47 protein-coding genes and 7 pseudogenes are annotated in these 56938 nt (G+C 67.6%); 12 read left to right on the top strand and 42 right to left on the bottom strand.

Going from position 1 to position 56938, the window contains the following annotated elements:
• Window positions 1–61 precede the first annotated feature (61 nt).
• The 8 genes and pseudogenes from RBJ77_RS58015 to RBJ77_RS57980 all read right to left on the bottom strand — a co-directional run.
• Window positions 62–352 (bottom strand): annotated as a pseudogene (locus RBJ77_RS58015) (hypothetical protein); the annotation flags it as partial.
• Window positions 353–548: 196 nt separating this feature from the next.
• Complete coding sequence (locus RBJ77_RS58010; RefSeq protein WP_372352328.1) at window positions 549–2048, bottom strand: aldehyde dehydrogenase; 1500 nt, start codon at window positions 2046–2048, stop codon at window positions 549–551.
• Between the two features lie 32 nt (window positions 2049–2080).
• On the bottom strand, window positions 2081–3109 hold the full coding sequence (locus tag RBJ77_RS58005; RefSeq protein ID WP_372352327.1) for a zinc-binding dehydrogenase: 1029 nt from the start codon (window positions 3107–3109) through the stop codon (window positions 2081–2083).
• 79 nt (window positions 3110–3188) lie between these two features.
• Window positions 3189–4637, bottom strand: coding sequence for an MFS transporter (locus RBJ77_RS58000; RefSeq protein ID WP_372352326.1), 1449 nt, complete (start codon window positions 4635–4637; stop codon window positions 3189–3191).
• 407 nt (window positions 4638–5044) lie between these two features.
• The gene (locus tag RBJ77_RS57995) at window positions 5045–6043 is read right to left on the bottom strand and encodes a ketopantoate reductase family protein (RefSeq protein ID WP_372352325.1); all 999 of its coding nucleotides are present in this window, start codon (window positions 6041–6043) and stop codon (window positions 5045–5047) included.
• A gap of 28 nt (window positions 6044–6071) precedes the next feature.
• Window positions 6072–6872 carry an HpcH/HpaI aldolase/citrate lyase family protein gene (locus RBJ77_RS57990; RefSeq protein WP_372352324.1) on the bottom strand — a complete coding sequence of 267 codons (801 nt, stop codon included), beginning with the start codon at window positions 6870–6872 and terminating at the stop codon, window positions 6072–6074.
• A gap of 56 nt (window positions 6873–6928) precedes the next feature.
• The gene (locus RBJ77_RS57985; RefSeq protein ID WP_372352323.1) at window positions 6929–8380 is read right to left on the bottom strand and encodes an aldehyde dehydrogenase family protein; all 1452 of its coding nucleotides are present in this window, start codon (window positions 8378–8380) and stop codon (window positions 6929–6931) included.
• Between the two features lie 44 nt (window positions 8381–8424).
• Window positions 8425–9249: an SDR family NAD(P)-dependent oxidoreductase gene (locus tag RBJ77_RS57980; RefSeq protein ID WP_372352322.1), complete on the bottom strand. Its 825-nt coding sequence runs from the start codon at window positions 9247–9249 to the stop codon at window positions 8425–8427.
• A gap of 311 nt (window positions 9250–9560) precedes the next feature.
• Between RBJ77_RS57980 and RBJ77_RS57975 the strand changes: the two genes are divergently transcribed.
• The 4 genes from RBJ77_RS57975 (at window position 9561) to RBJ77_RS57960 (ending at window position 16102) form a co-directional block, all read left to right on the top strand.
• Window positions 9561–10397, top strand: a complete 837-nt coding sequence (locus tag RBJ77_RS57975) for a hypothetical protein (RefSeq protein WP_372352321.1) — start codon at window positions 9561–9563, stop codon at window positions 10395–10397.
• Window positions 10398–10484: 87 nt separating this feature from the next.
• Window positions 10485–13538, top strand: coding sequence for an FAD-binding and (Fe-S)-binding domain-containing protein (locus tag RBJ77_RS57970; RefSeq protein WP_372352320.1), 3054 nt, complete (start codon window positions 10485–10487; stop codon window positions 13536–13538).
• Entirely contained in the window at window positions 13535–15025 is a 1491-nt protein-coding gene (locus RBJ77_RS57965; RefSeq protein WP_372352319.1) for an NAD-dependent succinate-semialdehyde dehydrogenase, read from the top strand. The genes RBJ77_RS57970 and RBJ77_RS57965 overlap by 4 nt, the downstream gene beginning before the upstream one ends.
• Window positions 15026–15325: 300 nt before the next feature.
• Window positions 15326–16102, top strand: a complete 777-nt coding sequence (locus RBJ77_RS57960; RefSeq protein ID WP_372352318.1) for an IclR family transcriptional regulator — start codon at window positions 15326–15328, stop codon at window positions 16100–16102.
• Window positions 16103–16412: 310 nt separating this feature from the next.
• Here the strand turns inward: RBJ77_RS57960 and iolG are convergent, their stop codons facing one another.
• Genes iolG through RBJ77_RS57940 form a run of 4 tightly spaced genes read right to left on the bottom strand, consistent with a single transcriptional unit; the run spans window position 16413 to window position 21277 of the window.
• Window positions 16413–17414: an inositol 2-dehydrogenase gene (gene iolG, locus RBJ77_RS57955; protein WP_372352317.1), complete on the bottom strand. Its 1002-nt coding sequence runs from the start codon at window positions 17412–17414 to the stop codon at window positions 16413–16415.
• A gap of 53 nt (window positions 17415–17467) precedes the next feature.
• Entirely contained in the window at window positions 17468–18364 is an 897-nt protein-coding gene (locus tag RBJ77_RS57950; RefSeq protein WP_372352316.1) for a sugar phosphate isomerase/epimerase family protein, read from the bottom strand.
• Complete coding sequence (locus tag RBJ77_RS57945) at window positions 18361–19602, bottom strand: Gfo/Idh/MocA family protein (protein WP_372352315.1); 1242 nt, start codon at window positions 19600–19602, stop codon at window positions 18361–18363. The genes RBJ77_RS57950 and RBJ77_RS57945 overlap by 4 nt, the downstream gene beginning before the upstream one ends.
• A gap of 58 nt (window positions 19603–19660) precedes the next feature.
• Window positions 19661–21277, bottom strand: a complete 1617-nt coding sequence (locus tag RBJ77_RS57940; RefSeq protein ID WP_372352314.1) for an IclR family transcriptional regulator — start codon at window positions 21275–21277, stop codon at window positions 19661–19663.
• A 332-nt stretch (window positions 21278–21609) separates the two neighbouring features.
• Here RBJ77_RS57940 and RBJ77_RS57935 point away from each other — a divergent pair, with 332 nt between their 5' ends.
• The 3 genes from RBJ77_RS57935 (at window position 21610) to RBJ77_RS57925 (ending at window position 25204) form a co-directional block, all read left to right on the top strand.
• Window positions 21610–22695, top strand: coding sequence for a maleylacetate reductase (locus tag RBJ77_RS57935; protein WP_372352313.1), 1086 nt, complete (start codon window positions 21610–21612; stop codon window positions 22693–22695).
• 66 nt (window positions 22696–22761) lie between these two features.
• Window positions 22762–23691, top strand: a complete 930-nt coding sequence (locus RBJ77_RS57930; protein WP_372352312.1) for an intradiol ring-cleavage dioxygenase — start codon at window positions 22762–22764, stop codon at window positions 23689–23691.
• A 31-nt stretch (window positions 23692–23722) separates the two neighbouring features.
• Entirely contained in the window at window positions 23723–25204 is a 1482-nt protein-coding gene (locus RBJ77_RS57925; protein ID WP_372352311.1) for a sugar porter family MFS transporter, read from the top strand.
• 30 nt (window positions 25205–25234) lie between these two features.
• Here the strand turns inward: RBJ77_RS57925 and RBJ77_RS57920 are convergent, their stop codons facing one another.
• The 10 genes from RBJ77_RS57920 to RBJ77_RS57875 form a co-directional block, all read right to left on the bottom strand.
• Window positions 25235–25438: a hypothetical protein gene (locus tag RBJ77_RS57920; protein ID WP_372352310.1), complete on the bottom strand. Its 204-nt coding sequence runs from the start codon at window positions 25436–25438 to the stop codon at window positions 25235–25237.
• Between the two features lie 512 nt (window positions 25439–25950).
• On the bottom strand, window positions 25951–26355 hold the full coding sequence (locus RBJ77_RS57915; protein ID WP_372352309.1) for a hypothetical protein: 405 nt from the start codon (window positions 26353–26355) through the stop codon (window positions 25951–25953).
• Window positions 26356–26461: 106 nt separating this feature from the next.
• Window positions 26462–28234 carry a relaxase/mobilization nuclease domain-containing protein gene (locus tag RBJ77_RS57910; RefSeq protein WP_372352308.1) on the bottom strand — a complete coding sequence of 591 codons (1773 nt, stop codon included), beginning with the start codon at window positions 28232–28234 and terminating at the stop codon, window positions 26462–26464.
• On the bottom strand, window positions 28234–28899 hold the full coding sequence (gene mobC / locus RBJ77_RS57905; RefSeq protein WP_372352307.1) for a plasmid mobilization relaxosome protein MobC: 666 nt from the start codon (window positions 28897–28899) through the stop codon (window positions 28234–28236). The genes RBJ77_RS57910 and mobC overlap by 1 nt, the downstream gene beginning before the upstream one ends.
• Window positions 28896–29120, bottom strand: coding sequence for a hypothetical protein (locus tag RBJ77_RS57900; protein ID WP_226964601.1), 225 nt, complete (start codon window positions 29118–29120; stop codon window positions 28896–28898). The genes mobC and RBJ77_RS57900 overlap by 4 nt, the downstream gene beginning before the upstream one ends.
• A gap of 101 nt (window positions 29121–29221) precedes the next feature.
• A complete protein-coding gene (locus tag RBJ77_RS57895) occupies window positions 29222–30289 on the bottom strand; it encodes a DUF2637 domain-containing protein (RefSeq protein WP_372352306.1) in 1068 nt (355 codons plus the stop codon).
• Window positions 30286–30852, bottom strand: coding sequence for a WhiB family transcriptional regulator (locus RBJ77_RS57890; RefSeq protein ID WP_372352305.1), 567 nt, complete (start codon window positions 30850–30852; stop codon window positions 30286–30288). Before RBJ77_RS57890 ends, RBJ77_RS57895 begins: the two co-directional genes overlap by 4 nt.
• Window positions 30853–30969: 117 nt before the next feature.
• The gene (locus RBJ77_RS57885) at window positions 30970–31674 is read right to left on the bottom strand and encodes an ATP-binding protein (protein WP_372352304.1); all 705 of its coding nucleotides are present in this window, start codon (window positions 31672–31674) and stop codon (window positions 30970–30972) included.
• Window positions 31674–32693, bottom strand: a complete 1020-nt coding sequence (locus RBJ77_RS57880; RefSeq protein WP_372352303.1) for a hypothetical protein — start codon at window positions 32691–32693, stop codon at window positions 31674–31676. Before RBJ77_RS57880 ends, RBJ77_RS57885 begins: the two co-directional genes overlap by 1 nt.
• Before the next feature lies 1 nt (window position 32694).
• Window positions 32695–33021 (bottom strand): transcriptional regulator, encoded by a 327-nt coding sequence (locus RBJ77_RS57875; protein ID WP_372352302.1) that lies wholly within the window; start codon window positions 33019–33021, stop codon window positions 32695–32697.
• Window positions 33022–33571: 550 nt separating this feature from the next.
• Here RBJ77_RS57875 and RBJ77_RS57870 point away from each other — a divergent pair.
• A complete protein-coding gene (locus RBJ77_RS57870; RefSeq protein ID WP_372352301.1) occupies window positions 33572–34447 on the top strand; it encodes a helix-turn-helix domain-containing protein in 876 nt (291 codons plus the stop codon).
• Window positions 34448–34644: 197 nt separating this feature from the next.
• On the opposite strand, the gene RBJ77_RS57865 is transcribed toward RBJ77_RS57870, so the two are convergent.
• From RBJ77_RS57865 to RBJ77_RS57795, 15 genes and pseudogenes are all read right to left on the bottom strand, one after another.
• Window positions 34645–35271: an HAD-IA family hydrolase gene (locus RBJ77_RS57865; RefSeq protein WP_372352300.1), complete on the bottom strand. Its 627-nt coding sequence runs from the start codon at window positions 35269–35271 to the stop codon at window positions 34645–34647.
• 279 nt (window positions 35272–35550) lie between these two features.
• Window positions 35551–36786, bottom strand: a complete 1236-nt coding sequence (locus RBJ77_RS57860; RefSeq protein WP_372352299.1) for an MAB_1171c family putative transporter — start codon at window positions 36784–36786, stop codon at window positions 35551–35553.
• Between the two features lie 1062 nt (window positions 36787–37848).
• Complete coding sequence (locus RBJ77_RS57855; protein WP_372352298.1) at window positions 37849–38415, bottom strand: cytidylyltransferase domain-containing protein; 567 nt, start codon at window positions 38413–38415, stop codon at window positions 37849–37851.
• Window positions 38390–38482 (bottom strand): annotated as a pseudogene (locus tag RBJ77_RS57850) (3-deoxy-manno-octulosonate cytidylyltransferase); the annotation flags it as partial. The gene RBJ77_RS57855 and the pseudogene RBJ77_RS57850, both read right to left, overlap by 26 nt.
• 1016 nt (window positions 38483–39498) lie before the next feature.
• Entirely contained in the window at window positions 39499–39966 is a 468-nt protein-coding gene (locus RBJ77_RS57845) for an NAD(P)-dependent oxidoreductase (RefSeq protein ID WP_372352297.1), read from the bottom strand.
• 750 nt (window positions 39967–40716) lie between these two features.
• On the bottom strand, window positions 40717–41001 hold the full coding sequence (locus tag RBJ77_RS57840) for an NAD-dependent epimerase/dehydratase family protein (RefSeq protein WP_372352296.1): 285 nt from the start codon (window positions 40999–41001) through the stop codon (window positions 40717–40719).
• Between the two features lie 223 nt (window positions 41002–41224).
• A complete protein-coding gene (locus RBJ77_RS57835; protein WP_372352295.1) occupies window positions 41225–42034 on the bottom strand; it encodes a phosphotransferase in 810 nt (269 codons plus the stop codon).
• Window positions 42035–42225: 191 nt separating this feature from the next.
• The gene (locus RBJ77_RS57830; RefSeq protein ID WP_372352294.1) at window positions 42226–42411 is read right to left on the bottom strand and encodes a hypothetical protein; all 186 of its coding nucleotides are present in this window, start codon (window positions 42409–42411) and stop codon (window positions 42226–42228) included.
• A gap of 1287 nt (window positions 42412–43698) precedes the next feature.
• On the bottom strand, window positions 43699–44310 hold the full coding sequence (locus RBJ77_RS57825) for a class I SAM-dependent methyltransferase (protein ID WP_372352369.1): 612 nt from the start codon (window positions 44308–44310) through the stop codon (window positions 43699–43701).
• Between the two features lie 525 nt (window positions 44311–44835).
• Window positions 44836–45633, bottom strand: a complete 798-nt coding sequence (locus tag RBJ77_RS57820) for a hypothetical protein (protein ID WP_372352293.1) — start codon at window positions 45631–45633, stop codon at window positions 44836–44838.
• On the bottom strand, window positions 45566–46174 hold the full coding sequence (locus RBJ77_RS57815) for a hypothetical protein (protein ID WP_372352292.1): 609 nt from the start codon (window positions 46172–46174) through the stop codon (window positions 45566–45568). Before RBJ77_RS57815 ends, RBJ77_RS57820 begins: the two co-directional genes overlap by 68 nt.
• Window positions 46171–46640 (bottom strand): annotated as a pseudogene (locus tag RBJ77_RS57810) (carbamoyltransferase C-terminal domain-containing protein). The gene RBJ77_RS57815 and the pseudogene RBJ77_RS57810 overlap by 4 nt, the downstream one beginning before the upstream one ends.
• 101 nt (window positions 46641–46741) lie before the next feature.
• Window positions 46742–47734: a carbamoyltransferase N-terminal domain-containing protein gene (locus RBJ77_RS57805; protein ID WP_372352368.1), complete on the bottom strand. Its 993-nt coding sequence runs from the start codon at window positions 47732–47734 to the stop codon at window positions 46742–46744.
• Between the two features lie 467 nt (window positions 47735–48201).
• Window positions 48202–48540: pseudogene (locus tag RBJ77_RS57800) on the bottom strand (thymidylate synthase); the annotation flags it as partial.
• 31 nt (window positions 48541–48571) lie between these two features.
• Window positions 48572–48760: a hypothetical protein gene (locus RBJ77_RS57795; RefSeq protein ID WP_372343423.1), complete on the bottom strand. Its 189-nt coding sequence runs from the start codon at window positions 48758–48760 to the stop codon at window positions 48572–48574.
• A gap of 836 nt (window positions 48761–49596) precedes the next feature.
• On the opposite strand from RBJ77_RS57795, the gene RBJ77_RS57790 reads away from it, so the two are divergent.
• Window positions 49597–49905 carry a hypothetical protein gene (locus RBJ77_RS57790; RefSeq protein WP_372352291.1) on the top strand — a complete coding sequence of 103 codons (309 nt, stop codon included), beginning with the start codon at window positions 49597–49599 and terminating at the stop codon, window positions 49903–49905.
• A 187-nt stretch (window positions 49906–50092) separates the two neighbouring features.
• Here RBJ77_RS57790 and RBJ77_RS57785 read toward each other — a convergent pair whose 3' ends face one another.
• From RBJ77_RS57785 to RBJ77_RS57770, 4 genes and pseudogenes are all read right to left on the bottom strand, one after another.
• Window positions 50093–50431: a hypothetical protein gene (locus tag RBJ77_RS57785; protein ID WP_372352290.1), complete on the bottom strand. Its 339-nt coding sequence runs from the start codon at window positions 50429–50431 to the stop codon at window positions 50093–50095.
• 436 nt (window positions 50432–50867) lie between these two features.
• Window positions 50868–51386: pseudogene (locus tag RBJ77_RS57780) on the bottom strand (HAD family hydrolase); the annotation flags it as partial.
• 168 nt (window positions 51387–51554) lie between these two features.
• Window positions 51555–51899: a hypothetical protein gene (locus RBJ77_RS57775; RefSeq protein ID WP_372352289.1), complete on the bottom strand. Its 345-nt coding sequence runs from the start codon at window positions 51897–51899 to the stop codon at window positions 51555–51557.
• A gap of 1073 nt (window positions 51900–52972) precedes the next feature.
• Window positions 52973–53230, bottom strand: a complete 258-nt coding sequence (locus RBJ77_RS57770) for an ATP-binding protein (RefSeq protein ID WP_372352288.1) — start codon at window positions 53228–53230, stop codon at window positions 52973–52975.
• Window positions 53231–53593: 363 nt separating this feature from the next.
• On the opposite strand from RBJ77_RS57770, the gene RBJ77_RS57765 reads away from it, so the two are divergent.
• Entirely contained in the window at window positions 53594–53884 is a 291-nt protein-coding gene (locus tag RBJ77_RS57765; RefSeq protein ID WP_372352287.1) for a helix-turn-helix domain-containing protein, read from the top strand.
• Between the two features lie 448 nt (window positions 53885–54332).
• Window positions 54333–54848: a hypothetical protein gene (locus RBJ77_RS57760; RefSeq protein WP_372352286.1), complete on the top strand. Its 516-nt coding sequence runs from the start codon at window positions 54333–54335 to the stop codon at window positions 54846–54848.
• Window positions 54849–54899: 51 nt separating this feature from the next.
• On the opposite strand, the pseudogene cutA reads toward RBJ77_RS57760, so the two are convergent.
• Window positions 54900–55225, bottom strand: a pseudogene (gene cutA / locus RBJ77_RS57755) (divalent-cation tolerance protein CutA).
• 343 nt (window positions 55226–55568) lie between these two features.
• Between cutA and RBJ77_RS57750 the strand changes: the two are divergent.
• A pseudogene (locus RBJ77_RS57750) lies at window positions 55569–56706 on the top strand (IS30 family transposase).
• Window positions 56707–56938: the final 232 nt, after the last annotated feature.

The following is a 56938-nucleotide window of genomic DNA, read 5'->3' as shown; positions in this document are numbered from 1 at the left end:
TCATTGCTCGTGACCGTTGGGGCAGTGCCTCGCAGTCCCGAACGAGGCGCCGGGTGTTGCATCAGCCAGCCGAAGGTTCTCTCGATAACCCACCGCTTGGGCAGGGGCTGGAACCCCGTGGGCGAGGGCCGTTTGACCACCTCGAGCCAGATCCCCAGCGCGGCGCCGTGGTTGAACACTTGGCCCTGGTATCCGCCGTCGGCCCAGACCTGGTCACGCTCGGGTGGCCCGCGGCCAGCTCGGTCAGCAACTGCTTGCCGCCAGCGGAGTCGTGGAGCGAAGCGGCCGTGACAAGGACGGCGAGGACCAGCCCGAGAGCGTCCGTGATCAGGTGCCGCTGGTGTCCTGTGGTCTTCTTGCGGGAAGAACAGCTCCGGAAAGATCAGGGCCGACGCGGTGCCGTAGAGGAAGAAGTCTTACCACTCCAACGACGCCCCGAACCCGGCGGCGAGGGCCACTCTCCTGAGAGAACTGGGCATGCGGACCCCTTTGTTGGCACGGGTGATCCGGCATGAATGCCGTGAACGCTCATGCCGGTCACAGTAGGATCACAGCTCGATGTAGACACGCTTGGTGTACAGGTACGTGTCCATGTGCGCGGAGCTCCCCTTGGAGCCATAGCCGCTCATCTTCGTTCCGCCGAATCCGACCAGCGGATCGATGTGGCCGTAGCAGTTCACCCACATCGTGCCGGTGTGGACTCCCTGGACCACCCTGAGCGCGGTGGAGAGGTTCTGGGACCACACCGCGCCGCCGAGGCCGTACTCGTTGTCATTGGCGATGGCGATGGCTTCGTCCACATCGTCGAACGGCACGATCGACAGGACGGGGCCGAAAATCTCTTCACGGGCGATGCGCATTTCGTTGTTCACGCCGCCGAAGACGCTCGGCTGTACGAAATAGCCGCTCGCGAGGTCACCGCCGAAGCGTCCGCCTCCGCAGAGCAGTTCGGCGCCTTCTGCCTGGCCGACATCGATGTATGACAGCACCTTGTCCAGCTGCGCTTGCGAGATGACCGGGCCCAGCGTGGCTGCATCGTCCAGACTGTGTCCGACCTGCAGGGTGTCTACGAACGCCAGCAGCCGTTCGGTGAACTCCTCGACGACCGGGCGCTGCACCAGAACGCGAGTACCTGCGAAGCAGATCTGACCAGAGTTGGCGAAGACCCCCATCGCCGCTCCCGGCACCGCCTTGTCGAGGTCCGCGTCCGCACACACGATGTCCGCCGACTTGCCGCCCAGTTCGAGCTGCAGCTTCTTGATGTTCACGGTGGACGCCTGAATGATGCTGCGGCCGGTCTCCGTGGATCCGGTGAAGGCGATGCGGTCGACGCCGGGGTGAGCCGCCAGCGCGTGGCCGGCGTCCTTGCCCAGGCCGGTGACGACGTTGATCACCCCCGCCGGTGTCCCGGCCTCATGAAGGATCTCAGCCACCCGCAGCACCGACAGCGAGGCATCCTCGGACGGCTTCAGCACCGCGGTGCACCCGCTGGCCAGAACCGCACCGATGATCCAAAACTGGCTGTTGAGCGGACCGTTCCAGGGAATGATCCCCCCAACGACCCCGACCGGAGCCTTCAACGTCATCGTGGTGACGCTGCCCGGGATGCCGTTCATCAACGTCTCGCCCGAGATGTTGCCCGCCTGCGATGCGAAGAACGACAGCATCTTCATCAGTGCCGGCTTGGTGCCTCGCAGCCTCGATGCGGGGGCGCCCATATCCAGGGCCTCGATCTGGATCAGTTCCTCGAACCGATCGTCGAGGACCTCGGCGATCCGTGTGAGCAACGCCTGGCGCTCGTACGGAGTCCAGGAACTCCACTGGCTGTTGAACGCTTTGCGTGCGGCCAGGACCGCGCGGTCGACGTCGGGTTGATCACCGGCCGCGAGCCTCGCCAGCACCTCACCGGTAGACGGGTTGACGGTGGTCAGTGTCTGCCCGGACACGGCTGGGACGCGCTCGCCGTCGATGAGAAGTTGCTGTTCATCGCGGGCCAGGAAGTCCTGGGCCTGCTTGCAGAGGGCGACGTTCTGCTGGGTTGTGCTCACTTCGTACCTTTCACCTGACCTGAGATGGTGCCTCAATCGAAGACGAAGACGCCCTTGCCGATCTGGCGTCGGTCGAAGAGGTCGTAGGCCCGCTCCGCCTCGTCCAGACGGAACTCGTCGGTGAACAAGGACTCCACGTCCAGGCCGCGCTCGGCCACGAACAGGGCGCACTCCTCCTGCAGGTTCTTGCTGAAGGTAAGCGATCCCACGACGGTCTTCTGCAACTGGATGAGCTCTTCGCTGTCCAGCTCGATCTTTCCAAAAACACCCACCATGCAGGCGGTTCCCCAGCGCCGCAGTCCCTGGACAGACTGGCGGCGCACAGCGGCGTTGGCCGTGCACTCGATGGACTTGTCCACACCTTCCCCGTCGCGAGTCAGTTCACGAACGGCGGCCACAGAATCCTGCTCGGCCGCGTTCACGACATGGTCAGCACCGAACTTCTTCGCCATCTCCAACCGCGAAGGCTCGACGTCGATGGCGATGACACGCGCGCCGAAGGCCTTCGCCAGCATGGTGGCGCTCAGCCCCACAGGCCCCTGCCCGAAGACCGCGACGGTGTCGTCGGCGGAAAGGCCCACCCTCTTGATGGCGCCGAAGGCCGTCCCGGTGCCGCACGAGATGGCTGCCCCAGTCTTGAAAGAAAGGGAGTCGGGCAGGCGAATGAGCGTGTGCGCGGGAATCTTCATGAAGTCCGCGTGTGCACCGTCACCGTCCAAACCGCCGTACACGGTGCGGGCGTTCGGGCAGTACTGCGTCCAGCCCGTACGGCAGTACCGACAGGTGCGACACCCGTCGTAGTGGTGGACCATGACCCGGTCGCCGACCTTGGCCTCGCTGGGGCGCACGGCGTCACCGACCAGCTCGACGACTCCGCACGGCTCATGGCCTTCGATGACCTGCTCGGACTCGGAGCGCACCGGGCCGTGGAGGTGGTTGAGGTCGCTTCCACACATACCGGAGGCCTTCACACGGATGACCACTTCGTCCGGTCCGGGTACCGGGTCAGGGAGCTCGCGAAGCTCGATCTTGTCTTCGCCCAGGAATACAACAGCTTGCATGTCTACGATCCTCGATGATCAGAGGGGGACGGCGCCCGATGAGGGCGCCGTGGGTGTTGGGCACGATCCCGGCGGAGACTCAGCCCGAAAGCGAGGGCCCGGGAGTCACGTCCGACTCTCGGTGCGCGGAGCGCGGGCCCTTCGGGTCCTTTGGCGCGTCCGTGGTGTCGCCCTCGGGGGCGATCTGGTCCAACGCCTCGCGGGAGGTATCCACTCCGGCAACGGCGTTGAGCAGGGTCACGATGACGTACATGCCGGAGACGGCCAGGATGACCCCAAAGACGCCGTAGCTGTTGAACAGCCACAGGACGATGAAGGGCGAGAAGATCAGGCCGATGCGGCCGGCGGTCTGGGCCAGTCCACCGCCGCGGAATCGGAAGGCCGTGGGGAAATACTCCGGGACTGTACCCAAACCGAGGGTCAGGAACGAGGCGACCGTAGCGACCAGGATGAAGCCCACGGCAATGACCAGTGCGGGTGCTGTCATGAACGGGTAGAGGCCTGCGAAGACGGCCGAGAGCGCCCCGAACATCATGAGACTGCGGCGTCGTCCTAGGCGGTCGACAATGAACATGCACAGCAGGGGGCCCGCAACATAGCCGGACATGATTGCGGCGTTGAACCCGAGCGACTTCGAGACGGTCATCCCCTGCTCCACGAAGAACGTGGGCATCCAGCCGGTGACAGCGTAAGAGCCGAAGAGACAGGTGACGGTCAGCAACAGCGCCATCAGCGTCCGTCGGATGACGGCACGCGAGAACAGCACCGTGATCGGCACCCACTCGGCCTTCTCGTCCGTTGCGTCGCCCGTTGTGTCCACGGCCGAAGCCGGAGCGGCGGCCTCTTGGCCCGAGACACCGGACTCCTGCGCGATCCGCTGGATGACGGCCTCGGCTTCCTCGTAGCGCCCGCGCGACTCCAGCCACTGCGGAGACTCCGGCATGTCCCGACGCATCCACCAGGCGATCAGCGCGCCCACGCCGCCGATGATGAACATCCCGCGCCAGGAGACCGCCGGAATGACCACCCAGCCAAGAAGCGAGGACAGGGAGACGCCAAGCCCCGCGAAGATGCCGAGCAGGCCAAGGAAGCGGCCGCGACGGCCGGGCGGGATGAACTCGGTGATCATGCCGTAGCAGATGACGTACTCGGCGCCCATCCCGATGCTCATCAGACCGCGCAGGGCGATGAGCACCTCCATCGAAGGCGCGAGGGCGGCGGCCAGGGCGAGGATCCCGAAGAGTGCCAGGCTGAACTGAAACGCGAAGGAACGTCCGACACGGTCACCGAGCCAGCCGGCAAACGCCGCCCCGATCGCGAGGCCGGCGAACGTGACCGACAGGAAGAGCGAGTTGAGCTCCAGCGTGGAGAAGCCGGTGTCCAGCATCGAGGCCAGTACTCCGGCCGAGAGCGTGTTGTCGAACGAATCGAAGAACATCCCGAGGCTGACCAGCAGCGCCAGGCGTCGGTGAAACTTGCCGACCGGGATGTTCTCGAGCCGCGGGCCCGCATTGACGTGTGTGTTCATTACTGAACCCCTCCCGGCATTGCAGTGAGGCTCCAGTCCCAGCTGGCGACACAGAGAGGGGGGACAGAGGAGAGCAGGTCCCGTCCCGGGACGGCTCCCGTACAGCGGCTGTAGTCAGCCATGCTGAGAGTCCGAGTTACGCACGGATTCGGTCGACATTGTCCGTTCATGCGTCTTACTACTTTCGGCTCGGTGTTCGTCCGCAGCGGCGGGAACACGACGGTGTGTTGGTGAACCGCTCCTTCTCGCGGGCGGACCGTCTGGATAAGTTGCCGGCTCTGCCGTGACACATCGGCTCGGTGTGTCAGCGGTCCAACTGCGACGGGGTACAGATTCCCCACGGCGATTTCTTGAAGATATCCAGCATTGTGGGAATTGGTCAATACTTTCGAGGGGTTCGTACGACGTCAGTTACTGGTGTCGTGGTACAGGCCTGCGGCACGGGCCCGCTGGATCGCCAGATCGGTCACGAGGTCCAGATTGGGGGTCGGCACCTGCATCCGTTCGGCCAGATCGAGGGCGACACGGAACATGGCGTCGACCTCCATCGGGCGACCGGCCTGCAGGTCCTGCGCGATGCTCTGGAGGTGACCGGACTTCGCCAGGTTGCTCAGGCCTGCCTCGGGGTCTCCCGGGTCACAGCCCAAGGCGCGAGCGATGGCTGCGCCCTCGGCCGCCATGGCCTTCGCGACCTCGGCCACGGCCGGCTTATCGAGAACATCCTTCATCGGAGAGGCACTGAGCACTGCCAGTGAGCCTCCGACCAGGTTCATCAACAGCTTGGCCCAGATCGCGTCACGGATGGTCGATGTGACACCGACCTCCAGACCGCTGGGGTTCAGCAGCGACGCCAGCGCGTCGAGGCGCCCGTCCGGCTTCCCGTCGGGACGCCCAAGGAGCAGGCGATTGCGCGGCTTCACGGCGCGGATCACCCCTGGCGCAATCACGCTGCAGGCGGTGTAGGCCACCGCTCCCACGGCACGCTCGGGACCGATGTGGTCCCACAGCGCCCCACCTGGATCGAGCCGCTGCAGGCGCGTACCGTCCCACTCCCCGCCGTGGGAGTGGAAGTACCACCAAGGGATGCCGTTCATGACGAAAAGGACCAGGCTGTCTCGGTGGAGCAGCGAGCCGATGTGCTCGGCGATGTCCGGCAGGGCCGGGGCCTTGACCGCGACGATGACGATGTCCTGAGGCTCCAGATCGCCGGGCCGGTCTGTTGCGAACGGGTGGGAAAGGAGCTCACCGTCACTGGTCTCCACCCGCAGTCCGTGGTCGCGGATGGCGGCCAGCTGTCGGCCCCGAGCGATCAGTGAGACCTCGACCTTGTTCTCGCCCTCGACGGCAGCGAGCCGTCCGGCGATGTGGCCGCCCACGGCTCCCGCGCCGTATACACAGATCTTCATGTGCGTTTCCTGTTCGGTTGCCTGTGAATCAGTTGAACTGCTGCCGCTTTTGCGTCGCGGCGGCGCTGAGGAAGGAGATGTCATTGCCGGTGGAGACATAGCCGGCGCCGAGTTCCAGGTACTGGCGCACCAGGTCGGGGCGCCCGCCGAGCCCGCCGATACCCACGGCCTTGCCGTGGCTACGGCAGGCCTCGATGACGTGCAGGAAGGCCTTGTGCACCTCGGGGTGATCCACCTGCCCCGGTACGCCCATCTCGACGCTGAGGTCGCTGGCGCCCACGAAGAGGATGTCCACGCCGTCCACCGCGGCGATGGCGTGTGCCGCTTCCAGTCCGGCCCGGGATTCGATCTGTGTGACCACCATGGAGGCCCGGTCGAGCTCGCGGACCGTCTGGTCGGCCGGCAGGGGCCGGTAATTCAGCTGGGGCGCGGCGGCAGCTGCCAGGGAGCGCTCGCCCAGGGGGGCGTGCTTGACGGCGCGAACCGCGGCGCGCGCCTCGTCGGCGGACTGCACGCCGGGCACGACGATCCCCATGGCGCCGGCGTCCATGACCTTGGCCATGAAGAACGGGTCCGGGCCGGGCACCCGGATGAGGGGGGTGAGCCCCAGATAGTTGCATGCCATGCAGATCTGGCCCGCCGCTTCCAGCGGGAAGCTGCTGTGCTCCATGTCGATGTAAACGGAGTCGAAGCCCGCGGTATGAGCGATGGCGGCGATGTCGACGGTCCGCGCCAAGCGGATGGTCATCGAGAACACCGGTTCACCGCGGGACAGCTTTTCCTTGGCGGGGTTGCGCAGCAACGGGGTGGGGTCGGGTTCGTTGTTCATGATGTGGCGGCTCCTGACTGACTCGACTCGGGGGGGGGCTTATGGCTCGATGTGGCTCAGCCGAACAGCGTCGGCAGCGCCTGCGCCTCGTCTTCGAAGCCGTACACGGACTTGACTTCGAGGTACTCCTCGAGGCCGAACCGGCCCATGGAGCGGCCGATGCCGGACTGCTTGTATCCGCCCATGGGCGTGTACGAGTCGGTGGGCGCGCCGTTGAAGCTGATGCGTCCGGCGCGCAGCGCGTTGGCCACACGCTGCGCCTTCGCCCGGTCGCGACCGAAGACATAGCCGCCGAGTCCGTAGATCGAATCGTTGGCGATGCGCAGCGCCTCGGCCTCGTCGCGGTAGGGCAGGACGGCCAGGACGGGGCCGAAGACCTCTTCCTTGGCGATCGTCATGTCCGGCGTGACGCCGGTGAACACCGTGGGCTGCACGAAGTACCCCTGGGTAAGCCCCTCAGGACGGTCGAGGCCACCGGTGACGAGCTTTGCGCCCTCGTCGAGGCCGCTCTGGATGTGGCCCCTGATCGACTTGTACTGGGCGGCGCTGACGACCGGACCCATGGTCGTTGCGATATCCAGGGGGTCGCCCAGCTGGTAGCGACGCGCCTCGTCCACCAGGAAGGGCACCGCCTGCTCCATCTGGTCTTCGTGCACCAGCATGCGGCTGGGGGCGTGGCACGACTGTCCCGTATTGAAGAAGCAGCGCTGGATGTTCCAGCGCGCGGCCTGTTCGAGGTCTGCGTCGGGCAGCACGATATTGGCCGACTTCCCACCCAGTTCGAGGCACAGGCGCTTCACCGTGTCCGCGGCAGCGGCTCCTACCACCTTGCCGGCGCCTGTGGATCCGGTGAAGGAGACCATGTCCACGTCCGGGTGGCGGGTAAGAGCATCGCCGACGTCGCGCCCCCTGCCGTTCACCAGGTTGACCACGCCCGGCGGGACCTCGGCCTCGTGCAGCACCTGCGCCAGGAGCGCACCACTGGCGGCGGAGTTCAGGCTGGGCTTGGCAACCACCGTGCAACCGGCCGCCAGAGCGTAGATCAGTTTGATGACTCCGGTCTGGACAGGCCAGTTCCACGGTGAGATGAGGGCGCAGACACCGATGGGCTCGCGACGGACGATGGCTCCACCCACTCGCGCCTCAAAGGCGTACTCACGCAAGGTGTCTCGGGCCACCCTCATGTGCTGGGCCGGCCCCGTGACCTGGGCGTGGCTACCGACGGGGATACCGACCTCGCGCGCGATCAGCTCGGAGAAGTCATCGGCGTACGACTCGTAGACGTCGATGATGCGGTCGATCAGTGCGATCCGGTCGTCCACCGAGGTGGTGGAGAAGCTCTCGAAGGCACGTCGGGCTGCGGCGACCGCACGGTCCGCGTCGGCGGAGGTTCCCAGGGTGACCTGTGCAAAGACCTCCTCACGGGTGGGATCGACGAGTTCGTGTTCGTAGGCCTCGATCGGTTCGGTCCATCGACCGTCGATGTAGAGGTGTGGGTACTTCTGCATGGCGACGAGGTCTCCTCAGACTGCAAGTGGCTTGTCGGGTGGGATCAGCTGTTGTGCGTGTAACCGCCGTCGCAGGCGATGGTCTGTCCGGTGACGAACGCAGAGGCCGGGGTAGCCAGGAAGAACATGACCCCCACCAGGTCCGTGGGGACCATCCCCCGCGGGATGCACTGCTGCGAGGCCGCACGCTCGCGGCCCTCGACGGTGGGATTGACGGTGCGCTCGACTTCGGTGGCGACCATGCCCGGCCGCACACAGTTGGCGGTGACTCCATAGCCGCCCAGCTCGCGCGCCAAGGAATTGGTCATTCCGATCACAGCCGACTTGGAGGTGACGTAGTGCAGATAGTTGACGGTGCCGCGGGCCACCGAGTCGGACGAGACGTTGATGATGCGCCCGAAGCCCGCCTCTCGCATGTGGGGGGCCACCGCCCGCACACACAGGTAGCTGCCGGTGACGTTGACCTTCAGTACCTGTTCCCACTGCGTCAAGGGGATCTGGTCGAACGGCCCCTTCTCGATAGTCGCGAAGATCGACGCGTTGTTGATCAGCACATCGACCTTGCCCCACTTCTCGAGGACGGTGTCGGCCATCGCCGCAACTGAGGTCTCGTCGGTGACGTCCACCTGCACAGCAAGGCCGACTCCCCCGGCATCACGAATCTCCTTGACGACCCCATCCGCTTTCGCACTGTCGAGGTCGGCCACCACGGCATACGCCCCGGCCGCCGCGAACTGCCGTGCCAGCTCGCGGCCGATGCCCTGAGCAGCCCCCGTAATCAGGACCACCCGCCCCTCCACGCTGAAGTCCCGCGCCGACGCCGGCACACCGGAGTCTTGGGGGGTGTGAGTCAGGGGTGTTGTCGTCATGTCCGATCCTCGTCGCGTCGCGCTTCGTGGTGGGTATGCGCCAGTGGTGAACGGGGGGCGCCATCCCGGCCGCCTGCACTCACGCCTCACCTGATCCACCTCCAGATAATTCAGACTCATATGTCCCATACTGTGGGATTTAGAGGTGGAATCCCTGCTGGCACTTGAAAGGTATCCCGCATTATGGGATATCGTCAATGGCAACGCCGGGCTCCACGCCACGGCATGACGCCTGTGGGCACGGCCGGACGAAGCAGCCCAATCGGCACTCGCCACGGGCGGGATGACATCAACCTTTTGGAGAAGCAGAGATGCGCGTCAGCAAAGCAGCGGACACCGGCAACGAACGGGTCGGAACCATGCGCGAGGGCGTCCTCGACCAGAAGCACCTGCTGTTCGGCGAGGACGGCTCGCCGAACAACTACGACCTGAACATGGGCCACACCGGCGACGGCGGCTGGCGCACTCCGCGCCACCGCCACAACTTCGACCAGATCCGCTACGTCATCCAAGGTCGACTCCCGTACACCGAGACCGACGTGCTGGAAGAGGGTTGGGTCGGGTATTTCCCCGAGAGCATCCACTACGGCCCTCAGGAGCGCCCGGCGGACCTTCGCACCATGGTCCTTCAGTGCGGCGGCGCGAGCGGCCAGGGCTACCTCAGCGTCGCGAAGCGGGAGGAGGTGAACGCCGAGCTCAACAAGACCGGGGAGTTCAAGAAGGGTCTGTACCACTACAAGGACGCCAACGGTGAGCCCCAGTCCACGGACGGTTCGCAGGCGATCTTCGAACGTGCCATGGGGCGCAAGCTGGAGTTCGCGGCGCCGCGCTACACCGACGTCATCGCGATGGACCCGAAGGCCTACGACTGGCAGCAGCGTGACGCAGGCGTCTCGGAGAAGTGGCTGGGTCGCTTCACGGAACGCGACCTGCGGATCGGGTTCCTGCGCCTGGAGCCCGGCGCGGTGTACCAGGCAGGCCAGTTCTCCTCCATCGAGATCCTGTTCCAGATCAAGGGTGAGGTGACCGCGGGCGGCGAGAAGTACGGTCCCGAGACCGGCTACGAGTTCCTGGCCAATGAGGGCCCGGTACCCGTGGAGGCCGTCGAGCCGACCGAGTTCTTTCGCGCGGTGCTGCACACGTTCTGAGTCGGCATCACCGCGACACGGGGTTCGCCCGGCCCCGTGTCGCGGTCGCCGACTACTGCCTGTCTTTCCGAGAAAGAGCTCATGCCCATGACCGATTCCGCCAGCCGTCCGGTAGTGCAGGACTCCGAACCGCTGCATCAGGGCACCGTCGTCGACGGTGCACGGGGCGATTCGCCCAGCGATACCGCCGTCGAGGCAAGCGACCGGGCTGCCGCATTGCTCCGGCAACTCACGGAGGCGGGGGTTCCGGCGGACGCGTCGTCTCGACGGCGTTCCGAGTACGCGTACGACGCCTCCAACTACCGCGTCGAACCGCTCGCCGTCGCATTCCCGCGCACCGTCGAGGACGTCGTGGCCGCTGTCGCGGCATGCCGGGCGAGCGGCACCGCCATCGTCGCTCGCGGCGGCGGAACCTCCATGGCAGGCAACGCAGTTGGCCCCGGCCTGGTACTGGACTTCTCACGGCACATGGACCGTGTGCTCGGCATCGACGAGGAAGCCGGGACGGTCGACGTTGAGCCTGGCGTCATCCTCGCGACGCTGTCCCGCGAGGTGGAATACGTCACCGGCGGTCGCCGCACGTTCGCGCCCGACCCCTCGTCCAAGAATCGCGCCACCATCGGTGGAGCGATCGGTAACGACGCGTGCGGCAACCACTCCGTCCGTTACGGTCGCACCTCCGATCACGTGGCGGAAATCGACCTCGTCACTGTCGACGGAGCGCGGCTTACAGCGACCGAAACGGGCCTGCGGGCCACCGATCTCGCCGACTCGTTCTCCGTCGCCACGGCGGAGTCCCTCACGACGTCACTGACCCGGCTCGCCCAGGAGAACCTGAGCGCCTTCCGCCTCGAGCTGGGCCGGATTCCTCGGCAGGTCTCCGGCTATCACCTTGAGAATCTTCTGCCGGAGAAGAAGTTCAACGTCGCCCGCGCGATCGTCGGCTCGGAGGGGACGTGGGCCATAGTCGTCGGCGCGCGCATGAAGCTCGTACCGAAGCCGGCGAGCGCATTGCTCGTCTGCCTCGGGTACGAGGACGTCGTCGACGCCGCCCGTGACATCCCCACGATCCTCGAGTTCTCCCCGGCCGCCGTCGAAGGCACCGACGAGGCGATCGTGGCCACGATGCGGCACCGTCGGGGCCCCGACGCCGTGCTGGGCCTGCCCGAGGGCCGTGCATGGCTCTTCGTGGACCTCGACGGTGACGACCCGGCGTCCGTGGTGGCTCAGGCGGACCGACTGCTCACGCGGCTTGCGCAGAACGGGCGACTTATCCAAGGCCGCGCGGCCGCGGATCCGGCAGAGCGGGCTTCGCTCTGGCGGGTCAGAGAAGACGGGGCAGGGCTGTCCTCACGTCTGGCGTCCGGGGGTGAGTCGTGGCCTGGCTGGGAAGACTCGGCCGTCGCGCCCGAGCGGCTTGCCGACTATCTCGCCGACCTCCGCGAACTCCTGGCTGAGCACGAACTCACCGGGGTCATGTACGGGCACTTCGGCGCCGGGTGCATGCACATTCGCGTCACCTACGATCTGCGCACCGAGGAGGGCCGCAAGGTCTTTCGCCAGTTCACCCACCAAGCCGCGGAACTTGTGGTCCGGCACGGCGGATCGCTGTCCGGAGAGCACGGCGACGGCCGTGCCAGGTCCGAGCTGCTGCCCCTGATGTACTCGCCGGCGGTCATGGACGCGTTCTCCGAATGCCGACGCCTGTGGGACCCCGCCGGCATCCTGAACCCAGGCTCCATGACGGACCCCGACCCCATGGACTCCCACCTCGCCCTCGCAGGCGTGCCGGAGCGCGAATGGCGCACGAGTTTCGACCTGAGCCCGGCAGCCTCCGCTGAGACAGATCCTTGGGTCCACGCGACTCAGGGTTGCATCGGCGTGGGCAGGTGTCGCGCGGACAGCGGCGGCGTGATGTGCCCGAGCTACCGCGCCACTCGCGATGAGAAGGACTCGACGCGAGGCCGTGCCCGCGTCCTGCAGGACATGGTCCGCGGCGCCCGCACGGTCGAGGAGGGCTGGCGGTCCGAAGAGGTCCGGGAAGCACTGGACCTCTGCCTGGCTTGCAAGGCCTGCTCGACCGACTGCCCGGCCGGCGTGGACATGGCCACGTACAAGTCGGAATTCTTCGACCACTACTACCGTGGCCGCCTGCGCCCTCTCGCGCACTTCTCTCTCGGCTGGCTCCCTCGGTGGCTCAAGCTGACGGGCCGAATTTCCAGCATCGTCAACGCGGTCCTCGCGACCCCATTGGGCAAGGTCGCAGCGGCTGCGGGCGGGCTCACCACAAAACGCGCGCTTCCTCGGTTCGCGGGAGCGGGCGAGTGGCGGCGCGAGATCGCCGATGCCGACATCGGAACCGCGGGTGGGGCCGACGCCAAGGACTCGGTGGTTCTGTTCGTGGACACGTTCACGCGCGGCTTCCGACCCGAGGTCGCCGGCGCATCGGCTCGCGTCCTCGCGGACTCCGGTAACGCCGTCGAGTGCTCCGCCGACGCCTGCTGCGGTCTGACGTGGATCTCCACGGGGCAGCTCGGCACAGCGAAGCGGCTGCTCTCCAAGGCCGCGGAAGCACTCGACGACGGCACCGACCGGCCTATCGTGGTCATCGAACCGAGCTGCGCGGCCGCGCTGCGAAAGGACCTGCCCGAACTGGTGCACACCGAGCAGGCCAAACGCGTCGCGGCACGGGTGCGCAGCTTCGCCTCACACCTCGCCGATCGCGTGGCAGCGGGCTGGCAGCCATCCCCAGCACGGCCATTGCCGGCACAGGCCGTACTCCAAACGCACTGCCACGAGTACTCGGTCTTCGGCTCCACCGCCCAACGCACGGTGCTTGAGGCAGCAGGTGTACGCGACGTCGTCGACGCCAACGGCTGCTGCGGCGTTGCCGGAAACTTCGGCTTCGAAGCCCAGCACTACGACGTGAGCATGCAGGTCGCCGAGAACGCGCTCGCCCCGGCACTCAGGGCCACCGACCATGACACAGCCGTGCTCACCGACGGCTTTTCCTGCGCACGGCAGGTGGACCAGCTCGACTCCAGTCGCCCCGGCCTCCACCTGGCCCAACTCCTCGACCAGCGTTCGACCCCGACCACCGCCAACGACCGACACACCAAGCGAACACAGGAACTCTCATGACCACGAACGCCACCTCCCCGAACACCTCGCAGCAGGCCCGCGAGGCCATCGCCAAGGTCAGTACCGGCATCTTCATCGACGGCAAGTGGGACGAAGCGGCATCCGGCGCCCGCTTCGACGTCATCAATCCGGCCACTGAAGAAGTCGTCGCAACCGTGGCCGATGGCGGCCCCGAAGACGCGCTGCGTGCCATCGAGACCGCAGGCCGCGTGCAGAAGAACTGGGCCAGGACAAGTCCGCGTGAGCGCAGCGAAATCCTGCGCCGGGCCTACGACCTGGTCATGGCGCGACAGGACGAGCTCGCCCTGATCATGACCACCGAGATGGGCAAGCCCCTGGCCGAGGCCAAGGGAGAGGTCACATACGCCGCCGAGTTCTTCCGCTGGTTCTCCGAAGAAGCCGTCCGCATCGGCGGAGACCTGACGACGACCGGCGACGGGAAGAACCGCATCCTCGTCTCGCGCGAACCGGTCGGCCCCTGTGTGCTCGTCACGCCGTGGAACTTCCCCCTCGCCATGGGCACGCGCAAGATCGGGCCGGCCATCGCGGCCGGCTGCACGATCGTCTTCAAGCCCGCCAACCTCACCCCGCTCTCTTCGCTGGCGCTCGTGGACATCCTGATCGAGGCCGGTCTTCCCAACGGTGTTCTGAACGTGGTGTGCACGACCGACGCGTCCTCGGTGGTCTCCCCGTGGATGTCGAGCGGCATCGCCCGAAAGATCAGCTTCACGGGGTCGACCGGGGTCGGCGTGCGCCTGCTCGAGCAGGCGTCCCAGCACGTCATGCGCTCGTCCATGGAACTCGGCGGCAACGCACCGTTCCTCGTCTTCGAGGACGCCGACCTGGACCGTGCGGTCGAGGGGGCGGTCGCGGCCAAGATGCGCAACATGGGTGAGGCCTGCACGGCAGCGAACCGGATCTTCGTACAGCGTCCGGTCGCTGAGGAATTCGCTCGCCGTCTCGCCGCGCGTCTGGGCGCGATGCCGGTCGGCGACGGCGTCGAGGCCGGCACCGAGGTGGGCCCGCTCGTGGAGGAAAAGGCGCTCCGTAAGGTCCAGGAGCTCGTCGACGACGCCGTCGGCAAGGGCGCGAAGGTCGTCTGCGGCGGAAGCCGGCCGGACCGCCCGGGCTACTTCTACGCACCCACTGTCCTTTCGGATGTCACGGCGGAGGCCGACCTCATGACCGAGGAGATCTTCGGTCCGGTTGCCCCCGTCGTCCCGTTCGACACCGAGGAAGAGGCCATCCGCCTCGCCAACGACACCCCGTGGGGCCTCGCGGGCTACCTCTTCACCCAGGACGTGGACCGCGGCTTCCGTGTGGGCGAGGCCCTCGAGGTCGGCATGGTCGGCCTGAACACCGGCATCGTCTCCAACCCGGCCGCGCCGTTCGGTGGTGTGAAGGCGTCCGGCCTGGGACGCGAGGGCGGCCGCGTCGGCATCGACGAGTTCCTCGAGTACAAGTACATGGCGGTTCCGCGGGCGTGACCGCAGGCCGATGTCTCAGGGCCTGAGCAGAGGATGCGGAGCATCTCGCGCCGCTCAGGCCCTGAGTTTCGGCAACCACTGCAGGCTCCCACCGCTGGATTCGGGCTCGGCGGGGCACTATCGTCGCCATTCACCGGTGCCGACCGACGAAGCGCCCTCACCGAAAAAGGATTTCGCCGGAAATCGCAGGGTGAGAACCGAATGGGCACCCCATTGGGGCCGCCCCGCTCTCGCGTGGTCGCGCTATTGACCTCGCCACCATCATTGGCAATATCCCACATAGCGGGATATTGTCTCGTCATGACAGTGCCTACCCCCCAGGGCAGCGCGAGCCTGGCCAAGATGCTCCACATCCTGGAGCTGTTCAGCGAAGCAGAGCCCGTATGGTCCACAGCCGCCATCCTCGAGGCTTTGGAGACCTCCCGGTCGACGGGATATCGCTACATCAAGACCTTGCACGAGGCGGGGCTGCTCGACGCAGTGCGCAACGGTCAGTACACCCTCGGCCCGCGGATCATCGAGATGGACCTGCAGATCCGACAGACGGACCCCCTGCTCCTGGCCAGCCGTGGCGTTCTTGAGGACCTGGTGGACAAGATCGGACACTCGGCGCTTCTCTGCACCGCGTTCCGCGATTCGGTCCTGTGCGTCGGTGAGTACCGCGCCCCCCTCAGCCCAGAGAACCGATTCAGCCGAGGCCAACGCCGCCCCCTGTTTCAAGGATCGGTATCGAAGGTCATCCTGGCCCACTTCCCCCACCACCGCCTCAAAGCCGTCTACGCCCGCCAGAGCACGGAAATCGAGAACGCCGGACTCGGCAGCACGTGGAGCGAATTCCGCTCGACGTTGGGGGCGATCAAAAAGGACGGCCACCTCCTGACTGTCGGCGAGTTCAACCCCGGCGTCTACAGCGTCGCGGCACCGATCCTCACAGACCAGAAGACGTCCCTGGGCAGCGTGGGTGTCGCCTGGGACGAGAACGAACGGCGGGACGTCGAGTTCGACCACGCCGTGCTCGTCGTCAAGCAGGCAGCCGCGACCATTTCAGAGCGCCTACGGGACGAGCAACACGGCTGAGGCACTCTACCGGTGGTTCGTTAAACCCGGCGACAGAGAGGGTTGACGGTCTGACGGGCCCACCGTACGCCGGAGGCAGGAGCTCAACTGGCCTGCTGGAGGCAGGAGATGACGCCCCACGTCCGTGTCCGCCCGCACCGGGGCCGCTGGAGGACTACGCGGCCCGGTTCAACGATGTGTTCGCCCTCAATGCTGTTGGACCGGATCGAGTGGAATATCGTCAACGATCTCCGACAGTATGCCCCCATATAAGTCCCTCAGAACCGCGTCGGCCTCGGAGCTCGAACGTCTCCTCGTCCTCCTCCCCAGATCACAGAGTGACCGACTTGCCAGCACGGGCGGACTCCTCCGCGGCGTTCGCCAGGACGAGCGCGGTGACACCATCCTCGAAGCTGGGAGAGCAGGGTTCGCCACTGCGAATGGCGTGCGCGAAAGCGTCGAGTTCGGCGCGGTAAGCGTCCGCGTAGCGCTCGAGGAAGAAGGGAAGGCACGGGCCCGCGCCCTCGGTCCCTTCACTGCCGAACTTGCGCACGGTGGTCTCGGTGACATTGCCGGCCGCGAGCATTCCTGCGGAGCCGAACGCCTCGAGGCGCTGGTCGTACCCGTAGGCGCAGTGGCGGGAGTTCGTGATGGTGATGATCTCGCCGTCACGACCACGCAAGGTGACGACGGTGGAGTCGTAGTCGTCGTACTTCTTGATGTCGTCGCTGAAGACGTTGCTGCCGACCGCAGTGACCTCGACGATGTCAGGGACGAAGAACCTCGCCATGTCCAGGTCATGGATCGTCATGTCGCGGAAGATGCCGCCGGATCCGGCGATGTAGTCCTCCGGTGCGGGAGCAGGGTCGCGGCTGATGATCGTCAGCTGCTCGAGCCTTCCGATCTCTCCAGCGGCGACGCGGGCGCGCACCGCGGCGAAGTTCGGGTCGAAACGCCGGTTGAAGCCGAGCATGATCGGTGCGGTGCTGTCACCGAGCTTGTCCTGGCACTCCAGGACAGTGTCGATGTCGAGATCGATGGGCTTCTCACACAGAACGGCGAGACCGTGCGCCCTCGACCGGGTGATCAGGTCGACATGTGTGCTGGTGGGCGAGGCGATGATGACACCGTCGAGATCCGCCTCGGCGAACACCTCATCGGGGTCCGCTACGGCCTTGGAGCCGGTCTCGGCGGCCAGCCGCTGGGCACCTTCGATAAAGGGGTCGGCGACCACGACGAGGTCGATACTCGGATGGGCGGCGACGCTCCGGGCGTGCACCTGACCGATGCGACCGGAACCGAACAGCGCCAGGCGCAGGCGGCGTTCAGACATGGTGGTTCCTTACTTTGTTGGCGTGACGGTGCGAGGATTCGAGCCGAGAGGGCTCAGCTGCTCGGGAAGCAGCTCACGGCTGTGTCGTAGGCACGCTGCAGGCCCTCCGCGAACGGCTTGCCCCGGTGCTCGGCCGAGATGATCTCGACGCCCCAGGCGCCCCGGTATCCTGCGTCGAGCGTGCGCTGGACGAAGGCCGCGGTGTCGAAGGCGCCTTCGCCGCAGTACTTGCGGCGATTGCTGGAGTCGTCGACGATTCCGGCGACCGTGTCCCGGATCTCCGCGGTTCCGTCGTTGATCTCGACCGCGGTGACACGTTCCATGGGAACTACGTTCCACACCTCGTCGTTCGAGAGGCGCCCCTTGTAGGTGTGCCAGATGTCGATCAGCAGACCCGCCGAGGGGCTGTCCGACTTGGTGACGACCTCGACTGCTTCCTGCGTGGTCCGCAGGTGAGAAAAGGGCGTGGCTTCGAGTGCGAGGCGGATGTCGGATGCGGCGGCCTCATCTGCCAAGTCGCGGTACGCGTCCGCCAGGTGAGCGAGCGGCAGCGGGCTCTCTGTGAGACCCGCGCCGACCTTGATGTGGTGGGCGCCGAGTGCCGTTGCGGCTTCGAAGAGATCGGCACGGACGGCGTCCGCAGCTGCACGCTCGGCTCCCGTGGTCCACCAGTTGTCGAGGAACTCGACCTCGACGATGCCGATGCCGGCCTCACGGATCATCTTGGACAGCTCGGTGTAGCCGATGGTGTCCCGTGCCTCGACCAGGTCGGCGTGGACCAGGCCGACGCCGGCCCAACCGATTCTCGCGACGGCCTCAATGCGCTCAGCCAGGGGGACCGGGCTCCGCTCGTCGTCCTGCATCGGCGCGACGGCGCCCGCGCTGGTCCAGCAAGTGGCGATCAGATCGGGTATCGCAGGGGTCACGGCGTTCTCGCTGTTCGCGCTCATGCTCCGGCCTCCACATCGACCGAGGCGCCGCGCTCCTTCTCGGAGCGGTAGCAGGCGTCGACGATACGGGCCACCGTCAGTGCGTCAGACACGGGCGCGACAACGGGGGCACCCGTGCGGATGCTTTCGACCCAGCCGCGCATCTCGGGGTGGAAGTTGCTGATGTTCTCCAGCTCAGGAAGCTCAGAGAACTTGTTCGCCTCGGTACGGGCGAAAGGCGGGGTGAAGTGGCTCTGCGTCCACTCCGTCCACCCGGCCGGGTATCCCCCGCGGTCCTCGTCGACGTAGACGCGGAGCTTCTGCGGGAGGATGCCGAGCTCGATCATGCCGCCCGTGCCGTAGACACTGATGCGGGAGCTCTCGAACCACTCCAGGTGGTCGTGCCCGTCGAAACTGAACGTCATCGACTTGTCGGGGTAGTTGAGAAGTACCGCGGCAGAGTCCTCGCGGCTCGCATCGCCGGAGAGCTTGGGCGACTTGTGCACACGGGCGTTGACCGACTCGGGAGCACCGAACATGCGCACCAGGGAGTCGAGCATGTGGCAGCCGAGAATCCACAGCACGCCGCCCATGTCGGCGGGCTGGTTGAGGTGTTGCGTCTCATGCTCGCCGACCAGCGCGGCGCCGCGGGCGGAGACCGTGACTACCTCCCCGATCAGGCCCTGCTCGATCAGTTCCTTGGCACGGCTCACCGACTGGGCCAGACGTACGTTGTAGCCGACCTGCACGACCTGGCCGGGCTTGGCTTCGGCCTCCGCCTGGCGCAGGCGCAGTAGGTCCTCGGCCGTGCCACCTCCCGGCTTCTCGACGACCACGGACTTGCCGGCGTCCAGGGCTCGGAGAGCGTGCGGGACCATGTCGCGGCTCTTGGAGTGGACCATGATGGCGTTGATGCGTTCGTCCTGGAGCACGCCATCGATGGTGCGGGCCTCAAGCCCGTACTTCTCGGTGAAGTACGTGAGTCGGGGATCGTCGTCGGCGGCCGCGACCACCTCGACGCCCTCGATCTCACGCAGGGCGCGCACTCGCGCCGACGCGTGCGGGTGGGTGATGCCCAGGAGTCCCACGATGATCGGTTCCAAGGTTGCTCTCCTGTCGTTCCGAGCCGTCGGCCCGCTCAGAGCGAGCGGGCGAACTGTTGTGAGATCACGAGTCGTTGTCGTCGGGATGCGCTGCCGTCGATGCATGCTGCCGACTCCCGGATCGCGCTGCCCGGGGCACTCGCGCAGCGACGGCAATTACTTTCACACACTGGACAGGGCGTCCACAAGGAGTTGCTCCTTGTGGGCTGGATCACTACTCGATGTCGATTGACGACGCGTCATCGCGCCCCGCCGGAAGCACAGTCGGGGCACCGAGGTACCGAGAGAGCTCCGCCGCCCCATTGCGCACCAGGTCCGTGACGGACAGCCCATCGCCCGGTGTGGCCAAGATGCCGTCACGCAGGCCACTCACAGACAACGAGGCCGCGACCTCACCACGATGATCGAAGATCGGGGCGCCAATCGCGGCAATTCCAGGGGTCACGTTGTTGTCGCTGACAACGTGCCCCTGCACGCGGATCCTCTCCAGATCGGCGTAGAGCTCGGGTCGCGACTGAAGGTCACGCCACGGATCTCCGCTATTGGTGGCGATCGCGGCGTACTCCTCCCAGGCCGTGCGCTCCTCAAAGGCCAGCAACGCACGAGGGGCCGCCCCCACATGGAGCGGCAGTGACTGCCCCAACTGCAGAACCCTGCTGTTGACGCGCACCCCGTCGACCCGCTCGATGCAGACGGCTCGGGTACCGCGGCGAATCGTGAGAAAGGTCGTCTCCCCCGTCGCCTTATGGATCTCCTCCAGGACCGGCACGGCAGCCCTGCGAACATCCAGGCGACGCGCCATCTCACCAGAGAGCCGCAGCATCTTGCCGCCCACTCGGTAGGCACCACGAGGCCCTATCTGTTCCACCCATCCCGCTTCGGCCAGCGTGCCGAGCATGCGGTAGACAGAGCTGACCGGCTCCTCGAGCCGCTCCGTGAGGCGGGTCGAGGTCGCGACGTGCTCGTCGGCCAGCACCTCCATAAGGGCCCCGGCCTTGGCTATCACTGCCGGGGAACGCGATCCCGCAGGCTCGTCCCCGACAGGCACCCCCGGGACAGAATCACCAACGCCCTTGTCCGGGCGGGACCGCCCGGCGATGGATGCCTCGATCGCCCGCGCTGCCGCGAGGACCGTCTCACTGGCCGCACCTTCCTGTGCGAGGACCCGCTCCCTGAGTCCGGCCACACAGACAGCCCCGACGACGTCTCCACTCCGGTCCCGCACAGGGGCACCGATCGAGGCGACCCCCTCGATCGCCTCGCCGTCCTCGATGCTCCACCCGCGGGCGACCGTGCGCTCAAGCCTGAGCTGGAGATCGTCCGCCTTCACCGGAGTCTGCGGCGTGAGGGGCTCGAACGGCTCTTGCACGAGGACCTGGTCACGGACCTTGGCAGGCAAGAAGGCGAGCAACGCCTGGGAGGCCGCACCGGCATGGAGGGGCAAGGTCCTGCCGGGCGCCAGCACCAGCATGTCCACGTCAGACCCGTCCACCTGATCCAAGCACAATGCCCCGCCCCCCTGCAGGACACGGAAGGACACGCTCATACCCAACTGCCCCTGCGCCCAGCGCAGTTGCTTGCGCAGTTCAACGCGGTCAACGTACGCGTCGACCACAGCCTCGCCCAGCCTCAGCACCCCGGTTCCCAACTCAAGACGCCCGTCACCAGCCGGGCGGACCAGTTGCGTCTGCTCCAGGGCCGCGGCGATCCGATAGACACTCGGACGGGGTTCAGAGACCGCTTTGGCCAATTCCGCCGGTGTCGACGGTCCGAGCCGTGCCAGTTCGTCCACGATCTGGCCGGCCTTCTTCAACAACTGGATGGCACTCACTGCCTGCCTCATCCCTGCGAGTACGAACGGGCCCCCAGAGCCGCACCTGCCCATTGACCTGTGCAGCCACCGATGCCGCGATGGATTGACTTCTCACTGAGTGGTCATGCTGTCCGAACTTAACGTGCACTACCTCTGGCGCGACGTCACCCTACTGTGCGAACATCTCGTCCACTGTATGGCACTTGATCGCGCTGGTGGCCCTCCAAGGACTGCGAAATTTGTCGAGGCCCCCGAGCCGGCGCGAATACACATCGACCGCGGCGACAGCCAGGTTGCCTGCCGAAGCACCACGCCCCGAGGAGGAAGTCTCCACCAAGGAGACGACGCCGATGATCCACTCTTTCGTCCATGAAGCCCTGCCGATGCGCGTCCGATTCGGGGCGAAGTCACTGTCGGCGCTGCCCGAGGAACTGGACCAGATCGGTCTGGCGCGCGTCCTGGTCCTGTGCTCGCCCGGCCAGGAGGACACCGCGGAGCTGGTGGCGAACGCCCTGGGCGGCCGGTGTGTGGGAGTGCTGGCGGATGCCGTCATGCACGTACCAAGCGAGGTGGCCGAGAACGCGAGCACCGAAGCCGCAAGGGTCGGAGCCGACGGATGCGTCACGGTGGGTGGCGGCTCGGCGATCGGCCTCGGGAAGGCCATCGCGCTCAAGCATGGCCTGCCGATCGTGGCCGTCCCCACCACCTACTCCGGCTCGGAGATGACCCCGGTCTGGGGCCTGACCACCGACGGCCGCAAGGAAACGGGGCGCGACGCCCGGGTGCTGCCCCGCAGCGTCGTCTACGACCCCGACCTGACCCTGTCGCTACCGGTTTCGATGTCGGTGACCAGCGGTTTCAACGCCATCGCGCACGCGGTCGAAGCACTGTACGCGCCGGACGCGACACCCATCATCTCCCTGATGGCGCAGGAAGGCGTCCGTGCCCTGGCCTCAGCGCTGCCCGGCATCGTGGCCGACGGATCGGACGCCGCCGCCCGTGCCGGGGCACTGTACGGCTCATGGCTGTGCGGCGCATGCCTGGGAGCGACGACCATGTCCCTGCACCACAAGCTGTGCCATGCCCTGGGCGGCACTCTGAACCTTCCGCACGCGCAGACCCACACGGTGGTGCTCCCGCACGCCCTCGCCTTCAACCAACCGGCCACGCCTGATGCGACAACTGCACTCACGCGGGTGTTGCCGGGCGAAGGCGGCCCCGCGGACCGGCTCTGGCACCTGGCAGGTGAGCTGGGGGCACCACGCACCCTCGCCGAGCTGGGAATGCAGGAGAGCGACATTGATCGGATTGCCGACGAGGTCACCAGCCGCTCATACGGAAACCCCCGCCCTATTACGCACAACGCCGTCGCCGGCCTCCTTCGTGCGGCCTGGGCCGGAGAGCGGCCCAGCACAGAACCCGGCGACAAGGCCTGACGACACACCACCGCTCTGCAGCCACGACACCGGCACACGTATCCGCTCACGCAACCGAGGAACGCCATGCCTGATCGCAACACCGTTGACAACTCCCCCGTTGCCGCACCCGGCCAACATGACGTCTCCAAAGCTCAACAGGCTGTCGAGGAGCGGCTCATCGAGACCGTCCTGCAGTCCTTCGACGGATGTCAGGACCCACGGCTCAAGCAGGTCATGCAGGCGCTCGTCCGCCACCTGCACGCATTCGTCCGTGAGGTGCGCCTGACGGAAGGAGAGTGGAACAAAGCGATCGAGTTCCTTACCGAGGTCGGCCACATCACCGATGACCGGCGCCAGGAGTTCATTCTGCTCTCCGATGTCCTGGGCGCGTCCATGCAGACCATCAACGTCAACAACGAGGCCTGCGGGGATGCCACGGAGGCGACCGTGTTCGGCCCATTCTTCGTCGACGACGCACCCCGTATCGAGCAGGGCGGGGACCTCTCCGGCGGCGCGGCCGGCCAGCCCTGCTGGGTCGAGGGCACCGTACGGGACACTGAGGGCAAGCCCGTTCCAAACGCCCGCATCGAAGTGTGGGAAGCCGACGAGGACGGCTTCTACGACGTCCAGTACACCGATAACCGTGTCTCCGGCCGGGCCCACCTCTTCAGCGACGAGCAGGGAGAGTTCCGCTTCTGGGGCCTCACCCCGACGCCGTACCCGATCCCGCACGACGGGCCAGTGGGCAGGATGCTGGAGGCCACCGGGCGTTCCCCGATGCGCGCCTCCCACCTGCACTTCATGGTGTCCGCCCCACAGCTGCGGACATTGGTGACGCACATCTTCGTACGCGGCGACGAGCTCCTCGAATCCGACACCGTATTCGGCGTCAAGGACTCCCTGATCAAGGACTTCGTGCAGCAACCGGCCGGCACCGCGACCCCGGACGGACGTGAACTCGACGACCGCACTTGGGCACGCGCCCGCTTCGACATCGTTCTTGCGCCCGCATAAACCGCTGACGCCACCCTGAGAGGACACACCCATGAGCCGCGGTGCACAGTCCACAGCAGCAACAGCACAGCCGACCCTCCCACCGGACAGACCGGGGCCGCACTCGAAGCGACTCGGCCTGATAGCCGTTGTCGCGACGTTCGGTGGCCTGCTCTTCGGTTACGACACCGGCGTCGTCAACGGCGCGGTGAAACCGATGGAACACGACCTGGGACTCACCGCGTTTCGCGAGGGTCTCGTGGTCAGCATGCTCGTGTTTGGCGCGGCCTTCGGTGCCGCCATCGGCGGTCGCCTCTGCGACCGGTTCGGACGCCGGCGCACCATCTTGATCCTCTCCGCGGTGTTCGCCTTCGGGTCCTTCGGCTGCTTCGCGTCCCCGAACTGGGAGGTCCTCACGCTCTTCCGGTTCATCCTCGGTCTGGCAGTCGGCGGCTCCTCCGTCGCCGTCCCCGTCTATCTCGCCGAGGTGTCTCCCTACGAGAAGCGTGGCTCACTGGTCACCCGCAACGAAGTCATGATCGTCTCAGGCCAGTTCGCGGCGTTCGTCATCAACGCGATCATCTTTAATATCTGGGGCGAGCACGACACCATCTGGCGATTCATGCTCATCGTCTCGGTCCTGCCTGCCTTCGCACTGTTCTTCGGAATGCTACGCATGCCGGAGAGTCCCCGATGGCTCAGCTCCCAGGGCCACGACGAGGCGGCCCTGGCCGTTCTGAAGCAAGTGCGAAGCCCGGAACGCGCCGAGGCCGAGCTGGCGGAAGTTCACCAACTCTCCGACGAGGACAACGCATCCAGGACCGGCGGCTGGGCCGACCTCGCAGTGCCGTGGATCCGACGCCTCATCCTGGTCGGGATCGGCGTGGGAATCTGCCAACAGGTCACCGGCATCAACGCGATCATGTACTACGGCACCCAGCTCCTCGAGGACTCCGGGTTCTCTGCCAACGGCGCGATCCTCGCCAACACCTTCAACGGCCTCGCCAGCGTCTTGGGCATCTCCATCGGCATCATGCTGATCAATCGCGTCGACCGGCGCACCATGCTGCTCGGCGGCTACACGCTGATCGTCACTTTCCATCTGCTCACCGGTCTCTCGGCCCTGCTCATCCCGGACAGCGCGGCCTTCAAGCCGTACATGATCATGGTCTTCGTGGTCTGCTTCGTGTTCTCGATGCAGGCCACCCTCGGGCCCCTGGGATGGCTCATCCTCGCCGAGATCTTCCCCCTCAAGATCCGCAGCTTCGCGATGGGGGTCTGCGTCTTCGTCCTGTGGCTCACGAACGCCGCGGTCGCGTTCGGCTTCCCGCCGTTGGTCGCCTCGCTGGGAATCGCGCCTACCTTCTTCGTCTTCGCCGCGCTCGGCGTCCTCGCATGGATCTTCATCACCACCTCGGTTCCCGAGACCCGGGGCAAGACCCTGGAGCGGTTCGAAGAGGATTTCCGCGCCCGGTTCACGACCCCCGTTCAGGCCGCGCCGAGTAGAGCGTGGGCGTCGCCGCCGGCCGAGTGAGGCGGGAGACCGGGTGGCGGGGCTGGGAACTCAGGCGCACTGGGCCAGGTCAAGGGCAGCGGCCAGGACATGGGTGGAGTCGGTGCGCTGGCGTCCACCCTGCTTGACCAGCCCGGCCGCGGTGAGCCGTGCCAGGGCAAGGCCGAGGAGTTGGTCGACGCGGTCGTCCTTGGCCGGACGGTTACGAAAGTCGCCCAGCACGCTGCAGTGAAAGCCCGGATCATCCAGCTCCAACCCCAAGGCATACTGAAGTCGAGGCGGCAGCGCACCGCTTCGGCGGCCTGCCGGTGGGACAGAGAACAGGAAACTGCAGCACGCAGACGGTGGCCAGCTGTGCGGGCGAGAGCCGCTGCTCGTCTATCGCGGAGATACCAGGCCACGAAGTCTTCATCGCGCCGCAGTACGTCCAGTCGATCGCGTACCCACATCGCCCTCGTACCCTGCGGGTTGCTCGCCCGCGCCCCGCGCGGTCATCGGGGGAATCTGCGCTCCGGAACAGGGACGTACGGGCATCGGCACCTCGACGGAATCAGTGCTGGGCGGAACACTCCGAGCGTGCCCGGCGATCACGCGGCCCCGCCGAGGAACCTCAAGATCCCCGACACAGTCGCTCAATGCGCCGATCCACCCGAACCGTTGGCGTGGGTGAGGAGCTTCGCGGTGAAGCGCCCGACTAACTGGACAAGAGCGCCGAGAGACGCCCCCGGTACCTCGGGGGTATCCCTCGACGATTGGCCGTTGCTCACCTACTCCAAATAGGTGCCGGCGAAAGCGCCGTCAAAGCCGAGCGCGACCAGACCTGCGTCGACACTCGGGTAGGTCGTCCCGTGTGGGCCGCCGACCAGGGCGTCGAAGTCGGCGCGGCTGATCTCGGGCTCGAGCGACTGGTTGCCGCACCGGCAGCGGACCCAGACGTTGCGCCCGTGGTTGATGAGCAGCCAGTCGCGTCGGGCACGGCAGGCGGAGCACATCACGGGGATGCCTCCGAGGGCGAGTTCGCGTGAGTGGCCGACGCAGCGAATCGCCCCGGGTCCGTCGGCAGGCTGCGTCTCAGGCTGGAGCTGCAGCAGGGGGTCGGTACCGGTGGGGAGGCCGGGCGGCGCGGGTGCTGGCTCCGTGGGGCGGGTGGTGGTTCTGAGCACGAGCGTCATCTCCCGGTCATCGGTCCTGTCTTCATCCGTAACAGCCGGTGGAAACGACTGTCCATACATTTCGCGGTGTCCGCTCGGTCGATGACCGGCTGCCGGTTCGACCTGGTCAGCGACGTGGTGGGCGGCGGTTGGGGGCTTGCATGGTCTCGAGCGGTGCGGTTGCCGTCGCTTTCCGTGCACCGGCGCGACTGTTCGACGGGTTGGCACGGCGGGTGGCGGCCTGCGGGCGGCCGGGAACCTCACCCGGGTGCGCCGGGAGGTGGGCGATGCGCCGCAGGCGCCAGACCAGGACGTCGCTCACGTCATCGGCGCTGTCGAGTTCGCGCATGCCGATGGCCTGACGCAAGAGGGCTTCGGAGTCGTGGCCCGCCTGCTCAGCCTGGGCGAGGGTGGCGACCAAGGCGTCGGCACTGTTCGCCACGCCTCCTGTGCGGACGACCTCCACCGGCAGGAGGGCGCGAAGGGTGGCTTCGTGCGTGCGGCGCTGGGGTTCTGGAAGGGCACGGCCTTGGTCGTGCAGCACGCGCATGGGGGTGGCGGCGGCCTGCTGGTAGGCGGTGCGCAGGTGCGCAGCGGCTTGTCGGGAGGCGTGGGCCTGCTGGGCGTGTCCGCGCGCGGAGTGCCAGCGGGCGGCGGCAAGCGTCACCAGGACGAGGGTGGAGACGAGCATGGCGGTGGTACCGCCGTCCTCGCCTCGACCGAGTGCGCCGCCGGCCTGAACAATGCCCCGAGCGGCTGAACGGAGAGCCCGAGTGTCTGCGCGTTCGGCGCGGACATGACTGCGGGTCGCCCGCTCGAAGGCACGAGCCGCGGCGACCAGCTCGGCGCGGGTGGTGGCCGGAGAGGTCTGGGCCACCGCGTCGAGGAGTTCTCCGACGCCGACCAGCTGGGCGGCGGCCTCGCCGTCCTCGTCGCGTTCCAGGAGCGTGGCCGAGCGCTCGGCGATGACGACTGCGTTGCGTCGTTGACGGGCGGGCGGTGACCAGTTCGTCCGGTCAGCGGCGACCGCGGGCGCACCGGGCTCGGCGGCCCCGTCGATAAGGCGTAGGCGGATCTTCGGAAGCGAGAGGTCAGGGGCCAGTTTGGAGCCGGGGTACCAGACCGGGTCTCCGTCGCGGTTGCGGTCGCCGGGCAGGGCCACGTTGTAGCCGAGCGCGTCACCGGACGGAGCGTGCCGCAGCTTCACCCGCACCCCCGCCTCTCGGAGCCGCGTGAAGAACTCCTCCTCCGAATCCGCTCCCGCCACGGCTCGGCGAACGGCCTCCCGGAGCGTCTCGCGCGAGGTCTCCGGGCGGCCGGTGCGCTCGGCCTTGAACTTCTCAGCGCTGCTGGGATTCTTCGCTGCGGTTCCGTCGCCGGCGTTGAGGCGCCGCAGGCCCATCTCCCTCTCGATGCGGCGGCATTCGGCCTGGGCCTTGTTGAAGTCGTAGTTCAGGCGCGGGTTGCGCAGGTCGCCGCGTACGAGGGTGGCAACGATGTGGATGTGGTCCTCCGCGTGGCGGACGGCGATCCACCGGCAGCCGTCGGGATCTCCGTCCGGGGCGATGCCGGTGGCGTGGACGATGCGCTGGGCGACGGCGTTCCACTCCTCGTCGTCCAGCCGCCGGTCCCCGGGTGCGGTGCGGACCGAGCAGTGCCAGACGTGCTTGGCGGGCGCGCGGTCGCCGGCCTGCTTGACCCGCAGGTCAAGGGCGGCGGTAAGCCGGACGAGGGTGACCTTCGGGTCGGGGTCGAGGCCGGTGTCGCGGCCGGGGTCGGGGGCGAAGCCGTCCCAGGAGCCCACGAGGTGCGCATCGGTGTGCTCCTCGCGCCGCCCGGGGCCATACAGGTAGACGAGCAGGCCGTGAGTGCGAGAGCCGCGCCCGATGTCGGGAACCATCACAGCCGCCGAGTCACCAAATCGTTCGCCGCGTCATCGACTCGGGCGAGAAGTCCGGTCAACGCGCCCAGCGCGTGTTCAAGTTCACCGGCGCGCGGGTGGCCACCGCTGTTGAGGACGAAGGCGATCTGGTTGATGTTGTTGCCGATCCGGGCCAGCGCGGTGCGCAGTGCGGCGAGTTCGTCGATGGCGGCGTCGAGCTGGTCGTTGCTGTGCACGGCGGCGTGTCCGCGGGCGGCGCTCAGGCCGGCGGTGGCGAGGAAGCGGGCGACGGTGACGCCGCGCTGGGTGGCTGCGTCGGTGATCTCGGTCCTCTCGGTTTCGGAGAGGCGGGTGGTCGTCTTGCGGGCGCGCTCACTCGGGTTACGGCTGCGGCGGCGCGGCGTGCGGTCGGGGAAGGCGGGCGTGCTCGGGCTCGGCCGCTCGGGGTCGGCAGGGTCATCTGCTTCTCCCCCGGTGACCGGCGCCCCCTGGTGCCGGTTGCCCGGCTGGTCCCCGAGCGCCCTCGCTCGGGGACCAGCCGGGCCTCCCCCGCCCTCCTGGGCGGGGGCAAGTGCGTACGACGGGCCGTAGGACCGTCGTACGCGATAGCTTGCTCCGCCCGGAGCCGTCGTGGGGTCACGCTGCTGTCCAGCGGAGGTGGCCACCGGGTCGTTGGTGTTCAACGGCTGGTCTCCGGGTCCTGCTGCTGGAGTTCACGGACGAGTTCCTCTATCCAGTCCATGGCCAGGACGGGGTGGTGCAGGGTCCAGGGCCGGTCGTGCTGCTCGCGTTGCACGATCCAGGTGGTGTCGGGGCCGGACTGGGCGCGGTGGAGGTGTCCGTGCTGGTGCAGGACGGTCAGCCAGGAGTCGACTTCGGCGGGCGTGGCCGGGTGAGTGCGCATCAGGTGCTCTCCGCTTCTGCTGTGGCGGGATGTCTCGGAGACTGCGGAGCGGGTGACCGGCCGGGGTGACCGACTCGGTCACCCACTCCGTGGAGATTCGGTCAGGGCCGGGAGGAAGTGACCGGCGGTCGGTGCTGCTCGCGCAGCTGGGCCATCAGCACGGTCAGGGTGTCGCTGGACAGCGGAATCTGCTGACCTCGGATCGCCTGGGCGACCACCTTGCGGGTCAGTTTGTCCTCGGCCCTGACCGCCGACCGGGCGATCTTCAGCAGCTCCTCGGTGTCCGGGTCAGGACGCCGGTCACCAGTCGGCTGAGCAGCCCGGTCAGTGACCAGCGGCGAGGTGACCGGCGGGGCACTCACCGCCGCCGGGCTGCCCTGGCCATCACCGACCGGGACCGCACCGTCGGGGCGGTCAGCGACCATCCGCCCCTTGTCCACCTGTCCCGGCAGGTCAGGGGCACCGTGCCTCCCGTTGTGGTGGTCGGTGACCGACTGACCGTTGGCCGCCGGGGTCGAGTCCCCGGTCACTGACGGGGTGGCGGTGTCCTCGTCGGTCGGGGACAGCGGCAACCGGTCGGTCAGAGCAGTGACCGACTGACCGGGCTCGACCTGACCGACCGCTGACCGCTGCTGACCGGCCCGGTCGGTCCGGGTGACCTCAATGGCCTCGCCCCGATCGGTCTGACCGAGGTGACCGGGCTCACCGAGGTTCTGCCGGTCAGCGTCCGTGACCGGGCCCCGGGCAATGAGGATGTAGAGGTGGACCGCTCCGGCCAGTGCGAGCGGGGCGATGGTGGAGAGCACCGCGACCACCGCGTCGCCGAGCCGGAGGCCGGTGCCGGCGACCGTGTCCTGGTTGATGCGGACCGCGTGGAGTGCGTTGGCCCAGATGCTGGCGGCAGTGGCCGTGCCGAAGAGCGCCCAGACGTAGAGCCGGGCGCGCAGGGGTGCGTTGCGCAGGACCAGGAGGGCCCGGATGCCGTACGCGATAAACCCATCGATCACCAGGGGGAACAGGTAGGTGAGGAAGCCTCGGATGTGGATGGCGACGGCCATCTGCTGCAGGGCGTCGTACGACAGCGCGCATCCCGCGCCCCCGAGGGCCACGACGGCCGCGCGGTCCCACCCGGATATGTTCGCCGGCCTCGGACCGCTTGCGGTGTTCATGCCGCCGTCCCGAAGTCGTCGCGGATCAGGCGCTCGCCGCTGGTCTCGGAGGGTGGGGTGTTCGTAGTGGGCTGGTTCAGGGTTCGGTTACGTTCGGCCCGGCGGATCTCGCGGTATCGCTTTTTGGCGTGCTCCTCGGTGACCTTCAGAAGCCAGGCCAGGCGCTGCTCGCTCACCCCGTGGCGGTAGGCCGCGTACTCGACCGCGCGGCGCTCCGCATGGGTGAGGTGCACGTCGCGCCCGGCGATGGTGGCGTTGACGCGGCTGTAGTCGAGGCGGCTGGCGAGCTTGTCGTGCAGCGGCCCGCGCTCCTCTTCCGTCAGGCCGCCACGGATCCCGTCGGTGTCACCCCCTTCGAGAGCGGCGTCCAGGCAGGTGCGGCGGACCGGGCACTGGTCGCACAGCGCCTTGGCCGTAGCGATCTTGGTGGTCTCGTCGGGTTCGGGGAAGAAGACGTCGGGGTCCACCGGGTTGTACTCAGTGCTCTGGCAGACGGCGTCGGCCTGCCAGGTCTGGTCGCCGAGCCGACGGTGGTGGGCGGGGCCGTTCATCGTGCTGGTCATGCGGGGTGCTCCGATCGCTCTCCGCGCGCAGGGACGTCGGCGGAGAGGTGCGCTGGCGGTAGGTGCCCGGGGGACGGCGCTGCGAGGGCGCGGTCCGGCGGGGTGACCTGTGGAGGGTCAGGCGGCGGCGCTGTGGCGTCTGCGGTCCACGGCCTCGAACTCGACTCGGGTGGTCATCTGCGCGAGCCTGCTGACGACGCGATCCCCGAGGTACGAGCGCAGGTCCTTGATCGCCAGGTTGGTCGTGATCAGCGTGGGGAGTTCGTAGTTGTACCGTCGGTTGATCAGCCGGTACGTGATCTCCTCGACCCACTCGCTCGCCTTGGCCGCGCCGAGGTCGTCGATGATCAGCAGCGGGCAGCGGCTGACCGCCGCCAGTTCCCGCTCGCTGTCGACCCCGGCACGGGGTCGGAGATCGGCGTACAGGTCGGCAGCGGTGGTCGCACGCCAGCGCACACCGACCCCGCTGTTGACCAGCGCTCGGACTGCCCCGTACGCCTGGTGCGTCTTGCCCGCGCCAACGACCCCGGCCATCAGCAGGCTGGGCCCGACAGTGACCTGCCGCCGGGCTCCTCGGCTGGGGGCGACGGCCGCGTCGGTGACCTTCCGGACCCACTCCAGGACCGTGGGGTGGTCGGCAACAGCCGCCTGATAGCGCGGGGGCATCCCGGCGAGGAGGACATCGAGCGGAGAGAACGGCTCAGGGTCGTCGGACAACTCCGCGGCCGCCGGATCGATGTTGCGGGCGGCCAGGATCCGAGCCATGCGCTCCAGGGTGCCTTCGTGGCCAAGGAGCTTCGGCTCGCGGTGCCGGGTGCGCATCACAGCTCCTCGGCGTAGGCGGCAGACGCGTCGGCCGGATTGGTCCACGCCTGGTGGGCGGGCACGTTAGGCCGGATTCCCGGCCGCGCCAAACCGCCGGGGCGAGCGTTCATCGCCTCGTTGACCATGCTGGTCAGCACGCTCGGGTGCTTGGGGTTGGCGGTGAAAGTCGCCAGCCCGGCTCGGATGTGCACCGGAGCGATGCCCTCGTCCAGGAGCTTCTTGATGATCCGTCCGAGGTGCCCGATCACGTCGCTCGGGGGGCGCTGGTCGCACCCGGCCACGTACTCGCCGACGAGGTCCTTGGCGGAGATGCCGGCTGCGGGCGCTGTGCGCCCCGTAGGGACAAGAGATCCAGGATCCAAGATCCTAGATCCAGGCGCCGAGCCTTCGGGGAGGCTTCGGGGAAGGGGCGGGGAGCCATCGGGGATAACCCTCTGACCTGCACTTTTAGCTCCAGTCCGTCCGGGTGCGCTGACGTCTCCGTCGGCGGCCTCCTGTCGGTCTACGGCTGGCCCGTCTGCCTGTTCCGGCACCGTCGAGGCGGGTGAGGCAGACAGATCGAGGGCTCGGGGCGCCCTCCCCGAGGTCTCGGCGAGTCCTCGGGGAGTGGTGGGCGAGCCCTCCGCCCTCCTGGTGCAGGAGCCCTTGCAGGGTGCGCACCGGTCGGCAGCTTGGTGCCGCGGGCACGAGGGCAGGCGTGACTGGCTCGGCTTGTCGATCTTCTGATGCTCGGACCAGGTAACGATGTGGAGGTAGAGGCGCCCGTCGCATCCGGTGTATCGGCAGATCAGTCCGGCATTCGCGAGCTGGTGGAGATCGTCTTCGACGTGGACCGAGGTGTGCTCGGCGCGCAGAGGCCAGAGCAGCCCCGCGATGATCGCGGCGTTATCCCGATGGCGACCATGGTCGTCGGCCTGGGTGAGCAGGCCGATGAAGGTCCGCTCGGCCGCCACGGTCACTTCGGCGAGCGACTCGGAGGTGAACGCCTCCGGCTTGACGGTTCGGATCCGGGCCATGTCAGCGTCCCCGCTCGGCGGCGACCAGGTCACTGCGGGTTAGGGTGGCGTCGGCAAGGCAGAAGGTGTGCGGGCGCATCCAGTCCACCTCCGGCCAGACTCGCCGGATCCATGCTGCCGCGACCCTGGCGGTGGGGCGACCCAGCTCCAGGGTCCTCCCTGCCTGGTCCTTGACGACAGCGTGGAGATGAGGCCACGGCTGTGTCGGGTGGGTGAGGCCGACCCGGATCGTGGCCGCCCCGGGGATCATGTCAGCGAGCTGGTCGGCGAGGCGCTGAGGACGGCCGTCGTCCGGGCAGGCCGGGGTTCCGCTCGACATGGCGAGCATGCGATACTCCGTTGTTCGTAGGAGCGCGGCGCGGCGGTCTCGTGCAAGAAGCCCTGCCGCCCGCGTGATGCGTAATTGGCGCCCCTCGGGGTGCCGGCCCGGCGCTTGGGAGTTGGTAGCTCCCCAGCGCCGGTTTCAATTTGCAGGCCCTGTCACGGGTCACGTGCCGCCATCCGTCCCGTCTCCTCTCGTGTGACCATTGGGCCCTCCCCCGGCCCTACCAGGCGGGGGACGACGAACATATGTAGATGCCTCGGACAAGTCCATCCCGTCGCCCGGAAGATCATTTGCGGTCGGCTCACCGGGGTCGACAGGATCCACCCAGGCGATGTCGACAGCGATCCACTTCGACTGGATGCCGCTCCTACGCCTGTTGCGCGAGCGGTCATGCCAGAGGAATAGGCACACAGGTCCCCTGGGGTTGGCACCGTAGAGTTGGACCTGACCACCAGGTGCGATACGGAAACGTACGTCAGTTTCGGAAATGCATCAACCTGGCTTACAGTTGATCCGACACCGACCCCATCGTCACCTCGCAGCAGGAGTACACGTGCCCCCACGTCAGTTCGACGGCAGCCTTGTGCGCGCTGCCCGCCGACGCCGGGACATGCACCAGAGGGAGCTGGGCGACGTGGTGGGCGTAAGCGGCGCCACCGTCGCACGATGGGAATCAGGGAAAGACTTTCCCAAGGGCGAGAAGCTACCTGCGATCGCAGCAGCGCTCGATGAGCCGCTCAACGATCTGTTCCCGCACGAGGGACCACCGGACCTTCAGCTTCTGCGGTGCGACGCCGGTCTCAGCGTGGCAGAGGCTGCCGAGACCATCGGGGCGAGCCGGGTTCCGGTGAGCAATGCCGAGTCCGGGCGACGCAGGCTGAACGACAGCTACGTACAACCACTGGCGGCGGCGTACGGCGTGACCGAAGACGAGTTGCTCCTAGCCCAGGACCACTCGTTCGGAGTTCGCCCCACGTCCCTGGATGACGAACAGGAGGCCGCACCCCGCACGATCGGAGAAAAGATCAACTTCCTCCTGCGGTACGGCTCCGCTGGCCAGGAGACGCTCTCCGACGCGGACATCGCACGGCTCGTCAACGAGTACGCACCAGCAGCAGCCGTCACCGCTGGAGACATCACCGACCTGCGGGAGGGCGCGGTCACCGAGGCGTCCGATGAAGTGCGCGCTGGCCTCGCCCACGCCTTCCAGGTTCCGGCCTGGCTGTTCGGGGATGACGCGGAACTGAACCCCCTGGTCCGGGAGTTCCTGGAGGCGATTCGTTTCATCGGCTCTATTCACCAAGGACAGGTCCTCGGCTTGGCCGCACGCGGCACCAGCGAGGGCCTCTCCGTGGAGATGATGGCTGGCATCAACAGGCTCGTCGGCGAACTGAGACACAAGCTGCCCGGGGTTCAGGACGCGGAGTAACCCCGCCAGAAGCTTGACGTCGGGGAGCGCTGCGGCCACTGCTCCGCAAGCGTGTCTGTTCACCCTCGGCCGGCCGCTGCCCAATCGGTTCCCGCCGTGTAGCCACAAGACTTGGGCCGAAAGCCGAAGGGACTATGGCTCGACCTCCGCGGAGGTCGAGCCATAGTCCCTTCGGGCAGGCAGAGATCGATGCCGATCTAGGACGCGGTCAGGTCAACACCGAGAAGCTCGGACAGGGTGGTGACCGTCTGCCTCGGGTCCTGGTTGTGGACTCCAGCGAGACCAAGCTGTTCCGCGGCCTGAACGTACGCCTCGGTGTCGTCGACGAAGACGCATTCCCCGGCCGGCAGCCCCATGAGCTTGAGCGTGGTCTCGAAGAGCTGAGGGTCAGGCTTGCGCATCAGGTGGTGCTCGCTGATCACGACGACGTCGTACAGCTTCTCCAGCTCGTAGCCGTCGTACAGGTCCCAGGGAGCCAGGCCCACCGAGTTGGACAGGATGCCCACCTTGATACCGGCCCGCCGTGCGGCTGCTGCAGCGTCGATCAGCACGGGCTCCGGACGGAGGTCGCCGAAGATCCTACCCATCAAGCCCTCAGCCGGCACATTCAGCATCCTGCCGGCGAACTCGTTCCACTCGCTCTGGGACACGACACCGCGCTCCAGATCGCTGGTGATCCGGACGCCTTCCGGGTCCTTGTACAGGGCCGTGAGGCAGGCGCCCTGCGGCAGCCCCTCACGCTGCTCGAACGCCAACACGGCGGGCAGCAGGGGGGTGGTGAGCACGCCTCCGAAATCAAGGATGAGGCCGGTGCGGTTGGACATGCGGGAGAACTCCATTGCTGAGATTTCGGACGCCTACCAGGCAGGACAGCGTCACGGATTCGGCACACATGGCGGTTGCAGAAGCTGCGTATCGCAGACCAGGAAGTGCGCTTACGGGACGGAGTAAACCTCTCTAGCCCGTCTCGCCCACGATACCAGTAGATACCACGTAGCCGTTGGTGCCAAATCTCACGCCAACGGCCAGGAAGTCACCTTTGAGTGACAAGGCGCGCACGCCGCGAACATCGAGTTGGTAACTGCTTGGAGTATTCGCCTGCGCTAGCGTCGGGAATCTGCTTTTAGATTCTCGGAATCAGCGAGAACAGCCCGCGCCTGAGCCGTGGTTACGTGCGAGTAGACAGCGGTGACTCGCACATACCAAGCAGATTCACTGTCGGTGTCGACAAACGGCTTATCTCTCAGGAGGGTGGCTGAAGATGGACTGACAGACTCGGCACTGGCCGCCAGGAGACCGGACCTGATCCAGTATGCCTCCGCTGCGGGTTCGGGATCAGGATGCGCGGATGCCATGTCTTCTGCAGCAAACATTAGGTCGGACGGAACGTAGTAGCGCAGCTTCTCGCAGGCGTCAGAAATATCCTGCGTCCATCGGTCCAGGCGGACGTCGATGGGTACGCGCACTTGCAAGAATTCTGTGATGCGTCGGCCGGGCGGGTAGAGACTCGTTCCGGGAAATGCTTCAACCAGATCGAACCAGAGCGGATAAATCCGGTGGAGCGTTCGAAAAGCCCTCCAGCGCGCGGCGGCCGCGCGGGTTGTCGGGATACTTGCCCCCACGGCGACAATGATGAACAGAATGTTCATCCAGATCGCGGTGGCATCGACCAGGAACTGAACCGTGGATTCCCTGAGAGGAAATATTACGGCAGCCCAGAGAATTGCAATTCGAGCTAGGGTATGGATCAGACCCATCCACATCGAGAAACCCATCAGGCCCAGACCGATGCGCATGCTCGTATTTTCGGACTGACGCGCCGCCTTCGTCCACTGATATCCGCAAACTGCCGTGGTAACTAGAGGGAAGAAGTAGAATACGGTCATGTAGACTGCGACACCCCACTGCCCGGCGTGGTCGATGAGGAAATCTTCACTCGGCCTGTCGCGTTGCACCACGGTGAAAAATAGGATGGCCAGCAAAACCACACCAATCGCCCCGGCCCTGTATGACTCGCGGGCGATCCAGCGCGAGACCTGTACGTGCCTTGGCACGACCGCCTCGGAGGTCCTTCCGTAGCTGGTGGCGACGTAGGTCAGGGCCGCCATGATCGCCGCCGTGCTGGCGAAGTGTCGGAGCAGGGCACTCAGGTCGATCACAGGGATGCGGTCCACCGCATCCATCGCTGCCGGTGTATAGAGGCACAGGGCAATGGCAAATCCCGCATAGCCACCCCAGAGCGCCCTGCGATGCGCATCGCCATATCTCACGGCCGGAAATCGCCAGATGGAGATCAGCGTCATGACCGCTGCAGTGAAGTATTTGAAGAAGTCGAACACGGGATCAGTCGTTACCTATAGGTGCCGCACTTGTCGCCGCTCGCGGGCTCCGCAGAGTGCAGACTCATTACTAGGGGTCATTGCGAGATCTTACGCTGCGTGCGGCTAGCGACGACGCCGCGGTGGAGCGACCGGGTGAGCCAGCGAATACTCCAAGAGGCTGATTACGTCGTCCCCTGTAGCCGACTGGCGACGGGCCAGCTCGCTTGATCAAAGATGCAGAAAGCTCGGCCTGCTTTTCCTCAAGGCTGTCGAAATCCACACGTGCTTGAATTATGACCGAAGGGAAACGCCCAAGAACTTCCGCACGGATACGTTCAGGAACATATCGCCCGATCTCGGCAGACGTGAGAGAGGTGCCGTGATCCATCCATTCATGCGCGATCTCGTGAAGAATTATGTGCTCCGTCTGATTGCGACTTGAGCGACGTCGATACAGAATGATGGTGACTTCTGGGGTTTTTACCGTGCAGGCCACATCGCTGTACCCGAGCCCCCGTAGGGATCATCAAGGGGGACCAACTGAATTTGGCGACCCAACGCGCCTTCCATATTGCGCACCAGCATCTCAACGCTGAAGGGGGTTGGTATAGGAGATCAGCGAGCTTCTTCTCGCATTCCCTCACGAGGGCGCGCCGTGAAGGGTCCCTACGCCAACGCATAGTCGCTCCGTTCATGCTCACTACCTGCCCCATACTCAAACGCGTACGTGAGGCGCCAGCAGCCTGGAGCTTGCTCGATGCGCACGGTGGTCGACCGGCACGTGCTGTCTAGCACCCAGCCTGCCGGGCGGAAACTAGGCGATCAAGAGCAATGGGCATGTTGCGAAGGCTCACGAAGCGCGATTGATCACCAATACTATTCAAGATCACAAACGTCAGCGCCCCGATAAGCATCGTGAACCTTTTCGCTTCACGTCACTGCCCACTGAAACCGTAGGCCCGTCCCTGCTAACCCTTCGCCCTATTCGTACAGTTGAAGCCAGGGATTCTGAACGGCGCCGCCAGCATTCACGGTTGAGTCGACGCCACTGCTTCGGCGTGAGCCGCCCGGTTGCGCTGATCAAGTAGGTGCCCGGCTCGCGCCAGATCCTCCGGGGTGTCTACCGCCACGCCGCTGTCCAGAACAGGGACCATCTGTACGGCGTGGCCGTGTTCTACGAAGCGCAGCATCTCCACTCCCTCGGCACGCTCCAAGGCCCCTGCTGGAGCTGGCGGAAGCGTTGGAGAGCCCGGCCAGTGAAGCCGTAGAGTGCCCAGCTGGCGCAGGTACTCTCGGGCGGTCGCCCTTTGGGTAGGGAATGGGCTGGCGCGAGAACATCAGAGCCTCACTGCGGGCCGTGACGACGACCTTGACGACGTTGTGGTCCAGGACTGCGCCGACGTCGACCAGCTCGGTGCAGGCGTTCACGGCAAAGGTGCCCGGCAGTGTGTACTCCAGAGCCTCGGAGACGTCGTCGCCGATGGCGGTCGCCGAGATGAACGGCTCGTCGCCCTGGACGTTGATGTACGCCTCGGCCGGCAGGCGCTCGGCGACTCCGCGACGTGCGGTCGGTGCCGGTGAGGTGCTCCCCGGTGCGGATGCAGTCGATGCCCAGTTGTTGGCATGCCGCTTCGATGCGTTCGTCATCCGTCGCGACGATGGCTCCGTCAAGGCGTCTGGCCTCCAGGCAACGCTGGTGAACGTGCCAGAGCAGCGGCTTGTCGCCGAGAAGGGCCAGAGGTTTGCCAGGGAAACGCGAAGCACCCCAGCGGCAGTATGACGGCGATGATGCCGACTCGGTTTGGCGCCGGTCGGTTGGGCTGTGGTGGCGGACACGGCCTCCTCCTGGTGGTCGCTAGGAGTGGGGGCTTCAGGCGAGTTGGGCGAGCTTGGCGCGGACTGTGGGTGACACGGTGTTTGCGAACGGCCGCCACTGATACCCGTCGACTTCTCCTCCTGGAGCGTCACCGCGTGTTCAGCACCGAGGTAGAAGGCCCAACGGAAGTCCACGCGGTGGTGTTCGGCTCGTTCTTCGTCGGGTTCGCGCCGATCGTGTGCACGTCGATGTCGAGGATGTGCTCGTACCCGGCGAGGGGAACGACGGCGCTGGGCGGAATGCCGGCCTCCTCGTGCAGTCCGCGCAGGGCTGCATCACGGAGGTGCTGGTCGGCCTGTTCGTTGTGCCCGCCAGAGCCAGAAGTTTCCCGGACACCTTGTGTTCGATGTGCAGCACGTGCCGATCACCGTTGATGAGGATCGCGCTGCAGGTCACGTGGGCGGGGAAGGTCTCGCGGCTGGTGGATCGTCCGCGCCTGCGAGCACGGCGAACAGCATCGTCAGGGAGGCGCGCTCGTCCGGGTGGCGGACGAGGTAAGCCTCGGTGACGGCGCGGGTGTGTTCAGTGGAGGGTCAACGAGGTCACCTTTCGAAGTGGCGGAGCCAGGTCCTGGCGATGGTGTCGCGATCGGCCGGCGCCTGGCATCTCGCGCAGTCCGGGTTGGAATCGCGCGTGGCTGAGCGCAGCGGTGGCGGCGAGTATCTCGGCCTGGACGAGAGGTGGATGTAGATAGCCGACGGCGGCGCCGTGCACGAAGTTGACCGGCGCGCGCCGTCGGCGAGAACGTAGAAGTAGTGGCCGGTGACCTCGTATCGGGTCAACTGGGGTCCGACGGGGTGGCGTTCGTAGAGGTCGCCGAGGCCGCCGAGTTCGAGCGTTCGTCCTCGAGGAGGTCACCGATCCGAGGTATGCGCCGTTGCGCAGTGGGCGGCGAAATCCTCGTGCCGGAGGGCGAGATTGCCGGTGGCGCACAGGACGAGTTCCGCGTCGTGGACGGCCTCGGTGGTGGACGCGCTGGTGCGGAAGCCGAGGGCGTGGGCCTGCACCCGCTTGACCGCGTCGTTGTCGTACACGGTGACGCGCAGGTCCTGGGCGCGCAGGGTCTGGGCGATCGAGCGGCCGATCTTGCCGAAGCCGATGACGCAGGCGCTGCGGCTCGTGAGGATGTCCCCGCGGGCGCGCACGAGGGCGTCGGTGGAGAACACGATGGACCGGCCGACGAGGTGGTCCTCGCAGTCCTTGAGCGGTGAGCGGGCCACGGACACGACGGGGCACGGCAGCGAGCCGAGGGCCGCGTACCGCTGGTGTCCGTTCTCGGTGTCCTCGACGACGCCGAGGATTCGGCCGGAGAACTTGCTCACGAGGGTGTCGAGGCTGGCCGCGAAGTAGCCGCCGATGTCGACCAGGACGATGTCCTGGCTTCGCCGGCCGTGTCCTCCAGGCAGTGCAGGGCTCTGTCTCGTCGCTGAGCTGCTCGGCTCAGGTCGTGGACCGGCAGGGTGCGCGCGGACGGTGTCGAGGGCCGGCTGCGGATCGACCGCTGGGGAGGACGGCGCCGACCGTGGACACCGCGGCCATGGCGCGCAAGAACGCGGGTCGTTCCGGGAGCAGGTGGGTGATGACCAGCGCTGTGACGCTGCCTTTCGCCCGGCGGGGAACTGCGCGGTGATCCTCCGGAAGAAGGCGTCCAGCCGTGCCCGCTCGTTTCCATGAGCACTCCTCTCATGATCCGACGGGGTCGCCTATGCGGCACGGCTGTGAGACCGGCACCGGGGCGGCCAGCGCCTGCATGTGGGCGCGCAGTCCGCTGCGGAGGTCGACGCGCGGCTGCCATCCGAGGACGCTCTCCGGCGCGGCCGGGGTCGGCACGCGCGAAGATCACGTCCCCGTTGCGCACGTGGTCCTGCGGAGCTGGATCTCGCGGCCGGTGAGGCTGCTGGCGATGTTGATCGACGTCCAGCAGGGAGGCGCCCGAGCCGCCGCCGACGTTGCTGATGGCACCGCGCGCGTTCGGGACGTGTGCCGGCGGCGATCGTGGCAGCGACCACGTCGTCGATGCAGGTGAAGTCGCGGCGCTGCGCCGTCTCCGTACAGGCGCAGGGGTTGTCCAGTCAGGGCGGCGTACAAGGCGCGGTGGGTGAACATGTCGGCGCGCTGGCGCCGCAGACGGTGAAGTACCGCAGGGCGACGACGCTGGGACCGATGGGGCGCTCGGCGTAGGCGAGGCAGAGCTGCTCCTCGGCCAGCTTGGTCACGGCGTACGGGGAGGCGCTGGCGGTCGGTCTCGCGGCTCGCGTCGCCGTCGGTCGGTCCGTAGACGCTGGACGAGGAGGCGACGACCAGCCGGGGACGCCGATCCGGGTGGAGGCTTCGAGGACGCGGTGGGTGGCCAACACGTTGGACGCGAGGTAGTCGCCGAACTGCGGTCCCCAGGAGGGCCGTACCCCGGGATGCCGGCGCGAGGTGGAAGACGGTGTCGGCGTCGACTCAGGAGCGGTTCGATCGCGCAGTGGAGGAGGTCGGCCGTGACGTGGTGGTATTCCTGACGCGCTCCCGCAGCGCGGCGAGGTTGGCGGCGGCACGCCGGGTCGGAAGACGGGTCTCGGCGGTCCACCCCGATCACGGTGGTGTCGGCCTGAACAAGGTGTGGGCGAGGTGGGAGCCGATGACTCCGGCGGAGCCGGTAACCACGGCCCGTCGGAGGGAAGCGCTGGTCGGGGGCTGCTCGTGCCGCGGGCAGCGGGATCTCCAGAGGGGTAAGCCAGCGTTGAGCGGTCTGGTCAGGCGAGCGCCGGGACAGGACGGTTCTGCCGTGTGCGCTGAGGGCGGTAGCCGTTCTCCTGGTGGCCCTGGACCAGGCTGTGGCCGCCTCGATGGCGCCGAAAGCACTCCAAGAGGCGGCGTTCGGTGTCGTTGAGGGAGCGTCCGTAGCCGTCGAAGAAGGCGGTGCGCAGGTGTGCGGCCTCGCCAGCGTCGGAATTCGAGCCGGGCGAAGTCGCGGACCCGGGCGTCGCGTCGCATGTGCTCGAAGTCGAAGATGCCGGCGGCGTCGCCGAGCAGCCAGTTGCGCGGCTGGTAGTCGAGGTGGCAGATCGCGCCGTCCATCTGGCTGGTGCCCAGGATCACCGCGTGGTGCTTCAGCAGGTTCTCCTCGGCCGCGTCGAGCAGGTCGGCGTGGACGGCCCGGCCGATCCACTCCGTGGAACCGCTCGGCGAGCGAAGCGCCGACGGCACCGCCCAGGGGCATGGCGTGGCCCGGTGCAGCTTGCCCAGCACGCGCCCGGCCTCGTGGTGGGCCAGCTCCTCCTCGGGTGAGCCCGGAGCGAAGGTGTCCGCGCGGTGGCCTGCGAGCGCGGTGAGCAGCAGGGTGCGGTGGCATCGTCCCGGCCGACCAACTCTGGGGCATGGCCGCTCAGATGGGTGACGCACGTCCGGTAGGCGTGGAGTTCTGCGGCGTACCGGTCTCGCTTCGGCGTGCTGCTTCTGCGATGAACTGACGCCCGTCGTCGGCCACCAGGCGTACGACGCGGGCGGGAGCGCGGGGTCCGCCAGCAGTGATGTCGACTGCGCCTAGGAAGGAGGTGCGCCAGTTGTAGCGGGGGTCGTGCGCGAGGTCGCGATCACGGGGTCGGCTCCGGCGTGAGGAGACTGAGGTGCTCGGTGTCGTTGTGCCGGTCGAGCATCCAGCGGCTCTGCCCCAGGCGGTTGCGGTGGTGCTGCCAGCGGGTGATGGAGGCGTGGTTGTGGGTGAATCCGGCGGGCGAGCCGATCGGGATGCCGAGCAGCAGGGTGTGCGCGGTGATCACCGTCTCCCGCGTGGGCCGCGAAGACGACGCGCGCTTGCCCCGGTTCTCTCCTCGATGAGCTGGCTCAGGTCTCCTGCTGGCGCGCCCCAGGAATCCGTTCCAGGTGTCGGAGCCGTTGGCCCAGGGTGTGTCGGGTGGGCGCGCGGCCCGCCGTCGGCGGCCGTCTTCACCGCGTCCCAGGGCCGGCCATCGGCGTCGCCGTGGACCGGGCCGTCGAGTCGGTCGTCGTGCGCACGATCCGGAGGGTCTGGCGATGATCTCGCCGGTCTGGACGAGACGGATCCGCGGGCCGGTGTAGATGACGTCGAAGGGCTTCTTCAGGTGCTCGGTGGCCAGGCGGCGTGCGGCCCGCTCGGCCTGGGCATACCCGAGGCCAGGCTCAGGCCGGTGCAGGTGCGCGGGCCTCCGACAAGGCCGTCGGCGTTGCACTGGGCCTGGCCGTGCCGTGGACGAAGACGAGTTCGGTGGTGATCATGAGGCTCCTCGGTGGCTGAAACGGAGGGGCAGGCTGTAGCGGTAGCCGCTGCGACCGACGTACGGGGCGGTGAGCACGGCACGCAGTGGGCCAGCGAGCTGTCGAGCTGGTTTCGGTCCGTCGTTCCCAGCCGGGCGTCGTAGCCGTAGAGCTGCCGCGTTGTACGCGAGCAGAGCGTTGGTGACGGCTTGGTCCGAGCGCCCGTAGGTCAGGTGGAGCGTCACGATGAGCTGGCGAGGTCGTAGCCCATCGGGCCAGGGACACAGGTCAGTCGATGTCGACGGCGACGATGTCCCTGCTGGTGACGATGAAGTTCCGCGCTGTCCTTGTAGAAGGCGCAGGGCCCTTGGGCCGTCGTTTCCAGCAAGCCGAACATCGCGTGCAGCGCGGCTCTTAGTTCGGCAGGTAGCCCTGTTCGTGGCGTCGCCGCAGGGCGCGATTCCGGGGGCCGAGGTAGCTCGTCGAACCTGGTCCCGTCCCGAAGTGGTGCGCGGGTCTCCAGCGACGTGCGGACCGCAGGTCGCTGGCCCAGGCGGCACCGTGGGCATGACCCAGCAGTGCCGCGACGCGCGGGAGGTCGTCCGGGCGTACCGAGCGGCCTTCGATCCGTTCGAACGTCAGGCTGTTCACTCGACGGTGAGTGAGCGCCGGCTGCCGCATTGGCTTGGCGTGCTCGGTGAGCCAATGGTAGTGGCGCACCGCGCCGCCGCACGCTCCGGTTCCGCGTGGTAGGGCTTGGTGAAGGGCGCGAGTGGTCATGCCGACCGCCCATCGTTCGGCTGGGCGACGACGAAGGTGATCCGGGACCGCGGTCAGCGGCCGGTCGGGAAGGAACTCGTGCAGGGCCTCCGCCAGGGCACCGGGGTTGCCGTACAAGCCGGGCGCCAGGTCGTACTTGGGGTTGGTGGCCAGGTACTGCGCGCTGGAGTGGTCATGGCTCGTCGACAGGTGAAGACGTGCTCTCGTCCAGGACGGCGATCACGTCGAGCGAAGAGGCGGCGATGTCGGCCAGTTGTCGCTGTGGGCTGCGGTGTACAGGCTTTCGTGCTGGGCGGCGCGCGGATCGAGACCGGCGCGGCGACCAGCTGGTCCATCTCCCGGTAGCTGTCGAGGCCCTTGGTGACGAGCACGGCCACACCACCGGGGGCGAGGACCCTGGCGATCTGTCCGACTACGTCCTGGGGCGCGGCGAGTGGTAGAGGCAGAACGCGGCGACGACGACATCGCTCGACCTGTCGGGCAGAGGGAGGTCGTGGAAGTCGCCTTCGACGAACTCCACCGTGCTGTCGGCAAGCCCTTGACGCGCTCGCGCGCCTGTGCGAGCAGGGCGGGGCGGCGTCCAGGCCCACGACGTGCTCGGGCCGGAGCTGCTCGGCGAGGATGAGGCTGCTCGTGCCGCGACCGCATCCGATGTCGAGCACCATGCCGAGCCGGTCCGGTCGGGCGTGATGGGTCTGCACCAGGCTGACGATGGTCTCGGGCACGGGTGCGGCCGGCGGTCTTGGCGCGCATCAGGGCACTGGTCCGCCCGGCCAGCCGCGAGGCGTGTCCGTACAGCTCCGGCTGCCGGGCGGGGTCCAGGAACGGGTTGGGCTCGTTCATGCCGCACCCCTGACCGGGGGCGCTGGCCGGTCAGGACTGCTCGGCGGCGACCTTCCGCAGCCAGCGGCGCGTCTGGCGCCGGTTGGCCAGCAGCACCACATCGGCGCCGGAGCCGAACTCCTCGATCTTCGCCATCACGCGGGGCCGCATCTTGCGCCGGTACGTGGCGACGTACTGATCACGCCCCAGTGGATGCGGTTGTGCACCCGTTGCCCTTGTGCCCGGCGCCGTGCCGGATCTGCCGGGAGAAGATCCCGTACAGCGCCGCCACGGTCGACACGTCCATCAGACCACGGTGTCGCAGGCTTCGAGCCGTACCTGCAGCGTCGAGTTGTAGTTGCCGTCGATCACCCACCGCGGCTGCGCGACCAGCTCGCGCTGGACGCGTCGGTGAACTTGTCCATGGGCAACGCGTTCCACTCGTCGTCGTAGAACGCGGCGTCCAGGTGTGTCACCGGGGCATCGAGGATCCTGCCCAGTTCGCGGGCCACGTGGGATTTGCCGCTGCCTCCGCAGCCGACGATGGCGACCTTCTTCATGGTGCTCCAGCGTAGAGCGGTTCGGTGTCCGGCGGGCCCTCCTCCGGGACGTGCCCGGAGGATCCGCGCGCCGTGGTCGATCGAGTGGTCTGCATCAGGCAGTTCCCCGCTCGGTCGCGGTGGCCTGGAGGAGGCCGTGCAGGACGGACTCCAGGGTGTTGACCTGCGTTGCACAGGCCGAACAGGCGCAGCCGGTCCACACATGCGGCGATCAGCGGCGTGCTGCTCGGTGCCGGCGATCTCGCGCAGGTAGGTGAGGTGTTCGAGCACGTCGTCGCCTGAGCGCACGACCAGCTCCTTCGGGACGAACCGGTCGGCGAAGCGGATGTCCGCCGGGGCCAGGGGCAGGCATCCGGCGAGCACGGCCTCGAAGATGCGCTGGGTCATCTGCCCGACGGCGGCGTACCGCTCGGGAAGCATGAGCACCGTGGCCAGGAGCGGCCGTAGACGCCGGCGGCATCCTCGAACGCGGATCCGGCCCGCGAAGCGGACGTGCGGCCAGCGGCCGGTCTTCGTCCACTTGCCGGCGACCAGGTGCTCAGACGCGGGTGGCTGCCGGGCGAAGAAGCGGTCGAAGGGCTCGTCCCGGTCGTACTGGTTGCCCACGTAGCCAAGCGCGAGATCCCGAGGCCGCGCCGCGGAGGGTGAGGGGATCGGTCTGGGCGAGGAGGTCCTCGGCGACGGGGAAGAGCAACGAGTGCGCGCCGGGGGTCGGGGTGAGCGCGGCCTCGCAGACGCGGGTGTGGGTCGTGTGGCGCCACACGCTCTCGGCGCGCAGGGTGCGGTCCTTGTCCCAGATGACGGTGGGCGTCCGGTGCCGGGCCGTGTAGTGGTTGATGAGCTGGGCCTGCCGATGGAGGTCGCAGGTGTGCCCCTCGCTACCGCACACGGTGGTGTTGCGGCCGGGAATCGCCCAGCGCCACTCCAGGAGCAGGGCGTCGATGCCGGGCAGGCCGTCGTCGAAGGTGTACGCGCCACCGAGGTTGTCACCGGCTTCGAGGCGGTCGCGGTCGGGCTGGAGGAAGACGATCTCGTGACCGCGGGCAAGGAGGGCTTCGATGAAGGGACGGCGGTGGCTGCGACCTCCGTCGGGGTGTCGGTGACGCCGTTGCCGAGGAAGCCCCAGAAGCTGTGATCCGATCTTCATTTGGTGATCCACCGCCCTTCGAGGAGCAGGGCGTCGAGGCCGGAGTTGGCCAGGCAGTCCAGGGCCATCTCGGGTGTCCCGCAAATTGGCTTGCCCTTGACGTTGAGGGAGGTGTTGATCAGCACGGGATGCCGGTCCGGCGGCCGAAGGCGGACAGCACCGCGTGCATGAACGGGTTCTGCGACCGGGCGACGGTCTGCAGGCGGGAGGTGTCGTTGGCGTGCATGATGGCCGGCACCCGCTCACGCGTCAGGTCAGTCACCCCGGAGGCCATGGACATGTACGGGGCCGGCTGGCCGAGGGTGAAGAACTCGGCGGCGCGCTCGGCGGGAACCATGGGGGCGAAGGGCCGGAACGGCTCGCGGAACTTCACGGTGGCGTTGAGCCGCTCGACGACGCCGGGCTCCAGCGGGGAGGCGAGGATCGAGCGGGCTGCCCAGGGCGCGCGGCCCGGCTTCGACCCCACTCCCTGGAAGAGTCCGGCGATCACGCCGTGGGCGAGCTGGTCGGCGAGAAACTCGGCGGTCTCGACGCCGAGGGTCTTCTGGTGGAGACCGGACCAAGGAGTCAGGTCGAGCGGCTGGTCCTCGTAAGAGGGGCCGAGGTAACAGTGGCAGGCGATGCCCGCGACCGGGCGAGGGCTGCGCCCATCGACGTGCACGGCGAGGGCGGCCCCGATCGCGGTTCCAGCGTCCCCGGTGCCGGCGGGACGAACACCTCGTCGAAGATGCCAGCCTCGATGATCTTTCCAATGCTGACGCAGTTCGTGGCGACGCCGCCGCCCACGCACAGGCGCCGGGAGCCGGTGAGCGCACGGGCACGGCGGGCAAGGTGAACCATCACCTGCTCGGTCCGCTCCTGGAGGGCAGCCGCCAGGTCTCGGTGGACGTCGGTGAGCGGCTCGCTCGGGTGCCGCTCGGGGCAGGTCTCGGCGACGAACCGCCGGGACGTCCTCGGATATCCCGAGGTGAGGGTGCGCGCCGGGAAGTAGCAGGGGTGGATGCGGAAGCCCGTGGCCGTCGTCCGGACCGCCGTAGTGAACAGGTGTCGGAAGCGGGCGGGGTCGCCGAGAGCGGCCAGCGCCATGACGGTGCCTTCCTCGTCGCCACGCCTCCAGCCCAGGTGCTCGGTGACGGCGCCGTACACGTACCCGAGGGAGGCCGGGTCGTTGATCGCTTCCAAGGGCTGGAGGCGGGGCGCTGGATGCCGTGGCCGTGGGCGATGGTGGTGGTCTGCCGCTCGCCGAGGCTGTCGACCACGAGCACGGCGGCTTTGTCTCCAGCCGGAGGCCGCGAAGGCCGTGAGCTGGTGGGCTCGGTGGTGCAGGACCGGTGTGACGCGGGCCGAGGGGAACTGGCTGCCAGGACGCGCAGCCGCCGCCGGGTCCTGCAGGGCGACCTGGCGAACCCGTGGGCGCGGGCCAGGCTGCGGTCGCGTGTCATCGGCGAGAGCGCCATGCGCAGGGCGGCGGGCGAATCGGCGAGGTAGCGGGCGGGCTGGAAGTTGTAGGCGACGGCGTCCACGTCCGTGGCGCTCAGCTTGGCCAGGTCGAGGAGCCATCGCACGGCGCGGGCCGGGTAGAGCTTGGTGTGCTTCTGCCCGGAGAGGCATTCCTCCTCGACGAAGCCGACGAGTTCACCGTCCACGAGAAGGGCGGCCGACGAGTCGTGGGTGTACGAGCACAGGCCGAGGATCACGGAGGGGGTGCGCTTCATGGCGGCGGTCACCTTGCTCCCGGCCGTCGCGGCGCGATTGATCGACCGCCGCTCCAGCTCTCCGTACCAGGCGGTGAGGGCCTGGCCGAGGGGCCCGTCGATCATGTCGGCCGCCCGCCACGCCTGCTCGCGCTTGCCGTCCTTCCACAGCCGGTAGCTGCACAGGGTCTCGGCCATCGCGTCCCAGCCGGGGTGACCGGTCACGTCACGGGCCTCGACCTGGTCGAGCAGGCCGTCGAAGCTGTTCCAGGGTGTTCGCAAGTCGGGCATGATCTCGCTCGCCGGGAGCGAGGTGAGCGTGTCGGCCTGCTCGATGTGCTCGTCGTAGATGTGCAGCGAGCCGATGTGCAAGCGGAACTCGCCGAGTTCCGCGTCGAGCCATCCGGCGATCAGCTCGTGCAGCACGGTGTAGAAGAACACGTCGTACGGCATGCCGATCCATACGTCCTGGCCGCGCATCGTGGTCGCCATGTGCAGGCGGCCGGCGCGCAGGTGGAACCGGAATCCGAGGGTGCAGGGCACGTCCTTGTGCCCTGCGGCGTCCTGGGCCGGGTCGTAGAGCTGGATCAGGGCTCGCCGGGAGTCGGGGTCGGCCTGGAGGGTTTCGACGACGCGGGAGAGCTGGTCGACCTTGCCGGCCCAGTTCCGCATCCTGGGACCGTACGCCCCCAGGAGGACGCCTTCATCGGCGAACTGCCGCAGTCGGTTGTTGTAGTCGAAGATCCACGGTGCGTCGGAACCGGAGAGGTGCCAGACCGATCTCGGCGACGGCGAAGGCCGGATTCACGATGCGGGTAGGCGGGGCGTAGAGCAGGCGGGCGCGCGGCTGGGTGAGCAGCAGGTGCACGTCGCGGACTTCGTGGGTGGCCATGCCCCGGGGCTGATCTTCCCGCCGGACTTGGCCAGCGTGACGGCGCCGGAGAACAGCTCGGCGATGCTGTCGGCCGAGAGGGATGTCATCGGGCGGATGCTCCTTCGTCCTTGGGCGACGCAGCGGCGCCCGCGTGGTGGTGGTGGAGTCGTTGGCCCTCGGGCCGGAGGTGGCGCGGTCGGTGATGAGCCGGGCGATCCGAGCGGCGCTCGTCTCCGCGCCACCGGCAGACGGCGTCCAGGGCCGCCCGCGGGATCGGCGCGGGGCCCCCGCTCACGCCGGAGAGCGCTTCGGCGATGTCCCCGGTGGCCTCGCACCGGGTCGCGAGTCCGTGACCGGCCAGGCCCAGGGTGCGTTCGCCCGGCGGGCCGATTTCGAGGACCGGGATGCCGAGCAGCGCGGCTTCGATTCCGCACGTCGAGTACGCGCTCGCTACTGCGCGTCAGCACCAGCAAGGGAGCCCCGCGCTCCGACCCGGGGTCGGCCACCGCGACGGGCGGCCCGCCGTCCCGCTTCACCAGAGCGGTCAAGGCGTCGGTGTTCTGTGCCGGGTGTGGAGCGATGACGAGCCCCCAGTCGCCGCCCGCCTCGGCAAGCCCGTCCAGGAGGAGGTCCGCGTGGGACTTGAGGTGACCGGGGTTGAAGGGCTGGCATGCCCACACCGCGATCCGGGTCGGCCCACGTCGGCCCCCGAAGCGAGCAGCTCTCCAGGTACCGCCGCTGTGCCTGGCGGCTCAGACCGGCGAGGACGTCGAAGCGGGGCTGCCCGAGTACGTGCACCTCGGCCTCGGGATGGCGCGCCCACCCCGGCCCAGGGCGAGGTCCTCGCTCGCCGCATGACGATGATGTCGCGGCTGTGCAGGGCCGGCCAGGCGACCGATTCCGCCGTCCACGCCCCGTGCTGGACGTGCACCGAGTTCGCTCCGTGCCGCTCGGCGGCGTGCGCGGCCAGCACCCCCAGGGGGCTGGTGTCGCTGCTCAGCAGGACGGTGTGCGGTCTGGTGGTCGACAGGATGTCGTCGAGCCAGCTCTCCGCCCGCACCACCGTCCGCCACGACGGCTGGGTGCAGCCCCCGCTGGTCTCCAAGAGCACGGACAAGAGCCTTACGAGCCGGGCAAGTTGGACGCCGTGGCCTCCCACCTGAACGACGTGCTCGTCGTCGGGACGATGGAGGCTCTCGGCGGTGCCGGAGACGGTGAAGAGTTCGCTCGGGGCCGAGCGCAGTTCGATACCCGTTGCCGGTCCCGCGCTGCACCGCTCGGCGGCATCAATGGCGAGATCGAGCAGGAGGCTCCTCTGCCCGCCGCGCGCCAGTTCGGCGAGAACCGGGGTCAGCGTGGCGGCGTGGCGGGAGGTCCACGACAGCGCCAGGACGTCCTGCCGTCCGGCGGCCGAGGGAGCGGACTCGGCTCCGTGTTCGCCGTACTCGTCAGGGTGCGGTTCCGGAGCTGGGCTGAGCGGGTCGGGTTGTGCGGTGCCGCAGCACCGAGCACGTACGCGACGCCGGACCACGTCACGGTGTAGGCCAGGTACTCACGCGAGCTGCTCGAACGCAGTCCCACGAGTTCTTCGTAGGGGGCCAGGGTCAGGGGCCCTGGGGCGGAGGCGAACGGTGCCCAGGAGTTCAGGGCCAGGAGCTTGCGCACGATCTCGGCGACGAAGCGTCGCATCGGGGACGTGCTGGACGTGGAGCCAGTCGGCTCCACCTGGGGTGAGTGGCCAACTTGGCGCCGTAGCGGTCGACGGCCTCCATGACGTCTTCGACGCCGGAGCGCAGTAACTGCTTGTCGACGGTCGTCGCTTCCAAGTCCGTGGTGTGGATGTGGTCGGTCCGCGCGTGCGCCAGGACGCCGGTTCCGACAAGAGTCCAGGTCGGCTTCCCGGCGTTGGAGGAGCGGACTAGGCTCGAGGCCACCAGTCGTGCGGGGGCTCACACCGTGTTCCCCTCGACGAGCTGCTTGGCGGGAAGGAGGCTCAACAGTTCCATGGGGGACGCGACCGTCTCGGGGCGGGAGCCGTCGGCTGCCCGTAGCCCCATCCAGCGTGTACATACGGGACGCCAGCGCGGGCGGCCGACTCCTGGTCGACCGCCATGTCACCCACGTAGACGGCGGAGGCGGGGTCGACCCCCAGGTCGACCAGTGCCAGGAGGAGTGGGTCCGGGGCCGGCTTCGTCCGGCCCTCTCCGGCGGGCGTGCGAATGGTCGCGAAGGGACACCCGAGGCGCGCGAGGAGCGGGGCCGCCCGGTCGACGGGCTTGGACGTCACGACGCCCAGCCGCCAGTCGGCGGCCACGAAGGCGTGGAGCGTCTCGACGATGCCGGCGAACTCCTCCGCGAGGTGCGCGCGGTGGCCACGGACTCCGCCTCGCACGTCCTGCGGACCGCCTCGGCATCGGTCACGCCCAGTCGCTGCATGATGTCCCCTGAACTCGCGACCCAGGTGGCGCTCGTAGTCGCGAAGGGGAGCACGACGCCGTGGATCTCCTGGACCCTCTGCCACGCCTTCCGCATCACGGCACGCGTGTCGAGCAGCACTCCGTCGAGGTCGAGGAGAAGAGCGCGCGACTCTGGGGTCGCTCGGCGTGAGCCGTAGCGGGTGGTGATCCGCAAGTGGAACGGTCATGACTCATCCTCTCGTCAGGGTGTCGTCGCGCTCAGAGGGCCGAGGCCGGAGCAAGTTCCAACTCGGGGTACTGGGCCGGACCGCCGGCCTCCTCGAACGCCGCGTCGAGCAAGGCCACGTGCGTGCGGTCCCATCGCCCCCGGGACTGCTGGGCACGCCCGTGGCGGGTCAGAGCCCACGCCTTGAGGGCTGTCGGGTCCTCCATGAAGTTCCGCGCGTTCTGCCGCCGGACGGCGGGGTGAACACCCTGAGATTGAGGCCGGTGCGCCAGAACTCAAGCCACCACTGGCACATCAGGAGCGGACCCGATTCGTCGTCCTTGACGTGATCGGGATGATTGCGCACCCAGATCGGGGCCAAATCCGTTTGCGTGGTGGCGACTTCGAGCATGCGGCCGTGGGCCTGGTACACCGCCAGCTCCAGGGAATGGCGGTGCTGCAGGTGACGCTGGGCGATGTGCACCGCGGACGCGAGGGCGATGGTGGTGGCCAGAGCGAGAACGGGACGGTTCATCTGAGACCTTGCTCGGGGATGGATGGGAAGGTGTAGGTAACCGGTGACGGCATCCGGGACAGCGGTGGTCGCCGTCGTGCTCCCTTGAGGAGTCAGGCCGCGTCCGGCGGGCCGTCAGCCGACGGCAAGGTCGATCCCTCCGGCACGTGGCCGGCAGGCGCGAGAGCCGGTGAAAGCGCGAGAGGTTGAAGTCACGCCCTGAACCTCACCGGCGGGCACGGCGAAGAGGTCGATGCCCTCTTCGCTGGGTGCCGACGGAGCGGCGTCCCTGATGGCGAGGAGCGCTTCGCCCTGCTCGCGGTGCGGCAGGAGGCGCGGCGCACGATCGATGTGTCCCTCGAAAGTCATGGTCAGCCCTCGGTCAGGTGTATTTGAAGGTGAAGACGAGCACGCCGCTCACGGTGACGATCAGGGCGATCTGGGCGCTGATCTGCCGCCAGCCCCAGCCCTTCCTGTCCATCCAGCGCAGTGGACGCCTTCAAGTCGGCGCGACGGGCTCCTCGGAGATCACGAGGTGGAGAAACGCCCGATCAGTGCTCGCCCAGGTGTTTGATCACGGCGTGGTACTCGTCGTCATCGGAGCTGATGTTGTGCCGGTCGAGGACGAGCACGCCGTCGGCCAAGCCTCGCTCGGAGCTGCCGCTCGGCTTCCCGCCAACCAGGTCGATCCCAAGGCGGCGTGTAGACGCCCTGGCTTGCACTGGATGCCGGGAAGCACGTCGTGGTCACCGGGACCGCCACATCGTGGAGCCGGGCGGCGATCGCATAACCGAGCTGGTCGGCCTCAGCCTCGCAGCGTCCCCCAATCCTCATCATGGTCGGGCCCCCGGACTCGGTACCAAGCTGTACGCCAGCACGCGCAGCGGCTGATCGGCCTGCGCGTCGACGGCTTGACGGTAGAAGTGCTGACGAAGGCCTCGGAGTTGGCCAGCTCGGGACTGGCGCTTCAGCTGGGCAGAGGTGCGAGGCCAGCTGGGGTGGTCACGGCCAGCGGTCGGCGTCCCACCCCCCGTGTGCTTCTCTCGCCCCCGATCAAAGGCGACGAGGCTCATCACGTCGGCTCCGTAGCTTGACTACGTTGTGCGGCGACATGGTGCCTCCGCGAGAGTGGGGATGACCGCGTATGTCGTCCGGCCGCCGTCCGCGACGCCCCACCGAAGCGACAGGCAGGCGACGAGGTGCAGCCCTCGACCACCGAGGCCGGCAGCACTTGCACGTCGTCGCCCCGCCGGTGTGGTGCTGTCGTCGGTGACTCGGATCCGAAGCTCGTGATCGTCGTGTCGCAGTCGCAGTCGGACGTCCCCGGAACCGTGGATGATCGCGTTGGACACCAACTCCGAAACGACAGAGCCGGGCGTCCTCTGCCGGCGCGTCCGGCAACGACCAGTGCTTCAGCACGGTGGCCGTGGTTCGCCGTGCTTGAGCGACGTGCACATCTACCGGCTCCATGGCCATCTCGAAAACGTGAGAGGCCAGCGGACACCGAGCGGTCACGGCGCCGACGACGTAGGGCGCCACCGTCGTCGCCCCGAGGCCGGGCGGCGTTGCTGTCCGGTGCGTGGTCATGAGCACATCGCACCGTGGCTGCGCGATCCGGAACAGGGGAAACCGGAGGGGGGAAATCTTTGTCAAGGGGGAAAATTAGGGGGAGTTGAGGGAGTATTGGCTTTCTCCCACGGATTGGAGTCAGACTCATGGCAGTGGATCCCTTTGCCGAGCTGCTCCGTCACCTGCGGCGTAACGCGAATCGGACACAGGACGAGCAGGCTGGTGCGATCAACGCCGCTTCCGGCCGGGCAACGGTGACCCGCCGAGAGGTGAACCGGTACGAGAACGGTGCGAACGTTCCGACGGACCACACCCTGGGGAACATCGCTTTGGCTCTGTGGCGTCCCTGCTGGAGCCGCTGCTGCAGCGAAGCGAAAGCCGCCCGCGCCAGGCGGCGAGAGAAGAACAAGGCCGAGGCGGAGGATCTGACGACATGAAACGCCGAACGCCGCTGGGAGGCGCAGTCGTCGGTGCGGCTGCGGCTGCCGAGCCGTGGGCGGGCCGGCTGGCCTACGCACTCAGCAAGGGTTCCAAGATCGACCCTGAGTCCGCGGGGGTGCTTATTGATCATGCGGCCCGGTTGCACGTGGACGAGCTGAACGAGAGCGCGCTCAGCCTGCAGTCCCGCGTCGAGGCGCACTTGGACGCGATCACCGCAGCCCTTCCCCGCGCCGGAGCCCACGAGCGAGCCCTGACCATCGCGGCCGGGGCAGACTGCCGCTCCTGCTGGGTGGCTCGCCTGGGACCTCGGCGAGCACGACAAGGCCACTTCCTATTACGGAGTGACCTCTGGAGTGCGCGAAGAAGGCTGGTCATCCCCCTCTACGCGCTCTGGCGCTGGGCTACGCGAGCTACGGTGCCCCTAGCCCCACGAAGGCGCTGGAGATGCTCTCGCAGGCAGCTCAGGACGTACGCGGACGCGGTAATGCAACCGCCGCAGCGTGGGCCCTGGGCCGGTATGCGGAGGAGGCCGCTCAGTCAGGCGATGACGCTGCCGCCCTTCGCGCGCTGGACCAGGCCAGGTTCGCCTACGACTTCGCCGACCATGCGAGCGAGCAGGCGTGGGTCCGCTTCGTAACGCCGTACCGAATGGATTCCTTAACCCTCTCGGTCTACGGCGAACTCAGCTGTCAGGAGCTGACGGCCACGGCCGACTCCGCAGTCGAACGCCTCGGCGGTGAACTACCCGAGTCCGGTGTGGTCGTCCTGGGGGACCTGGCGTCCGCACTTCTGCGCGGCGGCGACGTAGACCGCGGGGCTCACGTCGCGCACCAGTTCGCAGTAGCGGCAGAGTCGAAGCCCAACACCATGGGCCGTCAGCGGGCGCAGGCCATCGCTGCCCGGCTCCCCGACACCGAGCATGATCTGGCCAGCCATATGCTGACATTCGCGACGCTGTGAAGCGTCCAAGCGCACAGGCTCGGTAAGAGCAGGGCGCTGCGGTGGTGCCCTCTACTGCGGACGCGTCTCGTCGACGACCCAGGACAAGTACGCCTCCGACCCTCCGGTCACAGGCAGCGTGACCCACTGGGGACGTCGTACGAGTGCCTCTCGTGCAGCCATGCCTCAAGCGCGGGGAGGCGATCCGCCGACGTCATGTAGGAGATCCGCCACTCCTGAGCCGCCTCGACCTTCCCCTGCCACCAGTAGAAGGCGGTGATGGGCGCATCGATGTGAACGCCCGCCGCCAGTTTGCTCTCAACAGCGCCTCGGGCGAGACTCTTCGCCTGCTCCTCGTCGTCACTCGTCGTCTGCGCGATCACGATCTCGGGGTCCATGCGGCTACCTCTCCACCTCGGGTACCACGACCCTACCCATGTGTTCGACGCAGGCCAGCGAGAGGGGCGGAGACGGCCCGTAGTGTTCGAGCCGCCATGATTTGGAACGCCGGGCGCGCATCTGTTCCAGGCCTGCCGGGTTCAGCGCCCCGAGCCGACGGTCACTGGGGTGGCTTCATGGATGAGCGATGGCCCCGTTTGGGAGCTTGGGTTCTAGATCTCGTTGCAACACCTGCCCCTGAGGGAGGTTGCGATGACCCAGCCGCGCCGGAACCGTCGGAAGCGTGGACCTGCCCCGCTGGCGGAGAAGCGTGATCAATTCCTTCGCCTCATGGCGCAGGGAATGAGTATCTCGGCCGCGTGCCGCGAGGTAGGTATCCATCGCAAGACGAGGGCAGCGGTGGCGGTACGGACGGAAGATCGTCAATCGGGCGGGAAGCGAGCACTTCTATCCGCCGATCACCGAGGAGCGGGCCGCCGACGCTGTCTCACCGCGGTACTTGTCCGAGGACGAGCGGATCACCATCGCGGACTTGCTGCGTGAGAAGAAGTCTCTGCGGGGGATCGCGCGCGAGCTCGGCCGCGACCCGGCCACGATCAGCCGTGAGGTACGCCGCAACCGCTGTCCGCGCACCGGCAAGTACCACCCGTTCCAGGCCCAGCGGCGGACCTCCGTGCGCCGGGCACGCTCGAAGGAAGGCAAGATACGGCGCGATCCGGAGCTGAAGCAGTTCATCCAGCAGCACCTGGACCGGCGTTGGGGTCCGGAGCAGATCAGCCGGGTGCTGCGCTCGGCATTCCCCGACGAGCCGGATCGGCACCTGGCGCACGAGACCATCTACCAGGCGATTTGCCTGCCGCACCGTGCCGGCCTGGAGCGCAAGCCCGGCGTGCTCCGCACCGGCCGGTACGGTCGACGCCGTCGACGCCGCGTTGATGAGCGTGCCACCCGCTTCATCGACCCCGGCACCCTGATCAGCCAGCGCCCCGACGAGGTCGACGATTGGTCGGTGGCCGGGCATTGGGGAGGCGACCTCATCGTCGGCCGGGGCAACCGCTCCGCCATCGGGACCCTGGTTGACCGCGCCACCCGCTACGTTAAACTCCTGCACCTGCCCGACGGCAAAGGCGCCGAGCACGTCCGCGACGCTCTGGTGCACGCCTTTGCCTCGTCCCCCACTGAACTCGCCAGGTCGCTGACCTGGGATCAAGGCAGCGAGATGGGTCGGCATGACGAATTCACCCGTTCCACCGGTATCCCGATCTACCTCTGCGAGCCGGCCAGTCCCTGGCAGCGCGGCTCGAACGAGAACACCAACGGACTGCTGCGGCAGTACTTTCCCAAGGGCACCGATCTGTCGATCCACAGCGCCGAGGACCTCGCCTCCGTCGCGGCCGAACTCAACGACCGCCCCCGCAAGGTGCTTGGCTGGCATACGCCCGCGGAGCTCTTCCATAAGCTCGTCGCAACACTGGAATGATCACGTGTTGCGACGCTCGATCAGAATCTGCCATTTCGGTGCGGGCGACGATGGCATCCGCGTGCTCTACATCGAGGAGTCTGTGGAGCTGCTCAGACGAGCCAGCAACCACCGCCACGCCAAGACCGATCGCTTATGCGTGGCCGCTACACGGCAATCACGCAGATGACGGATCCCCTGCTTGACCTGCGGAAACGCTAACTACCCGGCCTTGGGTCAAGGCCTCAACTCG

The sequence above is a fragment of the Streptomyces sp. KL116D genome (genome assembly GCF_030766975.1).
Lineage (GTDB): Bacteria > Actinomycetota > Actinomycetes > Streptomycetales > Streptomycetaceae > Streptomyces > Streptomyces longispororuber_A.
The sequence above is the reverse complement of the archived record's forward strand: the minus strand, read 5'-3'. Positions and strand labels throughout refer to the sequence as shown.

Coding starts and splice junctions, on each gene's coding strand:
- RBJ77_RS58005 (WP_372352327.1), bottom strand. CDS start 3,109: ATGCAAGCTGTTGTATTCCTGGGCGAAGACAAGATCGAGCTTCGCGAG.
- RBJ77_RS58000 (WP_372352326.1), bottom strand. CDS start 4,637: ATGAACACACACGTCAATGCGGGCCCGCGGCTCGAGAACATCCCGGTC.
- RBJ77_RS57995 (WP_372352325.1), bottom strand. CDS start 6,043: ATGAAGATCTGTGTATACGGCGCGGGAGCCGTGGGCGGCCACATCGCC.
- RBJ77_RS57990 (WP_372352324.1), bottom strand. CDS start 6,872: ATGAACAACGAACCCGACCCCACCCCGTTGCTGCGCAACCCCGCCAAG.
- RBJ77_RS57985 (WP_372352323.1), bottom strand. CDS start 8,380: ATGCAGAAGTACCCACACCTCTACATCGACGGTCGATGGACCGAACCG.
- RBJ77_RS57980 (WP_372352322.1), bottom strand. CDS start 9,249: ATGACGACAACACCCCTGACTCACACCCCCCAAGACTCCGGTGTGCCG.
- RBJ77_RS57975 (WP_372352321.1), top strand. CDS start 9,561: ATGCGCGTCAGCAAAGCAGCGGACACCGGCAACGAACGGGTCGGAACC.
- RBJ77_RS57970 (WP_372352320.1), top strand. CDS start 10,485: ATGACCGATTCCGCCAGCCGTCCGGTAGTGCAGGACTCCGAACCGCTG.
- RBJ77_RS57965 (WP_372352319.1), top strand. CDS start 13,535: ATGACCACGAACGCCACCTCCCCGAACACCTCGCAGCAGGCCCGCGAG.
- RBJ77_RS57960 (WP_372352318.1), top strand. CDS start 15,326: ATGACAGTGCCTACCCCCCAGGGCAGCGCGAGCCTGGCCAAGATGCTC.
- iolG (WP_372352317.1), bottom strand. CDS start 17,414: ATGTCTGAACGCCGCCTGCGCCTGGCGCTGTTCGGTTCCGGTCGCATC.
- RBJ77_RS57950 (WP_372352316.1), bottom strand. CDS start 18,364: ATGAGCGCGAACAGCGAGAACGCCGTGACCCCTGCGATACCCGATCTG.
- RBJ77_RS57935 (WP_372352313.1), top strand. CDS start 21,610: ATGATCCACTCTTTCGTCCATGAAGCCCTGCCGATGCGCGTCCGATTC.
- RBJ77_RS57930 (WP_372352312.1), top strand. CDS start 22,762: ATGCCTGATCGCAACACCGTTGACAACTCCCCCGTTGCCGCACCCGGC.
- RBJ77_RS57925 (WP_372352311.1), top strand. CDS start 23,723: ATGAGCCGCGGTGCACAGTCCACAGCAGCAACAGCACAGCCGACCCTC.
- RBJ77_RS57915 (WP_372352309.1), bottom strand. CDS start 26,355: ATGACGCTCGTGCTCAGAACCACCACCCGCCCCACGGAGCCAGCACCC.
- RBJ77_RS57910 (WP_372352308.1), bottom strand. CDS start 28,234: ATGGTTCCCGACATCGGGCGCGGCTCTCGCACTCACGGCCTGCTCGTC.
- RBJ77_RS57900 (WP_226964601.1), bottom strand. CDS start 29,120: ATGCGCACTCACCCGGCCACGCCCGCCGAAGTCGACTCCTGGCTGACC.
- RBJ77_RS57895 (WP_372352306.1), bottom strand. CDS start 30,289: ATGAACACCGCAAGCGGTCCGAGGCCGGCGAACATATCCGGGTGGGAC.
- RBJ77_RS57890 (WP_372352305.1), bottom strand. CDS start 30,852: ATGACCAGCACGATGAACGGCCCCGCCCACCACCGTCGGCTCGGCGAC.
- RBJ77_RS57885 (WP_372352304.1), bottom strand. CDS start 31,674: ATGCGCACCCGGCACCGCGAGCCGAAGCTCCTTGGCCACGAAGGCACC.
- RBJ77_RS57880 (WP_372352303.1), bottom strand. CDS start 32,693: ATGGCCCGGATCCGAACCGTCAAGCCGGAGGCGTTCACCTCCGAGTCG.
- RBJ77_RS57875 (WP_372352302.1), bottom strand. CDS start 33,021: ATGCTCGCCATGTCGAGCGGAACCCCGGCCTGCCCGGACGACGGCCGT.
- RBJ77_RS57865 (WP_372352300.1), bottom strand. CDS start 35,271: ATGTCCAACCGCACCGGCCTCATCCTTGATTTCGGAGGCGTGCTCACC.
- RBJ77_RS57855 (WP_372352298.1), bottom strand. CDS start 38,415: ATGACGAACGCATCGAAGCGGCATGCCAACAACTGGGCATCGACTGCA.
- RBJ77_RS57825 (WP_372352369.1), bottom strand. CDS start 44,310: ATGGTGCTCGACATCGGATGCGGTCGCGGCACGAGCAGCCTCATCCTC.
- RBJ77_RS57815 (WP_372352292.1), bottom strand. CDS start 46,174: ATGAAGATCGGATCACAGCTTCTGGGGCTTCCTCGGCAACGGCGTCAC.
- RBJ77_RS57805 (WP_372352368.1), bottom strand. CDS start 47,734: ATGGCTCCTCGACCTGGCCAAGCTGAGCGCCACGGACGTGGACGCCGT.
- RBJ77_RS57795 (WP_372343423.1), bottom strand. CDS start 48,760: ATGGCCACCCACGAAGTCCGCGACGTGCACCTGCTGCTCACCCAGCCG.
- RBJ77_RS57790 (WP_372352291.1), top strand. CDS start 49,597: ATGACGATGATGTCGCGGCTGTGCAGGGCCGGCCAGGCGACCGATTCC.
- RBJ77_RS57785 (WP_372352290.1), bottom strand. CDS start 50,431: ATGCGACGCTTCGTCGCCGAGATCGTGCGCAAGCTCCTGGCCCTGAAC.
- RBJ77_RS57775 (WP_372352289.1), bottom strand. CDS start 51,899: ATGAACCGTCCCGTTCTCGCTCTGGCCACCACCATCGCCCTCGCGTCC.
- RBJ77_RS57765 (WP_372352287.1), top strand. CDS start 53,594: ATGGCAGTGGATCCCTTTGCCGAGCTGCTCCGTCACCTGCGGCGTAAC.
- RBJ77_RS57760 (WP_372352286.1), top strand. CDS start 54,333: ATGCTCTCGCAGGCAGCTCAGGACGTACGCGGACGCGGTAATGCAACC.